Origin of the sequence: Nostocoides jenkinsii Ben 74 (assembly GCF_001046875.1) — a bacterium.
GTDB classification, from domain to species: Bacteria; Actinomycetota; Actinomycetes; order Actinomycetales; family Dermatophilaceae; genus Nostocoides_A; species Nostocoides_A jenkinsii.
The window spans coordinates 1,449,943-1,493,358 of record NZ_HF571038.1 but is presented as its reverse complement, the minus strand read 5'-3'; the positions used below and the strand labels follow the sequence as shown (position 1 = coordinate 1,493,358).

The 43,416-nt window shown below is 68.6% G+C and carries 42 protein-coding genes; 22 read left to right on the top strand and 20 right to left on the bottom strand.

The genetic code is table 11. The features are described 5' to 3' along the window. The 4 genes from BN13_RS06860 to dnaA form a co-directional block, all read right to left on the bottom strand. A partial coding sequence (locus BN13_RS06860; RefSeq protein WP_048545508.1) for an AAA family ATPase occupies nucleotides 1–790 on the bottom strand: 790 nt, incomplete at its 3' end. Between the two features lie 36 nt (nucleotides 791–826). Next, on the bottom strand, nucleotides 827–1,750 hold the full coding sequence (gene gnd, locus BN13_RS06855) for a phosphogluconate dehydrogenase (NAD(+)-dependent, decarboxylating) (protein ID WP_048545506.1): 924 nt from the start codon (nucleotides 1,748–1,750) through the stop codon (nucleotides 827–829). Between the two features lie 55 nt (nucleotides 1,751–1,805). Next, complete coding sequence (gene dnaN / locus BN13_RS06850; RefSeq protein ID WP_048545505.1) at nucleotides 1,806–2,942, bottom strand: DNA polymerase III subunit beta; 1,137 nt, start codon at nucleotides 2,940–2,942, stop codon at nucleotides 1,806–1,808. Between the two features lie 537 nt (nucleotides 2,943–3,479). Further along, a complete protein-coding gene (gene dnaA / locus BN13_RS06845) occupies nucleotides 3,480–4,946 on the bottom strand; it encodes a chromosomal replication initiator protein DnaA (protein WP_048545503.1) in 1,467 nt (488 codons plus the stop codon). A gap of 397 nt (nucleotides 4,947–5,343) precedes the next feature. On the opposite strand from dnaA, the gene rpmH reads away from it, so the two are divergent. The 8 genes from rpmH to BN13_RS06805 all read left to right on the top strand — a co-directional run bounded on the left by rpmH (nucleotide 5,344) and on the right by BN13_RS06805 (nucleotide 10,541). Next, nucleotides 5,344–5,481, top strand: coding sequence for a 50S ribosomal protein L34 (gene rpmH, locus BN13_RS06840; RefSeq protein ID WP_048548957.1), 138 nt, complete (start codon nucleotides 5,344–5,346; stop codon nucleotides 5,479–5,481). A 12-nt stretch (nucleotides 5,482–5,493) separates the two neighbouring features. Then, nucleotides 5,494–5,847 (top strand): ribonuclease P protein component, encoded by a 354-nt coding sequence (gene rnpA, locus BN13_RS06835; RefSeq protein ID WP_048545502.1) that lies wholly within the window; start codon nucleotides 5,494–5,496, stop codon nucleotides 5,845–5,847. Further along, nucleotides 5,844–6,107 (top strand): membrane protein insertion efficiency factor YidD, encoded by a 264-nt coding sequence (yidD, locus tag BN13_RS06830; RefSeq protein WP_084733616.1) that lies wholly within the window; start codon nucleotides 5,844–5,846, stop codon nucleotides 6,105–6,107. The genes rnpA and yidD overlap by 4 nt, the downstream gene beginning before the upstream one ends. A 26-nt stretch (nucleotides 6,108–6,133) precedes the next feature. After that, the gene (gene yidC / locus BN13_RS06825; protein WP_048545500.1) at nucleotides 6,134–7,165 is read left to right on the top strand and encodes a membrane protein insertase YidC; all 1,032 of its coding nucleotides are present in this window, start codon (nucleotides 6,134–6,136) and stop codon (nucleotides 7,163–7,165) included. Nucleotides 7,166–7,240: 75 nt separating this feature from the next. Next, nucleotides 7,241–7,855 (top strand): Jag family protein, encoded by a 615-nt coding sequence (locus BN13_RS06820; protein WP_048545498.1) that lies wholly within the window; start codon nucleotides 7,241–7,243, stop codon nucleotides 7,853–7,855. Further along, entirely contained in the window at nucleotides 7,833–8,489 is a 657-nt protein-coding gene (gene rsmG / locus BN13_RS06815) for a 16S rRNA (guanine(527)-N(7))-methyltransferase RsmG (protein WP_048545497.1), read from the top strand. Before BN13_RS06820 ends, rsmG begins: the two co-directional genes overlap by 23 nt. Nucleotides 8,490–8,646: 157 nt before the next feature. Then, on the top strand, nucleotides 8,647–9,561 hold the full coding sequence (locus tag BN13_RS06810; protein WP_053079745.1) for a ParA family protein: 915 nt from the start codon (nucleotides 8,647–8,649) through the stop codon (nucleotides 9,559–9,561). Beyond that, complete coding sequence (locus BN13_RS06805; protein WP_048545496.1) at nucleotides 9,558–10,541, top strand: ParB/RepB/Spo0J family partition protein; 984 nt, start codon at nucleotides 9,558–9,560, stop codon at nucleotides 10,539–10,541. The genes BN13_RS06810 and BN13_RS06805 overlap by 4 nt, the downstream gene beginning before the upstream one ends. A 31-nt stretch (nucleotides 10,542–10,572) precedes the next feature. Here BN13_RS06805 and trxA read toward each other — a convergent pair whose 3' ends face one another. The 9 genes from trxA to BN13_RS06760 form a co-directional block, all read right to left on the bottom strand. Further along, the gene (trxA, locus tag BN13_RS06800; protein WP_048545495.1) at nucleotides 10,573–10,902 is read right to left on the bottom strand and encodes a thioredoxin; all 330 of its coding nucleotides are present in this window, start codon (nucleotides 10,900–10,902) and stop codon (nucleotides 10,573–10,575) included. Between the two features lie 40 nt (nucleotides 10,903–10,942). Then, the gene (gene trxB / locus BN13_RS06795; RefSeq protein WP_048545493.1) at nucleotides 10,943–11,878 is read right to left on the bottom strand and encodes a thioredoxin-disulfide reductase; all 936 of its coding nucleotides are present in this window, start codon (nucleotides 11,876–11,878) and stop codon (nucleotides 10,943–10,945) included. Nucleotides 11,879–11,954: 76 nt separating this feature from the next. Further along, nucleotides 11,955–12,776, bottom strand: coding sequence for a hypothetical protein (locus BN13_RS06790; RefSeq protein WP_048545491.1), 822 nt, complete (start codon nucleotides 12,774–12,776; stop codon nucleotides 11,955–11,957). A gap of 43 nt (nucleotides 12,777–12,819) precedes the next feature. Further along, nucleotides 12,820–13,416, bottom strand: a complete 597-nt coding sequence (gene sigM, locus BN13_RS06785; RefSeq protein ID WP_048545489.1) for an RNA polymerase sigma factor SigM — start codon at nucleotides 13,414–13,416, stop codon at nucleotides 12,820–12,822. Between the two features lie 12 nt (nucleotides 13,417–13,428). Beyond that, nucleotides 13,429–14,220 carry a hypothetical protein gene (locus BN13_RS06780; protein ID WP_157038479.1) on the bottom strand — a complete coding sequence of 264 codons (792 nt, stop codon included), beginning with the start codon at nucleotides 14,218–14,220 and terminating at the stop codon, nucleotides 13,429–13,431. Between the two features lie 151 nt (nucleotides 14,221–14,371). Next, a complete protein-coding gene (locus BN13_RS06775; RefSeq protein WP_048545485.1) occupies nucleotides 14,372–15,553 on the bottom strand; it encodes a protein kinase family protein in 1,182 nt (393 codons plus the stop codon). 109 nt (nucleotides 15,554–15,662) lie between these two features. Further along, entirely contained in the window at nucleotides 15,663–17,279 is a 1,617-nt protein-coding gene (gene murJ, locus BN13_RS06770) for a murein biosynthesis integral membrane protein MurJ (protein WP_048545483.1), read from the bottom strand. Then, nucleotides 17,276–19,393, bottom strand: a complete 2,118-nt coding sequence (locus BN13_RS06765) for a DUF6049 family protein (protein WP_157038478.1) — start codon at nucleotides 19,391–19,393, stop codon at nucleotides 17,276–17,278. Before BN13_RS06765 ends, murJ begins: the two co-directional genes overlap by 4 nt. Further along, a complete protein-coding gene (locus tag BN13_RS06760) occupies nucleotides 19,390–19,869 on the bottom strand; it encodes an NUDIX hydrolase (protein WP_048545480.1) in 480 nt (159 codons plus the stop codon). Before BN13_RS06760 ends, BN13_RS06765 begins: the two co-directional genes overlap by 4 nt. A gap of 81 nt (nucleotides 19,870–19,950) precedes the next feature. Between BN13_RS06760 and BN13_RS06755 the strand changes: the two genes are divergently transcribed. The 5 genes from BN13_RS06755 to BN13_RS06730 all read left to right on the top strand — a co-directional run bounded on the left by BN13_RS06755 (nucleotide 19,951) and on the right by BN13_RS06730 (nucleotide 27,785). Continuing rightward, complete coding sequence (locus BN13_RS06755) at nucleotides 19,951–21,408, top strand: CCA tRNA nucleotidyltransferase (RefSeq protein WP_048548954.1); 1,458 nt, start codon at nucleotides 19,951–19,953, stop codon at nucleotides 21,406–21,408. 58 nt (nucleotides 21,409–21,466) lie between these two features. After that, nucleotides 21,467–23,563: a cell wall-binding repeat-containing protein gene (locus tag BN13_RS06750; protein ID WP_048545479.1), complete on the top strand. Its 2,097-nt coding sequence runs from the start codon at nucleotides 21,467–21,469 to the stop codon at nucleotides 23,561–23,563. Nucleotides 23,564–23,617: 54 nt separating this feature from the next. Next, the gene (locus BN13_RS06745; protein ID WP_235433963.1) at nucleotides 23,618–24,334 is read left to right on the top strand and encodes a PP2C family protein-serine/threonine phosphatase; all 717 of its coding nucleotides are present in this window, start codon (nucleotides 23,618–23,620) and stop codon (nucleotides 24,332–24,334) included. An 84-nt stretch (nucleotides 24,335–24,418) separates the two neighbouring features. After that, the gene (locus BN13_RS06735; protein ID WP_084733613.1) at nucleotides 24,419–26,587 is read left to right on the top strand and encodes a cell wall-binding repeat-containing protein; all 2,169 of its coding nucleotides are present in this window, start codon (nucleotides 24,419–24,421) and stop codon (nucleotides 26,585–26,587) included. A 112-nt stretch (nucleotides 26,588–26,699) separates the two neighbouring features. After that, on the top strand, nucleotides 26,700–27,785 hold the full coding sequence (locus BN13_RS06730; RefSeq protein WP_157038477.1) for a cell wall-binding repeat-containing protein: 1,086 nt from the start codon (nucleotides 26,700–26,702) through the stop codon (nucleotides 27,783–27,785). 15 nt (nucleotides 27,786–27,800) lie between these two features. Here the strand turns inward: BN13_RS06730 and BN13_RS06725 are convergent, their stop codons facing one another. Continuing rightward, nucleotides 27,801–28,892: an inositol-3-phosphate synthase gene (locus BN13_RS06725; protein ID WP_048545469.1), complete on the bottom strand. Its 1,092-nt coding sequence runs from the start codon at nucleotides 28,890–28,892 to the stop codon at nucleotides 27,801–27,803. A gap of 26 nt (nucleotides 28,893–28,918) precedes the next feature. Then, complete coding sequence (locus BN13_RS06720; RefSeq protein WP_048545468.1) at nucleotides 28,919–29,521, bottom strand: PadR family transcriptional regulator; 603 nt, start codon at nucleotides 29,519–29,521, stop codon at nucleotides 28,919–28,921. A 192-nt stretch (nucleotides 29,522–29,713) separates the two neighbouring features. On the opposite strand from BN13_RS06720, the gene BN13_RS06715 reads away from it, so the two are divergent. After that, a complete protein-coding gene (locus BN13_RS06715) occupies nucleotides 29,714–30,622 on the top strand; it encodes a TIM barrel protein (RefSeq protein ID WP_084733923.1) in 909 nt (302 codons plus the stop codon). Nucleotides 30,623–30,678: 56 nt separating this feature from the next. Here BN13_RS06715 and BN13_RS06710 read toward each other — a convergent pair whose 3' ends face one another. The 4 genes from BN13_RS06710 to BN13_RS06695 are packed head-to-tail and all read right to left on the bottom strand — an operon-like array spanning nucleotide 30,679 to nucleotide 34,469. Further along, the gene (locus tag BN13_RS06710) at nucleotides 30,679–31,074 is read right to left on the bottom strand and encodes a type II toxin-antitoxin system VapC family toxin (protein ID WP_268806954.1); all 396 of its coding nucleotides are present in this window, start codon (nucleotides 31,072–31,074) and stop codon (nucleotides 30,679–30,681) included. After that, nucleotides 31,071–31,355: a ribbon-helix-helix protein, CopG family gene (locus BN13_RS06705; RefSeq protein WP_157038476.1), complete on the bottom strand. Its 285-nt coding sequence runs from the start codon at nucleotides 31,353–31,355 to the stop codon at nucleotides 31,071–31,073. The genes BN13_RS06710 and BN13_RS06705 overlap by 4 nt, the downstream gene beginning before the upstream one ends. 49 nt (nucleotides 31,356–31,404) lie before the next feature. Continuing rightward, a complete protein-coding gene (gene iolD, locus BN13_RS06700) occupies nucleotides 31,405–33,336 on the bottom strand; it encodes a 3D-(3,5/4)-trihydroxycyclohexane-1,2-dione acylhydrolase (decyclizing) (RefSeq protein WP_048545464.1) in 1,932 nt (643 codons plus the stop codon). A gap of 47 nt (nucleotides 33,337–33,383) precedes the next feature. Next, nucleotides 33,384–34,469: a transaldolase family protein gene (locus BN13_RS06695; protein WP_235433962.1), complete on the bottom strand. Its 1,086-nt coding sequence runs from the start codon at nucleotides 34,467–34,469 to the stop codon at nucleotides 33,384–33,386. A 107-nt stretch (nucleotides 34,470–34,576) separates the two neighbouring features. Here BN13_RS06695 and BN13_RS06690 point away from each other — a divergent pair, with 107 nt between their 5' ends. From BN13_RS06690 to BN13_RS06675, 4 genes are all read left to right on the top strand, one after another. Next, the gene (locus tag BN13_RS06690; RefSeq protein ID WP_048545459.1) at nucleotides 34,577–35,761 is read left to right on the top strand and encodes a Gfo/Idh/MocA family protein; all 1,185 of its coding nucleotides are present in this window, start codon (nucleotides 34,577–34,579) and stop codon (nucleotides 35,759–35,761) included. After that, nucleotides 35,758–36,804, top strand: coding sequence for an inositol 2-dehydrogenase (gene iolG / locus BN13_RS06685; protein ID WP_048545457.1), 1,047 nt, complete (start codon nucleotides 35,758–35,760; stop codon nucleotides 36,802–36,804). The genes BN13_RS06690 and iolG overlap by 4 nt, the downstream gene beginning before the upstream one ends. A gap of 2 nt (nucleotides 36,805–36,806) precedes the next feature. After that, nucleotides 36,807–37,751, top strand: a complete 945-nt coding sequence (locus tag BN13_RS06680; RefSeq protein ID WP_048545455.1) for an SDR family oxidoreductase — start codon at nucleotides 36,807–36,809, stop codon at nucleotides 37,749–37,751. 80 nt (nucleotides 37,752–37,831) lie between these two features. Further along, nucleotides 37,832–38,605 (top strand): TIM barrel protein, encoded by a 774-nt coding sequence (locus BN13_RS06675; RefSeq protein ID WP_048548951.1) that lies wholly within the window; start codon nucleotides 37,832–37,834, stop codon nucleotides 38,603–38,605. Between the two features lie 110 nt (nucleotides 38,606–38,715). On the opposite strand, the gene BN13_RS06670 is transcribed toward BN13_RS06675, so the two are convergent. Then, nucleotides 38,716–39,453 carry a GntR family transcriptional regulator gene (locus tag BN13_RS06670; RefSeq protein ID WP_048545453.1) on the bottom strand — a complete coding sequence of 246 codons (738 nt, stop codon included), beginning with the start codon at nucleotides 39,451–39,453 and terminating at the stop codon, nucleotides 38,716–38,718. A 123-nt stretch (nucleotides 39,454–39,576) separates the two neighbouring features. Here BN13_RS06670 and iolC point away from each other — a divergent pair, with 123 nt between their 5' ends. The 4 genes from iolC to BN13_RS06650 are packed head-to-tail and all read left to right on the top strand — an operon-like array spanning nucleotide 39,577 to nucleotide 43,377. Next, the gene (gene iolC / locus BN13_RS06665; RefSeq protein WP_048545452.1) at nucleotides 39,577–40,533 is read left to right on the top strand and encodes a 5-dehydro-2-deoxygluconokinase; all 957 of its coding nucleotides are present in this window, start codon (nucleotides 39,577–39,579) and stop codon (nucleotides 40,531–40,533) included. Further along, complete coding sequence (locus tag BN13_RS06660) at nucleotides 40,530–41,408, top strand: Cgl0159 family (beta/alpha)8-fold protein (protein ID WP_321162896.1); 879 nt, start codon at nucleotides 40,530–40,532, stop codon at nucleotides 41,406–41,408. The genes iolC and BN13_RS06660 overlap by 4 nt, the downstream gene beginning before the upstream one ends. A 21-nt stretch (nucleotides 41,409–41,429) precedes the next feature. Continuing rightward, the gene (gene iolB, locus BN13_RS06655; protein WP_235433961.1) at nucleotides 41,430–42,329 is read left to right on the top strand and encodes a 5-deoxy-glucuronate isomerase; all 900 of its coding nucleotides are present in this window, start codon (nucleotides 41,430–41,432) and stop codon (nucleotides 42,327–42,329) included. 37 nt (nucleotides 42,330–42,366) lie between these two features. Next, the gene (locus BN13_RS06650) at nucleotides 42,367–43,377 is read left to right on the top strand and encodes a Gfo/Idh/MocA family protein (protein WP_048545448.1); all 1,011 of its coding nucleotides are present in this window, start codon (nucleotides 42,367–42,369) and stop codon (nucleotides 43,375–43,377) included. Nucleotides 43,378–43,416: the final 39 nt, after the last annotated feature.

Below are 43,416 nucleotides of genomic sequence, written 5' to 3'. Positions count from 1 at the left end.
CCCCCGCCGCGATCGCGGCGGCGACGGACTCGGTCACGGACGCGCGATAGGTCACCGTCGCCTCCCCCGCACCCCCGCTGACCGTCTCGTAGGCCTCCCGAAGGTGGCCGCGCAGGTCCCGTAGGAGCCGCAACCGGGCATACAACAACTGCGCCCCGAGGGCGGCGAGGTGCCCGTCCCACACATCCAACGTATGGAGCGCGTTCGCCCGCGCCTCCTCCTGGCTCTCCCCCTCGGGTCGCCGCCCGCCCCGGCTCCCGCCGCGACCTCGCCGGAGCACCGGAGCGGCCGACTTCAGCAACGCACTGCGTTGTTTGAGGATTCGGTCGTAGTCCGCGCGGACGCCCGACCAGCGGGGTTGCCGCTGGACCAGCAAGTCGTCGATGAACCGCCGCCGCGCCGCCGGATCGCCCTTGACCAGGGCAAGATCTTCCGGGGCGAACAACACCGACCGGACGTTGCCGAGCACCTCCCGTGGTCGCGCAACCGGGGCGCGGTTCACGCGCGCCCGGTTGCTGCGGCCGGGGTTGACCTCGACCTCGATCAGGGTCTCGCGCTCGTCGCGCACGACCATAGCGCGCACGATCGCCTGGCTCGCACCGAAACGAACCAATGGCTGATCCGTCGACACTCGGTGCGAACTCAGGGTCGCGAGGTAGCCGATCGCCTCGGCCACATTGGTCTTGCCTTGGCCGTTGAGACCGATCAGGGTCGTGACACCCGGGCCGAGCGGGATCTCCGCGGAGGGATAGCTGCGGAAATCGACGAGGCTCAGGTGCCGAACGAACACGAGGGAGCGAACTTAAGTGGAACGAACGTCAGGTGGCTAGTGCGACGCCCCGTCACCGTTGCGCAGGGCCTCACCCTCCGCCACGGTCATGACCTGGTGCCCGCCGAACTGTCCACGCAACGCCGCGACGGCCTGCATCGTCGGCGAAGCCTGCTGCCGCGAGGCGAATCGGGCGAACAGCGAGGCCGAGATGACCGGCATCGGCACCGAATTGGCGATGGCCTCCTCGACCGTCCACCGACCCTCGCCCGAGTCGGCCGTGTAGTCGGAGACACCCTCCAGCGTGGGGTTCTCCTCCAACGCCTTGACCATCAGGTCGAGCAGCCAAGAGCGCACGACGGTGCCGCGCGACCAGGCCTTGAAGGCGCCCGGGACGTTCTTGACGATGTCCTTGGCTTCGAGGAGTTCGTAGCCCTCGGCATACGCGGCCATGAGCCCGTATTCGATGCCGTTGTGGACCATCTTGGTGTAGTGCCCGGCGCCGATGTCGCCGGCGTGGACGAAGCCCTCGTCGCGCGGGCCTTCGGGCCGCAGCGCGTCGAAGATCGGCATGGCCAACTCGACGTGCTCGTCCCGGCCGCCGACCATCAGGCCATAGCCATTCTCCAAGCCCCAGATGCCGCCGGAGACGCCGCAGTCGAGGTAGCCGATGCCCTTGCCGGCCAGCAACTCGTCGTTGACGAAGTCCTCGGTGAACCGGCTGTTGCCGCCGTCGATCACCAGGTCGCCCGGGGAGAGCAGATCGCCGAGCTTGGCGACCGTCGAGCTCGTCGGCGCACCGTGGGGGACCATCACCCAGACCAGCCGAGGGGCCTCGAGGGACTCCACGAGGGCCTCAAGCGTCGGGACATCGGTGACGTCGGGGTTGAAGTCGAAGCCGACGACCTCGTGCCCGGCACGGCGAATGCGCTCGCGCATGTTGCCGCCCATTTTGCCCAGCCCGATCAAACCGATCTTCATGCCGCCTCCTGAAGGTGTCCGCTGGTGCGCTCGGTCGCGCACGCCCCGGCTCACTCTAGGACGTCAGGCGCACCGGCTGCAGCACGTAGCGGTAGCTCACTTCCGGCGACCCGTCCACTTCGGACTGTCCCGTCAGCATCGCCGGCTTCAGCGCCTGAGTGAAGCTCAACCGCGCATAGGGCATGTGCAGCGCGCCGAGCCCGTCGAGAAGGAAGCCAGGGTTGAAGGCGATCTCGATCTCGGGGCCGTCGACGCTGGCCTCCACTGCCTCCGAGGCCTGCGCATCGTCGCCCGCACCGGCCTCGATCGCTACCTGGCCGTCACTGAACCGCAGGCGGACCGGGGTGTTGCGCTCGGCCACCAGCGCCACGCGCTTGACCGCCTCGACCAGGTCCGCGGTCTTAACGACGGCCTCGGTCTCGGAGGTCGTCGGGAAGATCTTGGAGACCTTGGGGTATTCACCGTCGAGCAGCCGCGACGTGCTGTGCCGCTGCCCCGCCTCGAAGCCGACAAGCCCGTCGCCGCCGGCAGCCTGCCCGAGCGCCACGGCCACCGAGCCACCCTGACCCAAAGCTCGCGCCGTCTCCGCCAGCGTCCGCGCCGGGATGAGGGCGACATGGGAGGCGTCTCCGTCGCTGGGGTTCCAGGTGAACTCGCGCATCGCCAACCGGTAGCGGTCGGTGGCGAGGAAGGTGACCTTCTCCCCCTCGATTTCGACCCGCACCCCCGTCAGGATCGGCAGCGTGTCCCCGCGATCGGCGGCAATGGCCACCTGCGCGACCGCCTGAGCGAAGGTCGAACCGTCGATCGTGCCGCTCGCGGTGGGCTGCGTCGGCAGGGTCGGGTAGTCGGCTGCCGGCATCTGCAGCAGGGCGAACCGGGACGAACCACAGGTCACCGAGACCTTGTTGCCGTCCGTCGCGACGTCGACCGGCTTGTCGGCCGGCAGGGACCGCGAGATGTCGGACAACAGGCGACCGAGCACCAGCGCCGTACCGGCCTCGCTGACCTCGGCGGCGACGGTGACGCGTGCCGACACCTCGTAGTCGAAGGCCGACAGCGTCAGCGTCCCGTCGGCGCCGGCCTCGACCAACACACCGGCCAGCACCGGGACGGCCGGACGCACCGGTAGGCCGCGCGCAACCCAGGTCACGGCTTCGGCGAGGACATCACGCTCGACTCGGAACTTCACAAGGACCACCTTAGGCCGGGCGATCGCAGCGGCGCGGCGACCTACACGATGACATGGCCGCCGTCATCGGCGAACCGGGATGCCGAGACTAACCCGCCGCTGATCCCTTCGGACAGTTGTCCCCAGTCCTTGTCGGGGCGCATCAATCAAGTTGGGAGGATTCATCATCGTCATAGCGCCTGGGGATGCTGGGGAAAACCCGTCTCTGCCGAGGTCAGCGCCTCCTCTGCCCGTGGACAACGCCTGTGGGCGGAGCGAGGACAGTGACGTGCCCTTGGGGAGAGCGGCGCGGCATACACACGAAAAGGTGTTCCTGTGGACAGCGCACGTATGCCGATCCACCGCTTCTCCACGTCTCTTGCCACAGGAATCGGACCCCTCGAGGCCGGGAAAACGGCATTTCCCCAGGGTTTTCCCCAGACTGTGGATAGCGGCGGTCCGGTGACCTGTCGGTAGGTGAAGGAACGGTAACGCCTTATGCACCGTCAGTGGATAGACCTGGGGATGAACCCAGGTTGAGGGCGCGCCCGACCGTGCTCAGTCGACGACCGGTGCCGCGCCGCGCGCGGAGCCTTGCTGCTTGATCCGGTTGGTGAGCTCGGTGACTTGGTTGTAGATCGCGCGCCGCTCGGCCATGAGCTGACGGATCTTCTTGTCCGCGTGCATGACCGTCGTGTGATCACGGCCGCCGAACTGCTGACCGATCTTGGGCAAGGAGAGGTCGGTGAGTTCCCGGCAGAGGTACATCGCGATCTGCCGCGCCGTCACCAGCACGCGTGAGCGGGAGGCGCCTTGGAGATCTTCGATGGTCAGCCCGAAGTAGGCCGCCGTCTGGGCGATGATCGTCGCCGCACTCGTCTGGTTGGCACTCTCCACGGGCATCAAATCGCGCAGGACGATCTGCGTCAGCGGGAGGTCTACCGGCTGACGGTTCAGGCTGGCGAAGGCCGTCACCCGGATCAGGGCACCCTCAAGTTCGCGGATATTCGTCGAGATCCGGCTTGCGATGTACTCCGTGACGTCCGCAGGCACGGTCAGCCGCTCTTGCAGGGCCTTCTTGCCGAGAATCGCCATCCGCGTCTCGAGGTCCGGAGGCTGCACGTCGGTCAGCAGTCCCCACTCGAACCGCGACACCATCCGCTGTTCGAACCCGCTGAGCTGCTTGGGGTGGACGTCGCTGGTGATGACCACCTGCTTGTTGGCGTTGTGCAGCGTGTTGAAGGTGTGGAAAAACTCCTCTTGCGTCTGCACCTTGCCCGACAAGAACTGGATGTCGTCGATGAGCAGGACGTCGACTTCGCGGTAGCGGCTCTGGAAGTTGGCCGCGCGGTCGTCCCGGATCGAGTTGATGAAGTCATTGGTGAACTCCTCAGAGTTCACATAACGCACCTTCACGTGCGGATACAGGCTTCGGGCGTAGTGGCCGATCGCGTGCAATAGGTGCGTCTTGCCCAGCCCGGACTCACCATAGATGAAGAGCGGGTTGTAGGCCTTCGCCGGCGCCTCGGCGACCGCGACGGCCGCCGCGTGGGCGAACCGATTGCTGGCGCCGATGACGAAGGTGTCGAAGAGGTACTTCGGGTTGAGGCGGGTGAGCTCGACCTTCTCCGGCTGTTGCGTATGCCGCGGCGAGGCCGCGTTGCGGGGCGCTGGTTCGTCGTCGAGCGCGTCGAACAAGGTCACCGGTCCGGTGCGTGGCTCGGGGGCGATCGGCTCGGAGGCCGGCTCCTCCTCCACGTCGAGGCTCGGGTCGACCGTCACCGCCACCTTGGTGGGCTGCTCCAGGGCGTGGGCGAGGGCTTGCTCGACGGGGACCCGGATGCGGGTCTCCAGCATGGTCTTGGCGTAGTCGGTCGGGACCGCGATGAGCGCAGTGTCGTCGAGCAAGCCCTTGAGCTCACTTCCGGTCAGGAAGGCCCGTTGCTGCGCGGAGACGCCGTCGGACTCCAGTCGGGTCAGGACTTCGCTCCAGATCCGGGCCCGCTCTCGTGCGCCGTCGGTCACCCTTCACGTCCTTCCGCCACGCACTGCGAATCGAGTCAGTGCGAGTTGTCCACAAAGTGGTCCACAGGCTGTGGGCAAGTACAACCGGTGCGCTGGGGGTAACTTACCCCGTCGCGACGGATGATGAGCCCTTCACCGGCGTGCCCTTCGGCGTGGCGTCCACGCATCAACCCGGCGCACCGCCATACTGCCGGGTTGCCACTCCGGTATGGACGAGTTTGACCCTGCCCGCGCGCCTGCCGTACCGTTGTTCTTCGGCCTTTCGGCCGTTTTCGCATGCCTGTGGCACTGGGTTGCCGGACGCCGCAGGTTTCCGATTGCGGCCGACAGTCCCGTCCGCACCCGCCTGGTCGTGGCCGTCCGCCCCGACGACCTCGACACACACGGAAGAGTTCTCGTGAGCAAGCGCACCTTTCAGCCCAACAACCGTCGCCGCGCCAAGACGCACGGCTTCCGGCACCGCATGAGCACCCGCGCGGGTCGCGCCATCCTGGCCGCGCGCCGCCGCAAGGGCCGCGCCGAGCTCTCCGCCTGATCCGCTAGGGCTGTGCTGCCGGCACAGCACCGGTTGCGGACCCCCGCCGAGTTCACGGCCGTCCTGCGCACGCGGGGAGGCCGCCGCATCGGCACCCCGCTGCTCGTGGTGCACGCCTTTCGCCCGCCCGAGCGGTCCGACGGACCGCCCCGGGTGGGCTTCGTGGTGTCCAAGGCCGTCGGCAATGCGGTGGTCCGCAACCGGACCAAGCGGCGCCTGCGCCACCTCTGCGCGGCGCGGCTCGCGGGCGTCACGCCGGGCACCGACCTGGTGATTCGGGCGAATGCGGCCGCCGGCGGTGCCACCACCGCGGATCTGGGTGCCGCTCTGGACCGCGCGCTCGTGACCCTCGGACGACCCGCATGACACCGGCGCAGGTGCTCGCACAGCCGCTCGTGTGGCTTATTCGCGGTTACCAGCTGCTCATCTCTCCCTTGACCCCGCCTTCGTGCCGCTATTACCCCTCCTGCTCGGCGTATGCCGTGACCGCCCTGCGCCGCTTCGGTGTCCTGCGCGGCAGCTGGCTCGCCATCCGGCGGATCTCTCGGTGCCACCCGTGGGCGCCGGGCGGGGTGGATCACGTGCCCGAGCGCCATACGACCTCGATCTCGACTCCGGCGAACTGACGCTCGCCGCCATCAGTTAGGACAGCATGGGCGACTTCTTCAACAGCGTGCTCTACCCCATTGAGTGGGTGGTCGCGTGGATCATGTACGGCTTCCATCAGGCGTTCACGGCGGTCGGTATGCCGGCGGCGTCGGGCTGGACGTGGGGCCTGTCCATCGTCGGTCTCGTGATCGTGATGCGAGCGGCGCTCATCCCGCTCTTCGTCAAGCAGATCAATGCCTCGCGCAAGATGCAGATGATCAGCCCGGAGCTGCAGAAGATCCAGGCGAAGTACAAGGGCAAGACCGATCCCGAGTCACGGCAGAAGATGACTCAGGAGACGATGGAGCTCTATCGCACCTCCGGGACCAACCCGTTCTCTTCGTGTCTGCCGATCCTGGCCCAGTCGCCGATCTTCTTCGGTCTGTTCCGGGTCCTCAATGGGCTCCAGGCGATCGCCAACGGTGACAAGGACGCCATCGGCCCGATCACGAAGGCCGTGGCAAGTCAGGCCGAGCAGGCACAACTTTTCGGTGCGCAGCTCTCCGACAAGTTCATGGGTGCCGAGACGACCAGCACCAAGATCGTCACCGTCGTGCTCATCATCTTGATGTCGGTCACGACCTTCACGACGCAGCGTCAGTTGATGACCAAGAACATGCCGGCGTCGGCGCTGGACAACCCGTTCGCGCGGCAGCAGAAGGTGATGCTCTACATCCTGCCGCTGTTCTTCGCGATCTCGGGCGTCAACTTCCCCATCGGTGTCCTCATCTATTGGTTCGTCACCAACGTGTGGTCGATGTGCCAGCAGTTCTACGTGATCCGGCGTATGCCCGCGCCGGGCTCGCCCGCCGACAAGGCGCTGCAGGAGCGCCGTCGTCGCAAGGGCATCGATGTCCCCGGTGAGGCGAGCACCGTCGCCGGAACGGTCATCAGTGACGCGACCGGTGACCAGAAGCCGACCGGTGGTCAGAGACAGCAGCCCAAGCGCAAGGGCAAGGGCAGTCGCAAGCCGGGGAGCGGTTCGCCCCGCCCCGACGGCCCGCAGGATTCACCGGACTCTCCCACGGGCGCCTAACCCATTTACTACTATCAGTAACCTGGCGTGCTCCGGACTGAGCCCGGCGCGTCGGCAGACGAAGGAGTCGCAGTTATGTCTGAGCAGTTTGAGACCGCGCCGGAGCAGGCCGAGGCCGAGTTGGTGGCGGTCGAGTCGACCGGGGCCGATGTGGTGGCCGAGGTGACCGCTGGGGATGAGGTCGCGGCGGAGGATGGCCGCTCCGCCTCTGGCGGGAACCGCCGATCCCAGTTGGAGCGCGAGGGTGAGGTCGCCGCGGACTTCCTCGAAACGCTGCTCGACATCACCGACCTCGACGGCGACATCGACCTGGACGTCGACGGCGACCGGGCCGCGGTCGCCATCGTGGACTCGGAAGAGGGCCGCGTGCCGCGCCGCTTGGTCGGCACCGACGGCAAGGTCTTGGACGCCCTCCAGGAGCTGACCCGGCTTGCGGTGCAGTCCGTGACGGGCGAACGCTCGCGGTTGATGCTGGACGTCGCCGGCTTCCGTGCGGAGCGTCGCAATGTGCTGGTCGGCATCGCCCGCAACGCCATCGCCGAGGTCAAGGAGACCGGCGAAAAGGTCGACCTCGAACCCATGACTGCATTCGAACGCAAGGTCGTCCACGACGAGGTGCTCGGCGCGGGCTTGAACTCGGAGTCGAGCGGGGTCGAGCCGCGCCGCTATGTCGTTGTCCTCCCCGCCTAACGACATTCCCGCAGCGCCGGACGTAGCGTCGCGCGTCTTCGGTGATCGACTGGAGGTGGCCGCTGCCTTCGTCGCGATTCTGGCGGACACGGGCGTGAGCCACGGCCTGATCGGGCCTCGCGAGGTGCCGCGACTGTGGGATCGACACGTGCTCAACTGTGCGGTCATTGGTGAGGCCATGCCCGAGCGCGATGCTCGGGTGGTCGACGTGGGCTCCGGGGCCGGACTGCCGGGGCTCGCGTTGGCGATCGCCCGCCCGGACTTGCAGCTGCATCTCGTCGAGCCGATGGCCCGCCGCACGGCGTGGCTGAGCACGACGGTCGAGTCGCTCGGATTGACGAATGTCGAGGTGCACCGAGGTCGCGCCGAGGACTTTCGCGGTTCACTAAGCGGCCGCTATGTCACCGCCCGCGCCGTTGCCCGCCTTCCCAAACTGTTGGGTTGGTGTGCCCCGTTGACGGAAGTTGGCGGTGACATCGTGGCGATGAAGGGGGCCAGCGCCGGTGATGAACTTGTGGAGGCGCGAGCCCTGCTTAAGAAGTGGCACCTCGTGGATGCGCGCGTGACCACCGTAGGTGACGCGCTGCCCGACCCAACCACGGTGATCATCCTTCGACGTTGGGGTCGCCGTTAGAGTGGTCTTGCGCTGTTTCACGTGAAACATCGCTCGACGACGTGATGAAGGACCGAAGTCAGCAGTGAAGGGAAAACGCCCAACCGTGCCCGATTTCGACCCCACCGCCGGTCCCCCTATCGCTGTTCTTGACGATGAGAGTGCATCATCTGGTGACGTGCGGCCCACCGCATACTCCGAGGAACTGCTGCGCTTTGGTGGCGAGGTTTCACGTGAAACGCCGGTGATCACGCCGCTGCCTAAGCCAGCGCGCCCGCGAGTTCTGGCGGTGTCGAACCAAAAGGGCGGAGTAGGCAAGACCAGCAGTGCGGTCAATCTCGCGGCCGCACTAGCCGAAGGTGGCCTCACCGTCCTCCTCATCGACATGGACCCGCAGGGCAATGCCAGCACGGCCCTCGGCATCGACCGGCACGCGGACGCGATGATGGGCGTGTATGACGTCCTGGTCGCCGACCGCCCGCTTCTGCGGACCGTTCGCCCATGCCCGGACGTGCCCGACCTGTGGGTAGCCCCGGCGACGATCGACCTGGCTGGTGCCGAGATCGAGCTGGTGGCGATCGAGCGGCGCGAGTTTCGGCTCCGAGAGGCCCTCGATCGACTGCGGCAGCAGCTGGCCCGCAACCGCATCGGTGCCCCCGACTACGTGCTGATTGATTGCCCGCCCAGCCTGGGCCTGCTGACGCTCAACGCCCTGGTCGCGGCCGATCAGGTGGTCATCCCGATCCAGTGCGAGTACTACGCACTCGAGGGGTTGACCCAATTGATTCGCACGGTCGGCCTCGTCCAAGAGAGCCTCAACCCCAGCCTGGGCTTGGGTGCCATCCTGCTGACGATGTATGACGGGCGCACCCGCCTGGCCGCTCAAGTCGCCGAGGAAGTGCGGACGCACTTCCCCGCCGCCGTCCTCCGGGCGACCATTCCACGGACCGTGCGCATCTCCGAAGCCCCGTCGTATGGGCAGTCCGTCGTCACCTACGAGCCGAATGGCGTTGGCGCACATTCCTATCGGGAGGCGGCCCGAGAACTGGCTCAGCGGGCCGCAGCAAAGTCGCAGGAAGGCGAGCGCGCATGAGTGACAAGAAGAGGGGCCTCGGTCGGGGATTGGGTGCGCTACTGCCGGCCGCCAGCTCCGAGTCGTTGGCGAAGTCCGCGGCGGCAGGCCCGATGCGCGAGTCAGCGCCTGTCCCCGACGGATCTGAATCCGGGCCAGCAAGCTTGGCTCATGAGCCGGAAGGCTTCGCCGACCCGATCGTGGCCAGCTTCGCCGAGCTCGACGTTGACGCCATCTCCCCGAATCCGCGCCAGCCACGCACGGTCTTCGATGAGGACGAACTGGCGGAGCTGAGCTCCAGCATCCGGGAGATCGGTGTCCTGCAACCGATCGTCGTGCGCCGGGCGGGCGCAGGCTTTGAGCTGGTCATGGGTGAGCGGCGGCTGCGCGCGGCCCGCGCCGCGGGGCTGCGCACCATACCGGCCATCGTTCGGGAGACCGAGGATGAGGACCTCCTGCGGGATGCCCTGCTGGAGAACCTGCATCGGAGCCAGCTGAACCCGCTGGAGGAGGCCGCGGCATATCAACAGCTGTTGGATGACTTCCACTGCACGCAGGAGGAGTTGGCGAGCAGAATCGGCCGCTCTCGCCCTCAGATCAGCAACACCCTTCGCCTTCTAAGGCTGCCGCCGCTGGTGGCTCGTCGGGTGGCAGCTGGCGTCCTGTCAGCCGGCCACGCACGGGCGCTGCTCGCCCTGCCGGACGGGGCGGCAATGGAGCGCCTGGCCCAGCGGATCGTGGCCGAGGGCCTGTCCGTGCGGACGGTCGAGGAGATTGTCACCCTCGGGGACGACTCGGCCCCGCGGTCACGAGGACCCCGCACCGTGGTGCCACACCCGGAACTAGACGACCTCGCAGGCCGGCTCTCGGACTTCCTCGACACCCGAGCCAGCATCCAGCTGGGCAAGACCAAGGGCAAGGTCACCATTGAGTTCGCTGGTGCGGAGGATCTCGCCCGGATCCTGGCCGCCATCGGATACGACAACGGCGCCCGCCCCTGACGGGACGAGCGCCGTAGCGCTAGGTACTGGCTCAGCCGAGGAAGGGCTCCAACTCGCGCAGCAGCTTGGGCTTGGGCATCGCGCCGACGAGGCTCTTGACGATCTCGCCACCGACCACGACGTGCATGGTCGGGATGCTGGTGATGCCATAGCGGCGGGTCACGGCCGGGTTCTCGTCGGTATTGAGCTTGACGACCTTCAGCTTGCCGTCGTGGGTCTTGGCGATCTCCTCCAGAACCGGAGCGATGGCGCGGCACGGGCCGCACCAGGGGGCCCAGAAGTCGACCAGCACCGGGGTCTCGCTCTGCAGGACATCGGCGTCGTAGGTTGCATCGGTGGTGATGGAAGTGCTGCCAGTCATAGGTTCTCGCTCCTCGTCAAGCGACTAGTAATGATTGAAATCAGTTGTGGGACAGATGCTTTTCGGCATCCAGGGCGGCCGCACACCCACTGCCGGCGGCCGTGATCGCCTGACGGTAGCGGTGGTCGACCAGATCGCCGCAGGCGAAGACGCCCGGCACATCGGTCAGGCTGGTGCGTCCCTCGGTCAGGACATAACCCTCGTCATCGAGAGCGACGACGCCCTTGACCAACTCGTTGCGCGGGTCGTGGCCGATGGCGACGAACAGCCCGGTGATGGGCAGCTCGCGCTCCACACCGGTCACGGTGTCGCGCAGGGTGACCCCAGTCAGCTTCTCCTCGCCGTGGATGGCCGAGACGGCGCTATTCCAGGCGAATTGAATCTTGTCGTTGGCGAAAGCGCGATCCGCCATGATCTTGCTGGCCCGGAGTTCGTCGCGGCGGTGCACGATGGTGACGGACTTGGCGAACTTCGTCAGGAAGGTCGCCTCCTCGATCGCGGAGTCGCCGCCGCCGACCACGGCGATGTCCTGGTCCTTGAAGAAAAAGCCGTCGCAGGTGGCACACCAGCTCACGCCATGGCCCGAGAGGCGCTTCTCGTCCGGGAGACCAAGCTCGCGGTATGCCGATCCCATCGCCAGGATGACCGTACGGGCCGAGTAGGTCTCCCCCTCGCTGGAGGTGACCGTCTTGACGTCGCCCTCCAAGGACACGGCGGTCACGTCATCGGTGATGATCTCGGCGCCGAAGCGCTCAGCCTGGCCGCGCATCGCAAACATCAGATCCGGACCCATGATGCCGGTCTCGAAACCCGGGAAGTTCTCGACCTCGGTGGTGTTCATCAGGGCGCCACCCGCGGTGACGGCGCCCTCAAACAGCAGCGGTTCAAGGTTGGCGCGTGCGGCGTAAATCGCCGCTGTATATCCCGCCGGTCCCGACCCGATGATGATGACGGAACGGACGTTGTCGGAGGACACGCGGATCAACCCCTAGAGCGGTTCAGTGGGCATCGCCGAAGCGGGGGCGATGCGAGTGTGGGCGGTGCAACCGATCCTACGGCGTGTTTGTTCCACCCGAAGCCTTCGCCGAGACCGACACCGGTCCCGCGATGGCGTCGGAGGTGCCGAGGCCGCACGAGGGACCGACGAGGTAGGCGGTCCACGTGCTCGCGCCGGGCTCGGCATAGGTCACGATGGCGGCCGCCCGCTCGCCGTAGGTCCCGACCTGGACCACGGACCGGTCGCCGGGGCGCATGCCGAGGGAGATCAGGCACGCCTCGACGCGCTCGGCGTCGCCGAAGGGGCCGTCGGGGGTGAATCCGCTTGGAGGCGAGTCCTGCGCCCTGGCCACGACGCCCTCGGCCTCCTCCGGGAGGTCTTTGACGGTATAGGTGGGTCCACCCCCATCGACCTGCACCGTCCCCTGGACGGTGGCGTCGTCGGAAGCCGCCTTGGTCGAACTGCTCGCATCGCCACCGGCGAAGGACGTGGAGGTTGAGTGACTTCCAGCCTCGGCGGAGCCCATCGAGACGGCCCCCCCGGCTGCGTCACTCCCGCCGGCGGCCCCGCGGAGCGCATAACCGCCGCCCGCCACGACCAGCCCGGCCGCAGCCAGGCCGAAAATCCACTGCCCCAGCGGCCGCTTCCGACCCGCCGGGATCGACGCACCGTGACGGGCCGGCGCCGTGGGGGGCTGGGGAATGGAATGCGGAGTTTGCGCGTCCGCCGCCCGGCTCCGCGACTCGCTCAGGAGGCTGGCCTGGATGCGCGCCACCAGATCGTCGGGCATCGGCCCCGGATCGGGCAGGCCCGCGAGGAGGGCGCGCATGCCCGTGGGATCGTCCTCGAAGGGGACGTCGCCGTCGTGCGGGCTCACCGGAAACTCCTGGGGTATGGCGTGGTGCTGACGAGGTGGGACGTCATGACTCCCTCCCCGGTTCCATCGGCCGGTCCGTCGTGGGCGCGATCGCGGAGCCGTCTCGCGTGATCAAGGCCGCCAAGGCGGTGCGTCCGCGACTGCAGCGTGACTTCACGGTCCCCTCGGCGACACCGAGAATTTCGGCCGCCTCGGCCACGGGGACGGCGTGCATGTCGACCAGGATGAGCGCCGCTCGCTGGGCTTCGGGTAGTGACGCCAGGGCCGCATGCACATCGAGCCGGGTCTCCAGCTGGCTGTGCGCATCCTTGCCGTCGGTGAGGTCGAACTCGGGGAGTTCCGAGGTCGGCCGCTCGCGCCGCAGCCGGTCCAGGCACGCGTTGACGACGATCCGGTGTAGCCAGGTCGTCACGGCCGCGTCGCCTCGATAGGAGGCGCTGCGCCGGAACGCCGAGATGAAGGCGTCCTGCACCGCGTCGGCGGCAAGTTCGCGGTTGCCGCAGGTCCGCATCGCGACGGCCCACATCCGATCCTTGTGCCGACGGAAGATCTCACCGAAGGCGTCCGGGTCACCGGCCAAGTGGAGTTGCATCAACTCGCGGTCGGTGCGCTCCAGCAGCGTGGCGGCGTCGGTCGTCATGGCCCGGGTCGGCTAACCGAAAACGCTGATCTCGCCCAAGGTCGCGCGGTAGGAGCCGTCGGCCACCTGAGGCGCGCTGGTGAACCACACGATGATGTATCGCCCCGATGTCGCTCCATCGGTCGTGATGCTGACGTCGCCCTTGACCTCGCCGTCGGCGGCGCCGATCTTGGTGGCTCCGGCCTTGTCGGGCTCGTTGCCGAGATAGATCTCGAAGCTCGACGGTGTGGGCAGCGACAGGTTGATCTTGGTCGGCGTGACGACCTGACCCATGTCGAGCAGGACGCCGACGCCGGACTTCAGCCCCGCGAAGCCCGGCCCCTGGTAGCCCTCGGTCTGCCAGTAGGAATTGGGGTCCTCGTCGTAGACCTTGGCGGCGAGCGCGTTGTTTTCGTTGCCACCGCCCTCGGGGTCATAGCCGGTCGCCGCCGAGATGGCCAGCGGGCTGGTCTCGCCCGGCTTGTCGGCGGTCGGGGGTGCCGAGGAGGTCGTGGCAGACCGCCGTGGCGTCGTCTCACCCAGGATCGCACCGAGGTCGGTGTTGGAGCCGATCTTTGAGGCGCCCAGGATGCCAAGGGCACCCGCGATCACGACGAAAGCGGCGAACAACGCCAGAACGACCCCCTTCTGCGCCGAGGTCGGCGGAGCCCCGGCCTCGGCCGGGAGGAGGGGGGCAGGCGGCTCATACTCCTGTTGTTGCGGCGTCTGATCGATGGACACCTCGCGGGCGGCCTCGTCGTCACGGATCGCCTGCTTGAGCGTGCGGTGCTCCTGCAGCGCGCGTCCGGTGGTCGCGGTGGTCAACCCCTTCAGGCGACCCACCAGAGAGCCGCCAGCGTTCTCCGTCTCCCCTTCTGCCGTCGTATCTGCTTGCGGGGCAAGGGATTTCGAGACGTCAGGCTTCCCGGCGGGAACCTGGACAGGGGCGGGCACCTGGGCTGGGGCGGCTGTCGTGTCAGTGGTGTCCGCGGCCTCCGTTGGGGAGTCCGTCGATTCGTCGCCGGTGTGGTCGTTTCGGCCGATGCCGAGCCAGACGCGCAGGCGGGCGGCCGGCGGCCGCGGCGACGCCCGAGACGGCGGCACCGACGGCGGCACCGACGGCAGTGGCTCCAGCGGCTGTGGCTCCAGCAGCAGCGGTCGCTCCGGCTCCACTCGCCTCCGCGCTGACGGTGACGGCGTCATCACTAGAGGCGCCTGCCACAACAGCGGCCTCGGGTTTGGTGGCGTCGGGGTCGGTGAGGTCCACCGTCCGCGGGACCGTTGTTTCGACGGACTCCGACGACTCCGTGGTCATGCTCGCCACTGGGGCCGGGCGAAGGTCTATCGGCACCGTCGGGTTGCTGTCGGTCCCGTCATCCGTGGTATCCGGCTGCGCGAGGCCCGGCATACCGGCCCACGGGGCGATCTGGCTGGCATAGTCCGCCGGGCTTGACGGCCCGAGGCCTTCGCTCAGCGTTTGCCGACAGATCGTGTCGAGGTCGGCGGGCACGCCGACAGCGATCTCGGACGGCCGCGGGACGCCCCCAAAGATCCGCGGCGCCGGCTCCAACCGGGTGGTGGCGCCGTGCGGCCAGCGGCCGGTCAGCCCGGCATACGCCAGGGCTACGAGGCCCTGCGCGTCGCGGCGCAGCGCCCGAGGCCCGCCGATGTGGTCGTGCCCGGCCAGCGCGGCCTGGGTCGCAAGACCGGCGACCTTGACACCACCATCGGGCATCACCAGCAGGCTCTCCGGCGTCAGTGAGAGATGGTGCAGGCCGCGAACCTGGCCCGCGTCCAGCGCGAGGGCCGCTTCGCCGGTGATCCGGCGGACCTCGTCGGCGTCGAGCCCGCCGCGAGCCGCGAGTTGGCCCAGCGTGTGGGCGCCGTCGAGTGATTCCTCGGCAAAGAACGCGACGCCATTGGCCCGCCCGGCCTCAAGAATGCGCGCGAGGCGGTCGTTGTCGAGACCGCGGGCGCGGTGGGCGGCGTCGAGGACGGCGAGCGCCTGCGGGTGATCGTCCGGGAGGACGACCAGGACGACGGCGTCGCCGGTGGTGCCGTCGGACCCGGTCCACGACTCGGCACCGGCATGCTCGCCCAGCAGGCGGTGCGCGATGTAGCGATCGGCGACGACCGCTCCGGGGACCAGGGCAGGCACGAGTTTCGGCTCCCTCCGAGAGCGTTCGGCCGTGGCGGGGTCACCCCGGCCTCGGTCATCCTAGTTCGGCGACGTTGTTGGAGCCGGTCGGCTCGCGGGAGGCTGGCGATCAGCGGCGCACGCGCCGAAGCACCGGAGCGAGGAGCTCGCCGACCTCCGCAACCCGCATCCGGTGTGCGAATGACCAGGTCAGGGACAGATAGAGCCCTCCCATCACGGCCAAGGCGACCAACTGCAGGAGGCGAGATTCGCTCAGGTGGGAGCGGAGCATCCATACGGGGGCCACAGTGAGGGCGGCAGCGGCGAGGCTGGCGACGATCAGGCGGACATAGGTCCGCAGCGTTAACCCCAGGCGCAGCGGCCCGAGCTTGCGGCGCAACAACTCCAGCCCGTATGCCGCGGCCGCCAGATTGCTCACCGTCTGACCGACACCCACCCAGATGCCGGTGTAGCGGACGGGCCCGATAGCCGCATACAGGTTGATGGCGGTGGCCAGGACGGTGACGACGATCTGGAGTCGGAAGGGGGTTTTGGCGTCCTCGTAGGCATAGAAGGCGCGGTTGACGAGGTAGAGCCAGCCGAAGGGCACGAGCCCGACCAGCATCGCGGTGAGGATGCCGGCTACGGCATTGGTCTTGGCCAGCGGCTCGCCGAAGAAGAAGATCGCCGTCACCATGGGGGCGAAGACGAACCCGGCGACGCTGATCGGCACGAGGATGGGCGCGGGCATACGCAATCCCCGGTTGAAGTCGGCGACGACGTCGCGGGTCTTGCCGGCGTGCGCCGAGGCCGACATCCGGGTAAACAGCGCCGTGGCGAGCGAGACCGTCACCAAAGAGTGCGGCAGCATGAAAAGCAAGAAGGCGTAGTCGTAGGACGCCTTCCCGGCCGCCACGATGTGCTCCTGGTCGGCCAGTCTCGTCGCCCGGGTCAGCACCTGGCTCGTGACGACGAAGCCGACTTGGCTCAGCAGGACGGCGAGGAAGGACCAGAAGGCGACCCGGGAGGCGCCGCCGAGTCCGACGCCGCGAAATCCCCAGCGCGGCCGATAGCGGAAACCAATGCGCCGCAACGGAATGATCAGGCAGACGCCCTGCGCCACGATTGACAGGGTCGCGGTGCCCGCGAGCAACCAGATCATGCCCGCGTTCCAGTCCCCCGGCGCGGCCTGCAACGGCAGACCACCGAACCGGAAGGCCAGGAGGCCGCCGAGGGCCACGACATTCGCCAGCACCGGCGCCCACATATAGGCGGCGAAGTGCCCGCGGGCGTTCAGGACATTGCCGAGCAAGGTGTAGAGCCCGTAGAAGAAGATCTGCGGCAGGCACAGGAAGGCGAACGCGACGGCAAGGCTGCGAGCCTGGGCATCCTGGGTGTCGCTCATGACCCACACGAGGCCAGGAGCGGCCAGGGTCGCGACCAGGGTCAGTCCGGCCATCAACGCCAACGACAAGGTGATGAGGCGATCCACATAGGCCTCGCCGGCCTCGCCCTGGGTGGACGCCTTGACGATCTGGGGGACGAGCACCGACTGCAGAATCCCGCCGGCGACCAGCAGGTTGATGTTGTTGGGCAGGGTGTTGGCGACCGAGAACGCGTCCGCGGTCAAGCCGGTCACGCCCACCACGGCGGCGAGTTGCTGGGTGCGGACGAGCCCGAGGACGCGGGAGACCAGCGTCCCCGAGGCCATGATGGCGCTGGAGCGAGCGACCCCGTCCCCGCTCATGCCGCGCGCCGCCGACGTCGTCGGGCCACGCCCAGGACCAGCAGGATTCCCGCTACGCCGCCCATCGACCAGTAGATCCAATCTCCCGTCGGCCGCACGCGGACCGTCACCGTCGTTGCCGCGCCGACCATCGACCCATCCCGAGCCGACAGGGAGGCGCGAATGGGCACGCTACCGGCCGCGAGCGCGGTGGCCCGCACCGCCACGACGGCCTTCGAGCGCGGACCGATGTCGACCGCATCGGCGGCTTGTTCAACGCGCAGGAGTCCGGTCTGGGGGCGCAGGACGACCTTCAGCCCGGTCAGGGCGACGTCGAGGTTGTTGGTGACGGTCAGTTGGAGACGACCGGTGTCTGCGAAGAAGTTGATCGTCTCGGGGGTGACCTGAACGGCGCCGCGGGCCGTCGCTCCCGCCGTGCGCAGGCGGCGCATCTGCCCCTGGAACTCGGGCAGGTCGGCGCGCCAACGCGCCGAAAATAGCTGATCGAGGGCCTCGGTCCATAGCGCCGATTGCTCGGCGCCGTCGACGCGCACCTTGGCGGTGACGGCGATGTCGTCGAGCGCATCGCTGAGATAGGCGAGCCGGCCGCTCGTCATCGCCGGGCGGGCCAGGACCTGCGGGTCCGTGGGCATCGGGGTCGGTATGGCCGTGTGCTCGCCCACGTCCGTTGGCGTCACGTCCGCAACCTGCTCGCCGTCGGCGGTCGTGGTGAGCAACTCGGTCAGTCCGGCGGTGCGGGTCCATGGAGCCGACGCCAGGCGGCCCAGCGCGACGCCGAGTCCCATCGAGTCAACGCCCCGGGGTGCGGCGATGAGGATCTCCCGGTCTCGCGTCGGGTCTTGCGCATAGGCGGCCAGGGAGTCCGCCAGGAGCCGCTGGCCGGTGACGACGCCGATCTCGTCGTCCTGGCCGAGATCGAGGAGGGCGTTGCTGAGGGCGTCGTCGTAGGCGAGGACCGGCACCCCGTCAGCAGTCCGCCAAGCGGCACCGCCGGCGCCCTCGGCGGCTGGCGTGCTGGAGGCCCGCCCGAGCAGGGCACCGATCGTGCCCTCGGGCATCAGCGGCGCGAGTTCCTGGGCCCGCTGCGTGCTCAGCAGCCCGTCCGCGGGCCAGACGATGTCGTCGCGGCAGCCAGCGAAGTCACCGCCAGCGCGGCCGCCACCGACGAGACTGCGCACGCGTGCCGTCGCCTCGCGGATGCCGAGTCCGGCCACGAGGTCGGCGTCACCGACCGGCAGCACCGTGCAATCGTCGCCGGCGACGGCCTTGGTCAGCGCTTCCCGGAAGGCGCGCCGCGCCACCACCTCGGCCTTCTGCTCCGGGCCGATCCGATCCCACGCCGCGCCTGCCGGGGCCTCCACCGGGCGGGCGTCCGGGATGTCGGCGGGCGCGTCGATGAGCGTCGGGTCGATGGCCCAGATCACCGGCTTGTCGGCAGCTGCGGCCAATTGCTGCGTCAGCCGCCCCTCCGGTCCGATCTCCGCCAGCCAGGCGTCGAGCCGTGCGGCCCCGTAGTCGCCGAACATCGCCCGATGCGGACGCAAGGTGACCGGAAGCAGGAGGATCTCGTGAAGACGAGCGTCGCTGGGGGGCGAGCCCGCGGCATACGTGATGAAGGTGGGGAGTTGGGTGCCGCCGGCATCAAGGGCGATCGGGAGGGCGGCAAAGCTGTCGCCGAGGGAGTCGGTCAGTCGGTGGCGCACGACGAACGCGCGGCTGGCGCCGGGGGCGATCGTGCCCGCGAGGTCGTCGGTGTCCCACGACTGCAAGTCGCTCCGCGCGGTTCCGCCGGCCCACGCCCAGACGTCTCGGCGGTCCTTCAGGGGTGATTCACTGCCGGACAAGCGCACGGTCGGGGCGGCGATGGCGGCGCTGGAGTTGTTGACGACCTCCCCGCGCACGACGACCTGGGTCTTGGGCCCGGCCAGCGTCGGTGTGAGGCCGGTGATCCGGATCGTGGGCCCGGCCACGCCCGCGCGCACTAGGGAGTCGGCGCGAACGAGGGAAGCGGCGGCGGGGGCAGGCGCAGAGGATGCCGGGAGGCTCGCCATACCGCCCATCAGCACGCCTAGGAGGGCGCCGAGCACAGCCCGCGAGCGCGCGCTCCTGCTCACTCGTCCCCGGCGAGCCGTTGCCAGGCCTCCCGTGCGATCCGGCGCTCGTTGGGGAAGGTCAGGTGGCGATGCGCGTGTTCCAGGGGCAGCCAGGCGACATCGACGGCCTCTTGGTCGGGGTCGTTGTCGATGGTGAGGTAGCCGCCGGTCGCCTCCAGCAGGTAGTGGTGCACGAACTTGTGCACGCGGCGCTCGCCAGTGGCGAACCAGTAGTCGATGGTGCCCAGCTTGATCAGCACGCGCGCCTCGATGCCGGTCTCCTCTGCGACCTCGCGAGCGGCGGTCTCGCACAACGTTTCCCCGCGCTCGATGTGGCCCTTGGGCAGGCACCATTCGAGGCGGCCGGCGCGGTTGCGGCGGGCGATGACGGCGATCCGCGCCATACCGTTGTGAATGTCGACGACGACCCCGCCCGCCGAGCGCTCCTCAACGGCCGGCAGGCGACGCTGCGGCTGGTCGTGGGCGGGGGCGGTCATGGGGTCACTCTAGATGGCCATCAGGTGGCCTCTCCGGGAAGCGCGGTCGAGTTGTGCTCGCATTCGCCGATACCGTTGGACATCGTGAACTCGCCCTTCTCGCAGGCACTTCAGCGTGCTGTTGCGACTCTTGGCCCCTCCCTGGGCCTGCTGTCCGACCTCGGCGACCGGTTCGTTGAGGCGGGTCATGAGCTCGCCTTGGTCGGCGGGCCGGTGCGTGATGCCTTCCTCGGGCGCACCAGCGCCGACCTGGACCTGACGACGAGTGCGAGTCCGGAGGAGACCGAGCGAATCCTGGCCGCGTGGGGCGAGACGACCTGGGACATCGGGCGCGCCTTCGGCACCATCGGGACGGTCCGGCGGGGTACGACGGTGGAGGTCACGACCTATCGCGCAGACGCCTACGACCGGCAGTCCCGCAAGCCGATCGTCGCGTTCGGCGACAACCTGGAGGACGACCTCCGTCGCCGCGACTTCACGGTCAATGCGATGGCGCTGCGGCTGCCGTCGCTGGAGTTCGTCGATCCGTATGGCGGTCTGGCCGACCTCGCCGCGAAGCGGCTGCGGACACCGGCCCCGGCTCCGGTGTCGTTCGCCGACGACCCCCTGCGGATGATGCGGGCGGCGCGGTTCGGCGCGCACCTGGAGTTGGTGCCGTCGGCCGAGGTGTATGCCGCGATGCGTGAGTTGGCGCCATCGATCAAGATCGTCTCGGCGGAGCGGGTGCGGGACGAACTCAGCAAGCTGCTGCTGGCCCCTTCACCGCGGCCGGGTCTGCGGCTGCTGGTCGACACGGGATTAGCCGATCACATTCTCCCGGAGCTGCCCGCGCTGCGGTTGGAGATCGACGAGCACCACCGGCACAAGGACGTCTACGAGCACTCGCTGACGGTCCTTGATCAGGCGATCGCGCTGGAGGGCCCTGCGACCGGGCCGCCGGAGAGCGTGCCCGGCCCGGACCTGGTGTTGCGACTCGCGGCGCTCCTGCACGACATCGGCAAACCCAAGACACGGCGCTTCGAGGCGGGCGGGGGCGTCTCCTTCCACCACCACGAGATGGTGGGCGCGAAGCTGACGAAGGCCCGCCTGCGCGCGCTGCGCTTCGACAAGGAAACCGTCAACGCCGTCTCCCGGCTGGTGGAGTTGCACTTGCGCTTCCACGGCTACGGCGATGGCGCGTGGACCGACTCCGCGGTCCGCCGGTATGTCACCGATGCCGGACCGCTGCTGGCCCGCCTCCACCGGCTCACCCGGGCCGACTGCACGACGCGCAACGCACGCAAGGCGCGTCGCCTCGCGGCGACCTATGACGAACTGGAGCGGCGCATCGCGCGATTGCAGGAAGAGGAGGAACTCGCGGCGGTCCGTCCGGAACTCAACGGGCACGAGATTGCCGAGATCCTCGGCATACGACCTGGTCCGGTATTGGGGAAGGCCTATTCATTCCTGCTCTCGGTGCGCTTGGATGACGGGCCCATCGGCAAGGAGGCCGCGGCCGACCGTCTGCGTGCGTGGTGGGCGGAACAAGAAAAGACGTGATCAGATCGGCGCGCCCGGGGGGGCTGCGCCGGACGCCGTTGCCGAGTACGTTCGAGCCATGTCGATCGAGATTTCGCGTTCCCCGCGTCGCCGGGTGGCCCGGCCGCTGACGTTGCGGCTGCTGACAATTCTGGCGACGTGCGTCGCGATGCTGGCCGGGGGCATGGCGCCCGGCTGGGCGGGTGCGCCGGCGGATAGCAAGGCGGGCGAATGGCGACTGCCTGCGCCGAGCGGGGATCGGAGCTTCGTCGGTGAGCATCGCGTCTTCGTGGTCCCGGCGTATTGGTCCGGCAGCGCGCCGGACCCGCTCGACCAAACCAGCGTCAGCACGCGCATCGCGGAGGCGAGTTCCTACTACAGCGCGATCTCGGGCGGACGGATGACGGCCAAGCTCGGGTGGGTCTCCGGCTGGCAGAAGCTCAACCTGACCTCCGCCCAGGCCGGCTCGTGTGATCTCGCCGCGATCGGCGATGCCGTGCGGGCGATCGTCGGCAGCGCCGGCAGGCGCGATCACCTCGTCATCTACCTGGACAACGAGGCGGCGTGCGATTTCACCGACTACGAGGTTCCCGGGCTCACCGACAAGGGCGACGGGCTGACGTTCTCCAATGGGGTGATCAGCGGTGATCTCTTCCGCCGGGTCATCTCGATCAATTCGCGCGCGGCGAGCACGGGCTCCCTGGACTGCGCCGAGGGGGCCACCCCGGTGCCGCTGTCCTCGACCTGTGAATACCGGGACCGGACCGATCCCTGGGATCCGACGAGCGTCCACTCCTACGGCCCGATCGGTATGCCGATGGCGGACTCCCTCGCCCGCTTCGGCTTGATCTCGGCCAGCGACTACCCCGCGGCGACCACGGGCGAGAACGCCACCTTCACGATCGCCCCGTTGACCGCCGCCAGCGGCACGCGCGGCTTCTACTTCGACGAGGACGGCTACCGCTATCACGTCGACTATCGAGTTCCGTCGGGGCAGGACGCGTGGATCGATGACCGCACTCTGGTGATCAATGGGGTGCCGCGCACCGACCCGGGCGGCGGCGTGATCGTGCATCGGCAATTGCTCGGAAGCGAGATCGGCAACCGGGAGTTGCTCGACTTCCATCCTGACGCGGTGCGGGCCAATGTCAACCGCCACCCGGGCCTGGAGGCCGGGGAGAGTTACACCGCACCCGGCTCCGCGTGGGCGCTGAAGGTGGAATCCGCCGACTCGACCTCGGCGAAGGTCAGCCTGAGCTTCCCGGTGCTGTCCAAGGTCATTCGGTGGAGCGGCGCCGACCGGTTCGCCACGTCGGCCACCATCTCGGCGCGCAACTATCCGGCCGGGGCCCCCGTCGCGTTCATCGCGTCGGGGCGGGTCTACACCGACGCGCTATCCGGTGCGCCGGTGGCGGGCAAGAGCAAGGGCCCGGTGCTGCTGGTCGACACTGACGCGATCCCGGATGTGGTGCGTACGGAGTTGCGCCGGCTGGCACCCGCGAAGATCGTCGTGCTCGGTGGCCCGGCGACGATCTCCAGCACCGTCGAGTCGCAACTGGACGCCTACACCACCGGCGCGGTCGAGCGGTGGAGCGGACCCGATCGCTTCTCGACGTCGGCGATGATCTCGCAACAGAGCTACCCGACCGGGGTCGGCACGGCCTATATCGCCTCCGGCCGGGTGTTCACCGACGCGCTCTCCGGGGCCCCGGTGGCCGGGAAGAACAAGGGGCCGGTGCTCCTCGTAGACACCAATGCGCTTCCCAGCGACATCGCCAATGAGCTGGTGCGGCTCCGTCCCGGCCGCATCGTGGTGCTCGGTGGCCCGGCGACGATTTCCCCCGCCGTCGAGGCCCGACTGGCCACGATCGCGCCGACCGAGCGGTGGTCCGGAGATGATCGCTTCGCCACCTCCGTGGCGATCACCTCGAAGTCCTACAGCCCGGGCGTCGGGACGCTCTACATCGCCTCCGGGCGCGTCTACACCGACGCGCTGTCTGGGGCACCCGTCGCAGGTATGACGTCGAGCCCCGTCCTGCTGGTCGACACCTCGGCGATCCCCTCGTCGGTCGGGGCCGAGATTGCGCGGCTGCGGCCCGGACGCATCGTGATCTTCGGCGGGCCAGCGACGGTCTCGACGGGTGTCCAGGCGGCCTTGGCTGGCTACCTTTCGTAGCCCAGGCCCGGGACACAGTTACTCGGGATCGCTTGGGTGTGGGAGATTGTGCCCGTGATCGAGGTCGGCGCCGCCACCCACACCGGACTGGTCCGCAGCGGCAATGAGGATGCCGCCCTCGCGGCATACCCGGTGTTCGTCGTTGCCGACGGCATGGGCGGGCACGCCGCGGGTGAGGTGGCGAGTGCGCTGGTCGTCGGCGCGCTCGCGGACCTGCCCGCCGACCCGACACTGGAGGATGTCGTCGACCAGGTCCTTGAGGCCAACCGGCGCGTGCGCGAGGGCGGTCGCGAGCCCGGTCAGGGCGGGATGGGGACGACCGTGACCGGCGTCGTGGCGCTCGGCGACGGGTCGTGGGCGCTGATCAATGTCGGCGATTCGCGCGTCCTGCTCAGCCGGGGTGGGGAGTTGCGGCAACTCACGACGGACCACTCCGAGGTCCAGGAACTGGTCGATCTCGGAATTCTCGCGCCTGACGAGGCAGCGGTGCACCCGATGCGGCACGTCATCACCCGCTCCCTTGGGGCATTCGACGAGGTCGAGGTGGACAACGAGCGACTCCACCTCGTGCCGGGTGACCGGCTCTTGGTGTGCTCGGACGGGCTCACCGATGAAGTGGCCCCCGATGAGATCTATTGGGTGCTCGACACCGCGCAGTCGCCGCAGGAGGCGGCCGACGCCCTCGTGACCGCCGCCCTGACGCACGGCGGTCACGACAACGTGACGGTGATCGTGCTCGACATCCTCGTGGACGCTTCCCCGGCCGGCTGAGGTTGCCCGGCGGCTGTCAGCGCCAGGCATTAGGGTCTCGCCATGCCCAGCGATCGGGTCGCCCGGGGATTTGGGGAGGTATGCATGCGCGTCAGGTTCCGAGCCAGCACCGTGGCGATGTTGGCGGCATGGGTGACCGTGGTTTTCGGTGGGGTGCCGGCGTCGAGTTCGGCGATGTCCTCGCACGACCGGGCGTCGGGGGCGCAGGCGTCGGTCATCGCGGTCGATCCGCCACCGGGCGGCGCGGCGGATCGGGAGCGACCGGCGGGGCTCCCGGACTACTTCGTCAGCGAGCGAGATGGCACTCGCCGGGGTGCCGATTTCACCGACTTGGCGGCACCGCGGACGGCGGAGCCGGGCATGCACGAGGTGCTCGTCGTCCCGCTCTACTACAGTGCCAAGCCCTCGACCACCGCCGATGAGCTTCGTGAAGCCATCGCAGGCACCGACGACTACTACAACACCGCCACACGGGGAGGCATCCGCTTCCGGACGGCAGACGTCAAGCCATGGTCCAAGATCGAGCTGACCCAGTTCGACATCGACAACTGCAATGAGACGCCATTCCTGGTTGCCGCGCGCAAGCTGGCCGGGACCTATCAGACCGACGGCACGCATCACCTGGTCGCCTACATGCAGAACCTGCCGAGTTGTTGGTGGGGCGGGCTGGCCACCATCGGCACCGGCGAGTACGAGAGCTTTGCGTGGATCAATGGCTACACCTCGCCGCAGCTGTGGGCGCACGAGTTCGGGCACAACCTCGGGCTCTATCACAGCGGCTCGATCTATTGCGCCGACGGCAATGACACCGTCCCGCTCTCCGACGACTGCCACCAACAGACCTACGCCGATCCGTGGGAGCTGATGGGCAATGAGTCGCGGGGCATGATCTCCGCCGAGAATCTCCGTCGGATCGGGATGCTGACGCCGCAGTCCAGCACAGTCGCCAATGTGGACCGGGAGGTCACGATCGCGCCGCTGACATCGGCGTCTGGGCTGCGCGACGTGAGCTTCACCGACGGCGCGAGCACTTATCACCTCGAGTACCGCACCGCGACCGGCCTCGACTCGTGGATCAACACCAACTCCTACACCGGGCCGGGCGGCGTCCGGCTGACCTATCCCGGTGGCGGGATCGTCGTGCGCCGCGAGTTGCCCGACTTCGGTCAGTTCGGCGAGCAGGACGTCATCGACTTCCACCCCGACGATGACTGGTATGCCGCGGAGCGTCACCCCGGGATGGAGCCGGGTGAGTCCTACACCTTCCCCAGCGGGCGGGTCCGCCTCGACTTCCTGTCGGCCAGTTCTGCGGGGGCGCGGGTGCGCATCTCGTATCCCCGCGCCGACGGCGTGTTCCGGCTGAGTGGAGCCAACCGCTACGAGGCGGCCGTGTCGATCAGCAAGGCGCACTTCGAGGTCGGGGTGAAGACGCTCTATATCGCCTCGGGTGAGGTGTTCACCGACGCGCTTTCGGGCGCCGCGGTCGCCGGCCGGGCGGGTGCGCCGCTGCTGCTCGTGGCCAAGGACCACCTCCCCAGCGTCGTGCGCGCAGAGATTCACCGGCTGCAACCCGAGCGCATCGTCGTGCTCGGTGGGCCGGCCACCGTCAATGACGATGTCTTCAACATCTTGACCACCTGGGGCGCCCCGGTGACGCGCTTCTCGGGCGCCGACCGCTACGAGACCTCGGTGGCCATCGCGAAGGCCAACTACCAGCCCGGTGTGCCGGTGGCCTTCATCGCCTCCGGGAAGATGTTCCCCGACGCGCTGTCTGCGGCTCCGGTCGCCGGCAAGGTCGGCGGCCCGGTGCTGCTGGTGCCCGGAGACGCGATTCCCACGACGACGGCGGCGGAGTTGCGACGGTTGGCACCACAGCGCATTGTCGTCCTCGGTGGCACGTCGACGATCGATGCCGCGACCGAGACCGCTTTGGCGGGTTTCACGACGGGCGCGGTGGAGCGGTGGTCGGGCGCCGACCGTTACGAGGTGTCGGCGTTGACGTCCCGGCAGTCGTTCCCCTCCGGGGCCGACATCGCCTATGTCGCCTCGGGGCTGGTGTTCCCGGACTCGCTGTCCGGTGCGCCAGTGGCCGGTATGGCGCCGGGCCCTCTTCTGTTGGTGCGCACCGACCGGATCCCCGATTCGGTGGCGGCGGAGCTGACGCGACTGCGGCCCAAGGCGATTGTCGTGCTCGGCGGAACGGCGAGCGTCCGGAGCGTGGTGTCCGAGCAATTGAAAGCCTTCATCCGCTGAGGGTCGGTTGACCGCGGGGCAGATTGGGACTCGGGCTCGGCCCGCCTAGGCTTGTCTCAAGGGGGGCTGCCCGGGCGCCGGGCAGAGAAGTTTCTGCCAAAGGAGTCTTCCGTTGTCCACTCGTGCGCGACGCTCACGCGCTCTGCTTGTCTCCGCCACTGCCGCGCTATCCCTTGGGGTGCTGGCCGCCCCGGCTGGCGCACTCTCGCCGTCGGCAACTATGCCCAGCCAGATCGGGGCCGACCGGTCGGTGCCCCCTGCCGCGGGCGTTGAGCGGTGGGCCGCTGGCGTGGAGCGGTGGGCGGGAGCCGATCGGTATGCGACCTCCGCGGCTATCTCGGAGCGCAGCTTCCACCCGGGTGTCAGCGTCGCCTATGTGACCTCGGGTTTGGTCTTCACCGACGCGCTGTCGGGTGCGCCGGTCGCCGCGCGGAGCGGCAGCCCGGTGTTGCTCGTGCGGCCCGACGCGATCCCGAGCGCGATCGCCACCGAGTTGGAGCGGCTGCGCCCCTCCCGGATCGTGGTGCTCGGCGGGTCCAATAGCGTCAGCGTGGAGGTCGAGCACGCGCTCACCCGCTTCGCCGGCGATGGAGGGGTGGTGCGCATCGACGGCGTCGATCGCTTTGATGCCTCCGCGGCCATCTCGCGGTCCGCCTTTGCCCCGGGCGTCAAGGTCGCCTTCATAACCTCCGGGCGCAAGTTCACCGACGCCCTCTCCGTCGCCCCGGTTGCCGGACGCGGCGGCAACCCGGTCCTGCTCGTCGAGCACGAGAGCCTGCCGGGCGTCATCGCGACAGAACTGCGGCGGCTGCGCCCGGGCCGGATCGTGGTGCTGGGCGGCAATGGCTCGGTCCGCGACAGCGTCGTTGACCAGCTGCGGCAGTTCACCTCCGGTCCCGTGCCGCGTTGGGCCGGAAGTGACCGCTACGAGACCTCGGCTGCGATCTCCCGCGCGTCCTTCGCCCCCGGAGTGCGGGTCGCCTTCATCGCCTCGGGCGAGGTCTTCAGCGACGCCCTCTCCGGGGCCCCGGTGGCCGGGGTCTCCGGCAGCCCCATGTTGCTCGTGTCACCCACGCGCATCCCGGAGTCCATCCGGACCGAGCTCGCCCGCCTGCGACCCCAGCGCATCGTCGTCCTCGGGGGGACAAGCACGATCAGCGCTGGGGTCGAAGCCGACCTCGCGGCATACGTCTCGTAACTCGACGGGCGCGGGTCAGCGGGGCTCGGTGCCCGCGATGAACGCCTCCAGACGGGCGCGTCCCTCGGTGTCCTCGCGCTGCTCCGGCGGGGACTTCATCAGGTATGCCGCGGCCGACAGCAGCGGGCCACCGACGCCGCGGTCCTTGGCGATCTTCGCCGCGCGAATGGCGTCGATGATGATGCCGGCGGAGTTCGGGGAGTCCCAGACCTCCAGCTTGTACTCCAGGTTCAGCGGCACGTCGCCGAACGCGCGGCCTTCGAGACGGACATACGCCCACTTGCGGTCATCGAGCCACGCGACATAGTCGGACGGGCCGATGTGGACATTGCGGTCCTCCTTCTTGCCGGCCAGCGGGCCGTTGAGGTTGGAGGTGACAGCCTGGGTCTTGGAGATCTTCTTGGACTCCAGCCGCTCGCGCTCCAGCATGTTCTTGAAGTCCATGTTGCCGCCGACGTTGAGCTGATAGGTGCGATCCAGCACGACACCGCGGTCCTCGAAGAGCTTCGCCATCACGCGGTGCGTGATCGTCGCGCCGACCTGAGACTTGATGTCATCGCCGATGACCGGCACGCCGGCGGCCTCAAACTTCGCCGCCCACTCCGGGTCGGAGGCGATGAAGACCGGCAGCGCGTTGACGAAGGCCACGCCGGCGTCGATTGCGCACTGGGCATAGAACTTGTCGGCCTCTTCGGAACCCACCGGCAGGTAGGACACGAGCACGTCGACCTTGGCATCGCGCAGCGCGGCAACGACATCGACGGGCTCGGCCGCAGACTCATCAATGGTCAGGCGGTAGTACTTGCCGAGCCCGTCGAGCGTGTGACCGCGCTGGACCGTGACGCCCGTGGTGGGGACGTCGGCGATCTTGATCGTGTTGTTCTCCGAGGAGTTGATGGCCTCGGCGAGGTCCTTGCCGACCTTCTTGTCGTCGACGTCGAAGGCCGCGACGAACTCGACGTCCTTGACGTGGTAGTCGCCGAAGGTGACGTGCATCAGGCCCGGGACGGTGCCGGACGGGTCGGCATCGCGGTAGTAGTGAACGCCCTGGACGAGCGAACTCGCGCAGTTGCCGACGCCGACGATGGCGACGCGGATCGAACCCATGGTGGTGCTCCTTAGGTGGTGATGGGTTAGTTGGGCGCGCCCAACCGCGGGGGTTGGAACGCGGGGTGGTTCGGGTCAGTGAGGGTGCCGGGGGTCGAGGAGGATCCGCGCTCGGCAGCGATGAGTTCGGCGAGCCAGCGCAGGTCCCGGACCAGGCTTTCTTCCGTATGCCGCGTCAGCAGCCGGCTCCATGAGTCACCGCTCGCGGCGTCCCGGCGGATGGCGGCGAGGCGTTCCTCGAGCCGGGCCTGGCGGCCCTGCAGGATGCGCAGTCGGGCGGTGCCCTCCGTGCGTGCGAAGAAGGCGAGGCGCAGGGCAAAACTCTCGTCGTCGTATGCCGCGTCGTCCCCTCCGCCGGCCAACTCGCCAAAGCGGGCTCGGCCATGCTCGGTCAGCTCGTAGACGATCCGCGGCCGGCGAGATGTGTTTGGGCCGTCGGTTGACCGCTCGACGAGGTAGCCCTCCTCGACCAGCCCACGAAGGGCGGGATAGAGAGTGCCGAAGGAGAGGGCGCGGAACGGGCCGATCGCGAGGTCGAGGCGCTTGCGCACCTCATACCCATGCATTGGGGCCTCGTGCAGGAGGCCCAGGACGGCGAAATCAAGCAGTTGCTGTCGTTTCGTCGCCATCCCGCCTCCTTGTTGCGTGTCGATATATCGAGCCGATACATGCAGCATACTAACAAAGGTCATGGTTTGTCATGTTCTGGGCAAATGAGAGAATGTCCTGACATAACTTGACTGGCAAGCGTCCGAGGCGGGATGCTTGTGGCCACCCCACGCGCCGACTGCGGCTCGTGCCTGCCCGAGGAGGAACTGCCCATGTCCGGCACGCTTGGTGCGCTCGACGGCCGAATCGCCGCCGCCCCAATTTCCTGGGGGATCTGTGAGGTCCCCGGCTGGGGCGAGATGATGCCGTCCGAGCGAGTGCTGGGCGAGATGCGCGAGCTTGGGCTGCCCGCAACGGAGCTGGGCGCTCCGGGCTTCCTGCCCGAGGCTGAGCCGGAGTTGAGTGAGCTGCTCGGGCGTTACGGGCTGGCGATGATCGGCGGCTTCGTGCCGCTCGTCCTGCACGATCCGGCCCAGCGGGCTGACGCGCTCGCGCGGGCGACCGCCGTGGCGAAGCTGTTCCAGGCCGCCGGGGGCACCCGCTTTGTCACCGCGCTAGTGCAGGACTACGACTGGTCGACGCCCGTGCCGCCCACGGCGGACGACATGAAGATCGTCGGCGAAGGGCTCCGCGAAGTCGACGCCATCTGCGCGGCGCACGGCCTGGTCCAGGTGCTCCATCCGCACGTCGGAACCATCGTCGAGACTGCCGCCGATGTCGCGCTGGCGCTGGAGCACACCGATGTCGCCTGGTGCCTCGACACCGGCCACCTGCAGATCGGCGGCGTGGACCCGGTCGCCTTCGCCAAGGAGTACGGCCACCGAGTGGGCCACGTGCACCTCAAGGATGTCGACGTCGCAACGGCCGATCGTGTCGTCTCCGGCGAACTGACCCTGCTGCAGGGGGTGCAGGCCGGGATGTTCCGGGCGCTCGGGACCGGCGATGTCGCCATCGACGATGCGGTCGTCGCGCTGGAGGAAAGCGGCTACCAAGGTTGGTATGTCCTGGAGCAGGACATCGCCCTCACCACTGGACTGCCGGCCGAGGGCACCGGCCCCATCGATGACGTCCGGGCCTGCCTGGACTACCTGCGCACCACTGTCGTCCCGCGCCTCCCCTGACTCACCTTTAAACGACGTTTGGCGGGCCGGGACCCGCCGAAGGTCGTACTGAGCGTTCAGGGATTGACGCGTCGCAGACCAGGTGCCCCGTCGAAGTCCGCGTCGATGGAGACGATCTCCGTGAAGCCCAGGGCCAGCGCGGTGGCCGCGTGGATGGCATCCCGCCCGCGGAGATCGCCTCCCGCGGCAAGCTGCCGGGCGCTGCGCCAGACGTCGAGGGAAAAGTCGTGGGCGACCACGCTGGCCTCCAGGGCAACAACTTCGGCGAGGGCCTGCTCGCGGGACGTGCGGCGCAGCCGGTGAAAGAGCACCTCCTGCAAGGCTTCGACACTGCAATGGAGCGGTCGGTTCTCTGCCGCTGCCCGCGCGAGGAAGGCACGGCAGCGAGGTCGCCAGGCCGATTCAGCCCTCATCGCATAGATGGGGATCGTGGAGTCGATGAACCAGCTCAAGACCGGTCCCCCGGAGCCGCGAGCACGACCCGGTCGAACTGCTCATCGAGTTCGGACGCGAGGTCGCCAGGGCTTTGCACCTGGTCGGGGCCTGGGCTCTCGGTCAGGGCCAGGAAGACCTCGACTCCCTCGGTCCAGGAATGCTCCGGCTCCAAGTAACGGTCCAAGGCGTCGCGGACTACGGCGTTGACGCTGCGGCCGCTGCGCCCCGCCTCCGCCGCGACCCGGTCGTACTGATCGTGACTGAGCAGCAACTGGAGGCGACGTTCAAGAACTGACATCGCCACAGCATACACATGCAGTGTGTATGTGCTAGACGGTGCTCAGCGCTCAGAGGTAGGGGCGCTGGGCTGCCTTGGCGGCGACGTGCTCGGCATACGCCTGCTGGGTCGAGGAGAGGGTGGAGACCTCGGCGACGGGGACGTCCCACCACGCGGTGCCCGGCGGGTTGGGGCCGAGCAGGTCAGTCTCGATGTAGAGCACCGTCGTCCGCTCGGCCGCGCGGGCCTTCTCCCAGTTCGCGCGGAACTCGGCAATTCCATTGCAGCGCAACACATCTGCGCCCCAGGAAGCGGCGTTGGCGGCGAGGTCGAGGGGCACTTCCGCGCCGTCCAGTCGGCCGGTGCCACCATCGCGCATGCGGTATGCCGTGCCGAACCGCTGCGAGCCGCGCGACTGTGAGAGGGCGCCGATGGAGGCGAAGCCGTGGTTCTGCAGCAGGACGATGATGACCTTCAGGCCCTCGGAGACAAGCGTCGCGATCTCCATCGGGAGCATTTGATAGGTGCCATCGCCGACGATCGCGACGACCTCGTGCTCATCGCCGACCGCGAGCTTGACGCCCAGCGCGGCGGGGATCTCATAGCCCATGCACGAGAAGGCGTACTCGACGTGGTATTGGCTGGGAGTCGTTGCGCGCCATAGGCATTGGAGATCGCCGGGCATCGAGCCGGCCGCATTGATGACAACATCTTCGGGGGCCATCAGCTCGTTCAGCGCGCCGAAAACTTCGGTCTGCGCGGGCAACGGCGCGTGGTCGCGGTGATAACACGCGTCCACCTCGCGCTGCCACGCGGCGTCGAGATCGATGGCCCGCTGCCGGTATGCCGCGTCGACCTCCCATCCGGCCAGCGCGTCGGTGAGCGCCGTGAGCGCCTCGCGGGCATCGGCCTGGAGCATCGTCGCGCCGTGCTTGGCCGCGTCGAAACCGAGGGTATTGATATTGACGAAGCGGACGTCCTCCGCGGCGAAGATCGTGTGGCTCGCCGTCGTGAAGTCCGAATAGCGCGTGCCGATGCCGATAACGACATCCGCTTCTGCCGCAAGGGCATTCGCCGCGGATGTGCCGGTCGATCCGACACCACCGACGGCGCTCGGGTGATCCCAGTTGATCGCGCCCTTGCCGGCGTGGGTGTCGGCGACCGGGATGCCGGTGGCCGCCGCAAACCCTCGCAGCTGCTCCGACGCCTCCGAATACACGACGCCGCCACCGGCGACGATCAGCGGCCGCTTGGCGCTGCGAATCACGTCTACGGCCCGCGCGAGCGCCGCCGCCTCGGGCACCTGGCGAGCGATATGCCACGTGCGCTCGGCAAAGAAGGCGAGCGGCCAGTCATACGCCTCGGCTTGCACATCCTGAGGGAGGGCGATGGTGACGGCGCCGGTGTCGGCCGGGTCGGTCAGGACGCGCATCGCGTTCATCAGCGAGGGCATGAGCTGCTCGGGCCGAGTGATCCGGTCGAAGAAGCGCGAGACCGGGCGGAAGCAGTCAGTGACCGCGGTGTCGAGCGTCTGCGGCGATTCCAGTTGCTGCAGAACGGGATCGGGCAGCCGGCTGGCGAATTGGTCGGACGGAAAGAGCAGGACCGGAATCCGATTGGTGGTCGCGAGCGCCGCGCCGGTGATCATATTGGTGGCGCCGGGCCCGATCGACGTCGTCACCGCCATGACCTGGGTGCGATTGCGCGCGCGGGCAAAGCCGGTGGCCGCGTGCACACCGCTCTGCTCATTGCGAATCAGGTAATAGGGGACGTGGCCATGGGCGAGCGGGTCGACTCCCTCGCCACCCTTCGCGGCGACGCTCTCCTCATAGGCCACCTGGTCTTGCAGCAGGGCCTGGCCAACACCGCAGACATTGCCGTGGCCGAAGATCCCGAACATCCCGGTCACGAGGCGTTGCCGCTGGCCGTCCCGCTCCGAATACTGCGCGCCGAGGAAGCGAATGACGGCTTGGGCGACGGTCAACCGGACGGTCTGGCTCATGTCTGCAGTCTCTCTGGTGGAAGCGGGGTATGCGGACTCGGGTCGCCTCAGGGGGCCGGGATGAGGACGTCGCGCACGATCTGGTCGAGCTCCTCATCCGCCGCGAGGAACTGCCGCAGCGTCTTGCGCGTGGCACCGAAGGTGTCGAACTCCGCGGTCGTCATACCGTCCGGCTCGTAGGCGCGGCGGAAGTCGGGGAAGGCGCGCTCAAGGCGGTCGATGATGGCGGGGTCGACGGGGATCTGCATCCGGTCGACGGGCTCTATGCCGGTGGCCTGAATCTTCTCCTGCCACGCGAACGGCGGGGAGATGACGACATCGCCGCCGACGAACTCGCTCCACTGCGCCGTGTTGCGGAAGGCCGCGGACAGCAGGCGGGAGCGATAGCCGCGCTCCTGGAAGATGCCGTATGCCCGCTTGAAGGCGGCGATGCCGGCCCATTCCAGATCGCCCTCCTCCAGGACGACATCATTCTCGACCTGGCCGCGCGCGGCGAGGTCCTTGAGCCAGTCGTCGAGGCGGCCGACCATGATCGTGACGACATGCCCCATCTGTGAGATGTCGTATCCGGCGGCGGCGCGCTGGTCCATGCCGCGCTCGATCGCCTCCGCTGCCGCGAGTGCCTGCGGGACCGAAAACGACACAGTGACATTGATATTTACGCCACGCGCGACGGCGTCCTCGATGGCTTCGACACCCGTCGCGGTTGCCGGGATCTTGACGATGATGTTGGGGGCGAGGGAGGCGAAGTACTCGGCCTGGTCAGCCAACGCCTTGGGGCTTCGGGCCAGGCGCGGATCGGTCTGCATTGAGAGCCGGCCATTGCGGCCGTTGTGCTCGGGGAAGATCGGCGCGAGCTGCTGCGCCGCTTCGAGGGAGATCTCCTCAACGACCTGCCATCCGATCTCGGACTCGGTGGCGGTGGGCTTCTCGGCGGCGATCTCGCCCATCCGGGCCGTCCAGCGCGGCAGGTCGTTCTTGATGCACTGCACCGCAATGACCGGATTGCAGGTGGCGCCCACCGCACCCCAGGCGATCGACTGCGCCAGTTCGCGCGGGTCGGCGCTGTCGTTCCACAGCACGGTGTCCCCGCGACGGGTCATTTGCTCGAGCGGGCTGGTGTGGTCGGTCACGAGAAATCCCCTTGAGATGGTGGACGTGGCGCTCTCATAATGACAGAATGTCAGAACATTTGCCAAGGCCGCCGGTCGCCCGGTGACCTCGACACCCCGGAGGACCCATGCCCGTCGCAGAGCTGCCCGTCGCCGTCATCGGCGCCGGCTGGATGGGTCACGTTCATGCCCGGTCGTATGCCCGCGCGGTCCAGCATTGGCCGGACCTGCCCCTGCGTCCGCGGGTCGTCGCCGTGGCCGAGGCGGTTCCGAGCGCGGCGCAGGCCTTCGCCGCGGCCCACGGCGATGTCGCGGTGCACGAGGACTGGCGGGCGGTGCTCGCCGACCCGGACATCGCCGCGGTCAGCGTCACCGCCCCCAACTTTCTCCACCGCGAGATCGGCATCGCCGTCGCGGAAGCGGGGAAGCACCTGTGGATCGAGAAGCCGGTCGGCCTGGCCCGCGCCGACGCCGAGGCCGTCCGCGATGCCGTGGAAGCCAATGGCGTCGTTGGGTGCGTCGGGTTCAACTACCGGAATGTACCGGCCGTCGCGCGCGCCCGCCGCATCATCGGCGAGGGGGCGATCGGCGTGCCGACCCATGCCCGCGTCCAGCTCTTCACCGACTATGCCGCGCATCCGGGCAGCCCCTTCGGGTGGCGGTATGCCGTGGCTCGTGGCGGCCACGGCGTCCTCGGCGACCTCGCCTCGCACGGCGTCGATCTGCTTCGATTCGTCCTTGGAGACGTGGATTCCCTTGTTGCACAAACAGCTATCCACATCCCGAAGCGGCCGCTGGTCGAGGCGCAGGGCCACTACTCGGTGGTCGACACCGACGATCCCAACGTCGAGTTCGGCGACGTCGAGAACGAGGACTATGTCGTCGCGCTCCTGCGGATGCGCGGGGGCGCACTCGCCGTGTGCGAGGCCAACCGAGCAGCCGTCGGGGAGCAGAACAACTACGCCCTCGAAGTCCACGGGACAAAGGGGCTGATTCGCTGGGACTTCCGGCGCCCGGGTGAGCTGGCCGTGTCCAGTGGCACGGCATACGCGGGACAACCGACGGCGACCGTCTTCAGCGAGCCGGGGGACGGGGAGTATGCCGCGTTCCAGCCCGGGGCGGGCATCGCCATGGGCTATGACGACACCAAGGTCGTCGAGGCCCGCAACTTCCTGACCGCCATTGCCGAGGGGCACGTCGGCGGATCCGCCGAGGGCGCGCACGCGACCCTCGCCGACGCCGTCGCCAGCGCCACGGCCCTCGATGCGATGGTCAATTCACACGACTCCGGAAAGTGGGTTCACCTGTCATGACGCGGGATGCGGGTTTCGCCGTTTCCACCGATCGCCCCGAGGTAGTGCGGCGCATCGGGCTTCTCGGCTGCGGCCGGATCGGCCGGTTGCACGCGAGTTTGCTGACCGAGCTTGCCGGCTTCGAGTTGGTCGCGGTGGCCGATGTCGCCGAGGCGGCCGCCGCCGGTGTCGCCGAGTCCACCGGAGCGCGCGTCGAGAGCATCGACGGACTGCTCGCCGCCGACGACATCGACACGGTCGCGATTTGCACAAGCACCGACACCCATGTCGATCTGGTGCTGCGGGCAGCGGCCGCCGGGAAGGCGATCTTCTGCGAGAAGCCGATCAGCCTCGACTACGCCCTGGTCGACCAGGCCATGACGGCGGTCGAGGCGGCGGGTGTCCCGTTCATGATCGGGTTCAACCGGCGCTTCGACCCGGGCCACCGGTCGGTGCGCGATGCCGTGGCGAATGGGACTGTGGGAGAGCTTCATACGTTGCGGATCACCAGCCGGGACCCGGCCCCACCGCCGCCGGAGTATGTCGCCGTGTCCGGTGGAATCTTCCTTGACATGGTCATTCACGATTTCGACATGGCGCCCTATGTCGTGGGCAGCCCGGTGGCCGAGGTGTATGCCCGCGGCGCCGTCCGGGTCGATCCGCGCATCGGTGAGGCCGGCGACATCGACACCGCCGTCAGCGTCCTGGTCCACGAGGACGGCACGCTGACCACCATCGACAACAGCCGCGAGGCGGTCTATGGCTTTGATCAGCGGGTCGAGGCCTTCGGCTCCGGCGGTATGGCCGTGTCCGACAACCCGGCGCGCCACGCGGGCTGGAGCATCGGGCGCGACCGCCGTACGAGCGAGCCGCTGCCGTGGTTCTTCCTGGATCGCTACCTGGAGTCGTATCGGCAGGAGTGGCGCGCCTTCCACGCCTATCTCAGCGGTGCCGGCGGCTCGCCCGCGGGGACCGATGCCGCGCGTGCGTGCACCAAAGTCGCTCTGGCAGCGGGCAAGTCGTGGCGCGAAGGTCGCCCGGTCCGCGTCTCCGAGATCGGCTGACAGTGGCCCGCATCGCTCTCACCGGGGCGACCGGATTCATTGGCGGGACCGTCGCGGCGGTGCTCTCCGCGCGCGGTCACGACGTTCTGTGCTTGACCCGGCGACCGGTGGACCTGCCGTGGCCGTCGCAGGTGGTTGACTTCGCGGACGTCGAGGACCTGTCGCGTGCGGTGGCGGATCGTGATGCCGTCGCGCACCTCGCGATCTTTAATGACTTCCACGGCATGTATGCAGATCGCCGCGCCGCCTACGACGGTTATGTCGGGCTCACGCGGCGCATCCTGGATGCGGCCAATGCCGTGGGCGCGCGGGTGGGTTATGTGTCGACCGACTGGGTCTTCGACGGCACTGGACACCTCGTGGATGAGGACGAGACGCCGAACCCGGTCAACCTCTATGGCTATCTCAAGACCGCCTCGGAACTCGTTGTCCTGCATCGGGCTTCGTCCGGTTTCGTGGCCCGGGTCGGCGGGGTCCAGGGGTTGCATCAGACCCAGGCTGCGGGGCCGCGGAGCCAGGATGTGGGCTTCGGCTACTTCGTCCTGGCGCTTGTGGATGCGCTCCGCTCGGGCGAGCGGTTCACCGTCTGGGAGGACCCGGCGATCAATTCCGTGGCGACCCCGATCGTCTCGGCGGAGATCGGTGCACTCCTCGGCTTGGCGTTCGACGCGGGGGCTGAGGGTGTGTTGCACTTCGCCGGCGGCACGGCGGTGACGCGCCGCGAGTTGGCCGAAGCGACGTGTCGGGTCTTCGGTCTCGACGTAGCGCAGGTCGACTTCGCGCCGCCCCCGGACTCCGCTCGGTTGCCGGCCCCGGTGCCCTACGACACGAGCATGTCGGGAGCCCGGACGGCTGCCCTACTGGGCACCACGACGTGGCCCATCGAGGACCAATTAGGTTCCCTCGCAGCGGAACTCGCACACGGCATACCCGTCCCCTTGAGTTGAGTGTCGCCTCATGTTCAGCGTCGTCAGGAGACAGCGTGACCGATCCCGGCAGTCCATTCGTCCTCGCCGCCTCGGCCGAGATGCTGTTCGTCGATCTGCCGATGGAGCGGCGCATTCGGCGCCTGCACGACGCCGGCTTCCACGTCGAGATCTGGGATTGGCGTCGTCACGACCTGGACCGGTTAGCGCGGCTGCATCGCGACGGCGTGACCTTCACGTCGATGACCGGCTACATCCGCGGCACCCTCGGCGATCGCGCCGGTGCGGACGAACTGCTCGCCACCGCGGCGGAATCGATCCCGGTCGCACGACGGATCGGCGCCTGGGCGCTCAACCTGCATGGCACCGGACTCGACGATCGCGGCCTACCGGTCGTCGCGCTGCCCGAGGGGCAGGAGCCGGACGCCGCGATGTGGGAGCAAGCGCACGAAACCCTCACGCGCATCGCTGAACTCGGCGCGCGCGAGGGTGTCACCTTCGTGCTGGAGAACCTCAACCGTGCCGTCGACCACCCCGGCGTCCCGTTCGCGGCCGCCGCCGACACGCTGGCGCTCGTGTCGGCCGTCGACAGCCCCCACCTCCGGCTGAACCTCGACCTCTATCACGCGCAGATTGGCGAGGGGAATCTCATCGACCTCTGCCGGCGCGCCCTGCCGTGGATCGGTGAGATTCAGGTCGCCGACGTCCCCGGCCGGTGCGAGCCGGGAACCGGCGAGATCAACTACCCGGGCGTCGCTCGTGCCCTGGCCGACATGGGGTATGCCGGTGTGGTCGGCCTGGAGTCCTTCGCCTCCGGCGACCCCGCCGCCGCCCTCGCCGCCTTCCGCGCTGCCTTCGGCGCTGCCTTCGGCTGACGCGCTATTGAGCGCAGTTATGCATAACTATGAACTGTGATGACACTGCGTGATCCAGGATTCATAAACTTTGAAACTTATGCGTGTCGCGTGCTGCTCCCCGGCGCTCGTCAGCGCTCGTAGACCGTCACGTCGAAGGCGTATTGGTCGAAGCGGTAGCAGTGATCGCCGTACTCGACCGGGGCGCCGTCCGCGGCATACGCACGGCGGCTCATCGTGAGAAGAGGATCGCCGCTGGCGAGTCCGAGCAACTTGCGCTCGCGCGCGCTCGGCCGGCGGGCGCCGATGGTCTGGTGCGCGACGGCGGGGTGGGCGCCGAGGGTGCGCAGCGCGGCATACAGCGAGCCGTTAGTGACGTCGTCCAAACTCAGCTCGGCGAATCGCGGGGGAAGCCAGTTGTGCATGACCGCCGTGGGAATGTCGCCGGCGGAGCGCAGGCGCTCGATGTGCAGCAGGGGGGTGTCCTCGGGGAGTCCGAGGGCGAGGGCGGCGACCTCGTTCGTCACGCCCGGGTCGAAGGCGAGGACTCGCGTCGTCGGTCGCTGGCCGCGGCGATCCATGTCGTCATACAGGCTCGTGAGTTCGTCGCGGCGATGGATGACGGTGCTCGCGACCGTGGTGCCGACGCCACGACGGCGCACAAGCAGGCCGCGGGAGACGAGTTCGGCGATTGCGCGGCGCACGGTCGGCCGCGACAAGTCGAGCCGCTCGGCGAGGGCCACCTCGTTTTCGAACGCGTCGCCAGGCTGCAAGCGGCCGCTCTCGATGGCGGCGGTCAGCTGCTCGGCGAGCTGGTGATAGAGCGGGACCGGGCTGCCGCGGTCGATGGCGACGGGGATCAGTTGCACAAAGCCAAGGATATGTCAGTAGGTGCGAACAAAGGCGCTCGAAAATGTTCTAACAAAGTGCGGCAAGCAGGTATGCTGAGCGACGCCCCGGAGTGACCCGGGAAAGCCTGCGGACGGAGGGTCATGCCAACAGCCAGCACCGAGGTGCTTGCCATCGGACGCGTCGGTGTCGACCTCTATCCGAAGGAGTCGGGACGCGGTCTGGCGGAGGTTTCGACCTTCGAGAAGTTCCTGGGCGGAAGCGCCGGCAACGTGGCTGTCGCCGCCGCGCGCTACGGCCATACTGCGGCCCTGATCTCACGCACGGGTGCTGATCCGTTCGGCGACTTCGTGCGAAACAGCCTGCGCGAGTTCGGCGTTCACATCGAGTATGTCCGTGCCGACCCAACGCTGCCGACGCCGGTGACATTCTGCGAACTGTTCCCGCCGGACACCTTCCCGCTCTACTTTTATCGTTATCCGACTGCCCCTGACCTGCGCATCGGTCCCGGCGAGATTCCCCCGGTGGCAGTGCGCGACGCGCGCCTGTTCTGGGCGACGCTCACCGGCCTCTCCGCCGAGCCGAGCCGCAGCGCGCATGAGGAGGCGTGGGAGCTGCGGGGGAGGGCGCGGCATACGGTCATCGATTTGGACTATCGCGACGTCTTTTGGCTGACGGAAGCGGATGCCACTCGCGCCGCCGAGTCGGCGCTCGGCGCCAGCACCGTGGCCGTCGGCAACCTTGAAGAGTGCCGCGTGGCCGTGGGCGAGACCGAGGCCGGCCGTGCGGCCGAAGCCCTGCTGGAGCGCGGCATCGAGTTGGCGATCGTCAAGCAGGGGCCACGTGGGGTCCTGGCGGCCACCGCCGACGAGCGAATCGAGATCCCCGCGCAGGGCGTGGAGGTCGTCAACGGGTTGGGGGCCGGCGACGCGTTCGGCGGCGCGATCTGCCACGGCCTGCTCTCCGGCTGGGGACTGGAGCGGATGATCCGGTTCGCCTCCGCGGCCGGGGCGCACGTCGCCGCCCGTCTCGAATGTGCGGCAGCCATGCCGACCGATGCCGACGTCGAGGCTCTCCTCGCAGGCGGCCGCGACCAGTGACCACGATCGACCGAGCGGGATTGGTGAGCACCCGACTACGGACCCCGGACGCCATCGCGGCGGCCTGGGACGCACGTCGACCAGGTGCTGTGCCCGGCGATGGGCGACTCCTGATCATCGCCGCCGACCATCCCGCGCGAGGGGCGCTCGGCGTGCGCGAAGCCGGTATGGCGATGGCCGACCGCGTCGACCTCCTCACCCGGATCGCCGTCGCACTTGGTCGGCCCGGCGTCGATGGCGTCCTCGCCACGCCCGACGTCCTTGAGGACCTCCTCCTGCTCGGGCTGTTGGACGACCGTCTGGTCTTCGGATCGATGAATCGTGGTGGGCTGCAAGGGGCGAGCTTCGAATTCGACGACCGGTTCACGGCATACGACCCGGCGTCGATTGCCGCCCACGGACTCGACGGCGGCAAGATGCTGACCCGCATCGCCCTTGACGATCCGGCCACCGCACCCACTCTGCAATCGTGCGGCGCTGCCGTCACCGACCTCGCGTCGCGAGGGCTGTTTGCGATGGTCGAGCCCTTCCTCAGTGACCGCGGGCCGGACGGCCGGGCCCGCAACCTCCTGGACCCGGATTCCGTGATCCGCTCGATCCACATCGCCGCAGGACTCGGCGCCACCAGCGCGCGCACGATCCTGAAGTTGCCCGTCGTCCCGGAGATGTCCCGCGTTCTAGACGCCACGACCTTGCCCACGCTGCTGCTCGGGGGCGATCCCGGCCCCGATCCGGCGGCGACTCGCGCGGGCTGGCGATTGGCCCTGGCGCACCCGTCGGCGGTGGGTCTCGTGGCGGGCCGGGTGCTGCTCTACCCGCAGGATGATGATGTGGCGACCGCCGTCGACGCGGCCGCCAAACTGGTGCACGGCTGAACTGCTGAATTGAGGCTGACGATGAGTATGGGCAGTGACAACACGCGGTGGGTTCGCCTAGCCGGGAGCACGACAGATGCCCTGTGGGACACCACGATCGGCGACGCCGTCGATGGCTGGGTGCACACCGGCCTGCTCACGGCGCGCCTCGACCCGGGTGACACGCGGGAGGTCGACCTGGCCACCCACGAAGCCGTGGTCGTCCCCCTGGCCAGCGGAGTTCGGCTCACCGTGACCCACGAGGGCCAGACGCAGGACATCGTTCTCGAGGGCCGCGAGTCCGTATGGAGCGGGCCCACCGATGTCGCCTACGTGCCGCGGGGAGCCACTCTGACGTTGACCGCCGAGGCCCGCGCCGAAATCGCCGTCTGTCTCGCCGCCGACACCACCACCGAGCCTGGGCCACCGCCGAATCGCGTTGCGGCGCAGGATGTCCCGGTCGAACTGCGGGGCGCTGGCATCGCCTCCCGGCAAGTCCGCAACTTCGGCGTGCCCGGCGTCCTGGATGCCCGCCGGATGATCGCCTGCGAGGTCATCACCCCCGCCGGCAACTGGTCGTCCTGGCCGCCCCACAAGCACGACACCGAGCGGCCCGGCGTCGAGACGGAACTCGAGGAGATCTACTACTTCCGCACCCGTTCCACCGATCCCCGCGGCACCGATCCGATGGGATACCAGCGGGTGTATGCCGCGGGCGCGCGTCCCATCGATGTCCTCGCCGAGGTGCGTTCCGGGGATGTCGTGCTCGTTCCACACGGCTGGCACGGCCCGGCGATCGCCGCCCCCAATGCGGACCTCTATTACCTGAATGTGATGGCTGGCCCAGGGCCCGAGCGCGCGTGGCTGATCTGCGATGACCCCGCCCATGCGTGGGTGCGCGAGTCCTGGACCACCACCGCCATCGACCCGCGCCTGCTCTGAACTTCTGAAAACGACACGCACAGAAAGGCTTTCCCCCATGCGCATCGGCATCACCGGTACCGGCCGGATTGGCGCCTTCCACGCCAAGACCCTCCTCGGCGTCCCGGGCGTCGACGGACTCGTGGTGACCGACGTCGTGCCCGAGTCCGCCGCCAAGGTCGCCGCCGACCTCGGCCAGACCGCCGTCCCGGATCTCGACGCCGTCCTGGCGGCAGGGGTCGACGCGCTTGTCGTCACCTCCTCGTCCCCCGGACACGCTCCCGCTGTCCGCGCGGGGCTCGCCGCGGGCATACCCATCTTCTGTGAGAAGCCGGTTGCCGCGGAGCTGGGTGAGGCCATCGAACTCGCCCGCCTCGAAGCCGCCGCCAGCACCCCGGTGCACATCGGCTTCCAGCGACGCTTTGACGCCGGCTACCGTCGGCTGCGGGACGCGGTTCAGTCCGGTGAACTGGGCTTCGTCCACTCCATTCGCGCGGCGACGCACGACCAGGCACCGCCGCACGCGGCATACATTCCGACCTCGGGTGGGCTGTTCCGCGACTGTTCGGTGCACGACTTCGATATCGTGCGCTTCGTCAGCGGCCGAGAGGTCGCCTCGGTGTTCGCCACCGGCGGCAACAAGGGCGCCGAGTTCTTCCGCGAGGCCGGTGATGTCGACACGGGCGCGGCCATCCTGACTCTCGACGACGGCACGATGGTGACTGTGACTGCGACGCGCTACAACGGCGCCGGCCATGACGTGCGGATGGAGGTCCACGGCAGCACCGGCTCGATGGCCGCCGGACTCGACGACACGCTGGCGATCCGCTCGGCGCAGCCCGGCGCCACCTTCCCGGCCGGGCCCGCCCATCAGTCGTTCATGGAGCGCTTCCAGCCGGCGTATGTCGCGGAGCTGACCTACTTCGTGGACGTCGCCCGCGGCGTGGCACCCTCCCCGTGCACCGTCGCCGACGGCCTCGCCGCCGCCCGGATCGCCGAGGCCGCCCAGCGCTCGAAGGACTCGGGCACCGTCGTCACCCTGACGGAGATCCCCGGGCTTCGAACTTGAGCACGCCTTACGCACTTGAGCACGCCTTACAAGGCGTGC

What these genes read in the sequence shown, in the direction of transcription:
- yidC (WP_048545500.1), top strand. Translation starts at nt 6,134, where the DNA reads ATGGGCGACTTCTTCAACAGCGTGCTCTACCCCATTGAGTGGGTGGTC.
- murJ (WP_048545483.1), bottom strand. Translation starts at nt 17,279, where the DNA reads ATGAGCGGGGACGGGGTCGCTCGCTCCAGCGCCATCATGGCCTCGGGG.
- BN13_RS06675 (WP_048548951.1), top strand. Translation starts at nt 37,832, where the DNA reads ATGCTGTTCGTCGATCTGCCGATGGAGCGGCGCATTCGGCGCCTGCAC.
- BN13_RS06735 (WP_084733613.1), top strand. Translation starts at nt 24,419, where the DNA reads ATGCGCGTCAGGTTCCGAGCCAGCACCGTGGCGATGTTGGCGGCATGG.
- iolD (WP_048545464.1), bottom strand. Translation starts at nt 33,336, where the DNA reads ATGAGCCAGACCGTCCGGTTGACCGTCGCCCAAGCCGTCATTCGCTTC.
- BN13_RS06750 (WP_048545479.1), top strand. Translation starts at nt 21,467, where the DNA reads ATGTCGATCGAGATTTCGCGTTCCCCGCGTCGCCGGGTGGCCCGGCCG.
- iolG (WP_048545457.1), top strand. Translation starts at nt 35,758, where the DNA reads ATGACGCGGGATGCGGGTTTCGCCGTTTCCACCGATCGCCCCGAGGTA.
- yidD (WP_084733616.1), top strand. Translation starts at nt 5,844, where the DNA reads ATGACACCGGCGCAGGTGCTCGCACAGCCGCTCGTGTGGCTTATTCGC.
- BN13_RS06690 (WP_048545459.1), top strand. Translation starts at nt 34,577, where the DNA reads ATGCCCGTCGCAGAGCTGCCCGTCGCCGTCATCGGCGCCGGCTGGATG.
- BN13_RS06715 (WP_084733923.1), top strand. Translation starts at nt 29,714, where the DNA reads ATGTCCGGCACGCTTGGTGCGCTCGACGGCCGAATCGCCGCCGCCCCA.
- BN13_RS06725 (WP_048545469.1), bottom strand. Translation starts at nt 28,892, where the DNA reads ATGGGTTCGATCCGCGTCGCCATCGTCGGCGTCGGCAACTGCGCGAGT.
- BN13_RS06760 (WP_048545480.1), bottom strand. Translation starts at nt 19,869, where the DNA reads ATGACCGCCCCCGCCCACGACCAGCCGCAGCGTCGCCTGCCGGCCGTT.
- BN13_RS06705 (WP_157038476.1), bottom strand. Translation starts at nt 31,355, where the DNA reads ATGTCAGTTCTTGAACGTCGCCTCCAGTTGCTGCTCAGTCACGATCAG.
- iolC (WP_048545452.1), top strand. Translation starts at nt 39,577, where the DNA reads ATGCCAACAGCCAGCACCGAGGTGCTTGCCATCGGACGCGTCGGTGTC.
- BN13_RS06805 (WP_048545496.1), top strand. Translation starts at nt 9,558, where the DNA reads ATGAGTGACAAGAAGAGGGGCCTCGGTCGGGGATTGGGTGCGCTACTG.
- BN13_RS06820 (WP_048545498.1), top strand. Translation starts at nt 7,241, where the DNA reads ATGTCTGAGCAGTTTGAGACCGCGCCGGAGCAGGCCGAGGCCGAGTTG.
- sigM (WP_048545489.1), bottom strand. Translation starts at nt 13,416, where the DNA reads ATGACGACCGACGCCGCCACGCTGCTGGAGCGCACCGACCGCGAGTTG.
- iolB (WP_235433961.1), top strand. Translation starts at nt 41,430, where the DNA reads ATGAGTATGGGCAGTGACAACACGCGGTGGGTTCGCCTAGCCGGGAGC.
- BN13_RS06720 (WP_048545468.1), bottom strand. Translation starts at nt 29,521, where the DNA reads ATGGCGACGAAACGACAGCAACTGCTTGATTTCGCCGTCCTGGGCCTC.
- BN13_RS06650 (WP_048545448.1), top strand. Translation starts at nt 42,367, where the DNA reads ATGCGCATCGGCATCACCGGTACCGGCCGGATTGGCGCCTTCCACGCC.
- gnd (WP_048545506.1), bottom strand. Translation starts at nt 1,750, where the DNA reads ATGAAGATCGGTTTGATCGGGCTGGGCAAAATGGGCGGCAACATGCGC.
- rsmG (WP_048545497.1), top strand. Translation starts at nt 7,833, where the DNA reads ATGTCGTTGTCCTCCCCGCCTAACGACATTCCCGCAGCGCCGGACGTA.
- trxA (WP_048545495.1), bottom strand. Translation starts at nt 10,902, where the DNA reads ATGACTGGCAGCACTTCCATCACCACCGATGCAACCTACGACGCCGAT.